Genomic DNA, 57,671 nt, shown 5'->3' with positions numbered 1-57,671 from the left:
CGACTCGATGTCGGCTCGCCACGGGGCTCGGCCGGTGACGACGAGCGGGAGGGACTCGTCGACCTCGAGCTGCGCGCCGATGAGCTCGGTGGTGACCTCGGCGAGGGACTTCCGCTCGAGCTCCCCCTCGAAGCCCATGCGGTTGAAGGCGCTGAGCCCGTTCGGGCTGGCGAACGTGACGATGCCGTTCGTGTCGAGGCGGAGCAGCCCGTCGCTCGCGCGGGGCGCACCACGACGGGGACCGGCCGGCGCACCGAGGTCGGGGAAGTCGCCGGTCGAGATCATGCCGAACAGGTCGTTCGCACTCGCGGTGAAGTTGAGCTCCTGACGGCTCGGCGTGCGCGATTCGTCCTGGTTGGAGTGCCTCGTCACGACGGCGATCGGGCGGTCGGTGGTCTCGGCGCTCTTCGCGCTCAGGCGGCGGAGCACCGGGATCGCCCGCACCCGGGTCGGGGTGTCCTCGTACCAGTCCGGCTCGGCGGAGTCGACGACCCGCGAGCCGACGAAGCACTCGGTGACCTGCTCGCGCCACTCCTCGCGGATCTCCTGGCCGACGATGTCGCGGTAGAAGAGCGTCGCGGCGGAGCTCGGTCGGGCGTGCGCGACGGCCACGAACGAGCCGTCCTCGGCCGTCGGCACCCAGAGCACCATGTCGGCGAAGGACAGGTCGGCGAGCAGCTGCCAGTCCCCGACGAGCAGGTGGAGCCACTCCACGTCGGCTTCGGAGGAACGGCCTTGTGCGAGGACGAGGTCACTGAGGGTCGACACCCGCTCAGTCTAGGTGCGGAGCACTGTGGACAACTTCGACCTCTCCACAGGTCGACCCTTCGGTATTTCGCATGTTGTACTCGCCATACGCTCAGCCCGACGAAAGGGGCAGGGGTGGCCGAGGAAGCACGCCGGATCGACGACACGAGCTCGAGGGCGGAGGTCGAGCCGCTCCGGGCGGTCCCCCCGCCGACCGACGTCGAGGACGCGGCACGCGCCCTCGGGCTGTGCGTTGCCGAGATCCTCACCGGGGCCCGTGAGGTGGACAGCATCGCGCGGTGGATCACCGACGACGTGCACCGGCACCTGCAGCAGCGCGCGGCCGTGGCCGCTCGGGCACGGGCGCTCGCCGGGAGGACGCGTGGCCGGGCCTCGCTGCGGGCGGGGAGCGTCATCGTCTGCCGACCGACGGAGGGTGTCGCCGAAGCCACCGTCGTGGTGCACACGCGCAGTCACGCCCGGGCCGTCGCGATGCGACTCGAAGAGCGGCAGGGGCGATGGCGCGCAACAGCGGTCGGGGTGCTCTGAGCGCGACCGGGAGACGGACTGGAGGCGCGTGCCAGCTGGCACCGCGCCTCCAGTCGGTCAGGACCGACGTCAGTTCTTCTTGGCGGCCTGACGACGCTCGGCACGGTTGCCCGCTGCGGCCTGGCCGGACGCCGTGGCGGCGCTGCCGAACGCGGAGCCCTGCTCCGGACCGGCAGCCGCCTCGGCCTCGGCCTGCGCCTTCTGCGCACGCGCCGTGGCGGCCTGCTCGAGACGACCGCGCTCGTCGCGGACCTCGACCTCGCCGTCGATCGACGGCGCCGAGTACTCGAGCCCGGAGACCTCGTCCTCGTTGAGGCCCTTCGCCTCGATGACCGCGTTCTCGCCGTCCGACTGGACCTGCACCTCGAGGTTGAAGAGGTACCCGACGGACTCTTCGCGGATCTGGCCCATCATCGTCTGGAAGAGCGCGTACCCCTCGCGCTGGTACTCGACCAGCGGGTCGCGCTGTGCCATCGCACGGAGGCCGATGCCGTCCTTGAGGTAGTCCATCTCGTAGAGGTGGTCGCGCCAGCGGCGGTCGATCACCGAGAGAACGACGCGGCGCTCGAGTTCGCGCATCGCCTCGTCGCCGAGGAGTTCCTCGCGCTGCTGGTAGGCGAGCTTGGCGTCGGACAGGATCTCGCGGCCGAGGAACTCCCGCGTGGCCTTGCCCTTCGAGCCGGCCTCGGTGATGACCTCGTCGATGGAGATCGAGATCGGGTACAGCGTCCCGAGTTCGGTCCACATGGCGTCGAGGTCCCAGTCGTCGGCGTTGCCCTCGGCGGTGTGGCTGTCGATCACGTCGTCGACGACGCTCTTCAGGAACGTCTGCGCGCGGTCGTGGATGTCGTCGCCTTCGAGGATGTGCCGGCGGTCGCTGTAGATCGCCTCGCGCTGGCGGTTCAGGACGTCGTCGTACTTGAGGACGTTCTTGCGGATCTCGGCGTTGCGGCCCTCGACCTGCGCCTGTGCCGACCGGATCGCACGCCCGACGAGCTTGTTCTCGATCGCGAGGTCGTCCGGGACGTTCGAGCGGCCCATCAGGCTCTCGGCGGCGCCGGAGTTGAACAGGCGCATGAGGTCGTCGGTGAGCGACAGGTAGAAGCGGCTCTCGCCCGGGTCGCCCTGACGGCCGGAACGACCACGCAGCTGGTTGTCGATGCGGCGGGACTCGTGCCGCTCGGTGCCGAGGACGTACAGGCCGCCGGCGTCGCGGACCTTCTCGGCTTCTTCCTTGATCTCGGACTTGACGCGCGAGAACACGTCGTCCCACTCGGCCTCGTACTCGTCCGGCGTCTCCGTCGGGGACAGGCCCTTGGCGTGCATCTCCTGCACGGCGAGGAACTCCGAGTTGCCACCGAGCATGATGTCGGTCCCGCGACCGGCCATGTTCGTGGCGACCGTCACGGCGCCGAGGCGTCCGGCCTGCGCGACGATGGCGGCTTCCCGTGCGTGGTTCTTCGCGTTGAGGACCTCGTGCTTGACGCCCTTCTTCGCGAGGAGCTTGGAGAGGTACTCCGACTTCTCGACGCTCGTCGTGCCGACGAGGACCGGCTGGCCCTTCTCGTGGCGCTCGGCGATGTCCTCGGCGACCTGCTCGAACTTCGCCTTCTCGTTCTTGTAGACGAGGTCGGTCTGGTCGATGCGGACCATCGGCTTGTTCGTCGGGATCGGGACCACGCCGAGCTTGTAGGTCGACATGAACTCGGCCGCTTCGGTCTCGGCGGTACCGGTCATGCCGGAGAGCTTCTGGTACAGGCGGAAGTAGTTCTGCAGCGTGACGGTGGCGAGGGTCTGGTTCTCGGCCTTGACCTCGACGCCTTCCTTCGCCTCGATCGCCTGGTGGATGCCCTCGTTGTAGCGGCGGCCCATGAGGATGCGGCCGGTGTGCTCGTCGACGATGAGGACCTCGCCGTTCATCACGACGTAGTCCTTGTCGCGCTTGAACAGGGCGACGGCCTTGATCGAGTTGTTGAGGAACGAGATGAGCGGGGTGTTCGCCGACTCGTAGAGGTTGTCGATGCCGAGGTAGTCCTCGACCTTCTCGATGCCCGGTTCGAGCACGCCGACGGTGCGCTTCTTCTCGTCGACCTCGTAGTCCTCACCCGGGGTGAGCCGTGTGGCGATCGACGCGAACTCGGTGAACCAGCGGTTCGCCTCGCCCGAGGACGGACCGGAGATGATGAGCGGCGTCCGGGCCTCGTCGATGAGGATCGAGTCGACCTCGTCCACGATGGCGAAGTAGTGCCCGCGCTGGACCATGTCGGACGACTGCCACGCCATGTTGTCGCGCAGGTAGTCGAAGCCGAACTCGTTGTTCGTGCCGTAGGTGATGTCGGCGGCGTACTGCTCACGACGCTCGGCCGGCGACTGGTTCGCGATGATGCAACCGGTGGACATGCCGAGGGCGCGGAAGACGCGGCCCATGATCTCGGACTGGTACGACGCGAGGAAGTCGTTGACGGTGATGACGTGCACACCGCGCGACGGGATGGCGTTGAGGTACGCGGCCGTCGTCGCGACGAGGGTCTTGCCCTCACCGGTCTTCATCTCGGCGATGTTGCCGAGGTGGAGCGCGGCGCCGCCCATGAGCTGCACGTCGAAGTGCCGCATGCCGAGGGTGCGCTTCGCTGCTTCCCGCACGGCCGCGAACGCCTCGGGCAGGAGGTCGTCGAGCGTCTCGCCGTTCGCGTAGCGCTCGCGGAGCTCCTTGGTCTCGTCCTGGAGCTCCTCGTCGGTGAGACTCGCGAAGTCGTCCTCGAGGTCGTTGATGGCCGAGGCGTACGCCTTCAGCCGACGGAGGGTGCGTCCTTCACCGATGCGGAGGACCTTCTCCAGCACGTTTGCCACGTGAGCTCCTTACGAGATCGTCTCGCGCGACCTGCGCGATGCGAACAGCCAGTCATGCTAGCAACCCGGCCGGTCTCGCCGCTGGGAACAGCGCGCGTGTGCGCGGCCCGCGAACGGGCCGCGCACACGTCTCGGGCGGTGCCGGATCGCGCCTCAGGCGATGGCGACCGCCGGCTCCGACTCGGAGTCGGAAGACGCGGACGCCTCGCCGGGTGCCGACGTGCCGTCGATGCCGATCACGCCGTAGTCCCAGCCCTTGCGGCGGTAGACCACGCTGGGCCGGTGCGTCTCCGCGTCGACGAACAGGTAGAAGTCGTGTCCGACGAGCTCCATGAAGTAGAGCGCGTCGTCGACGGTCATCGGGGCGGCCTCGAAGACCTTGTGCCGGATGACCACGGGGCTGTACACCTCGGATTCGTCCTCGTCGCGGGACTCGCTGACGACGGGGATCGCACCGGTCGCGACGTCCTCGATGAGCTTGCCGTCCGCGGGGACGATGCCCATCCGTTCGAACCCGGTGCCCGAGGCCTCGGCGACCGAGGTCGGGGCGTGCCGGCCGCGGTGCACCTTGCGGCGGTCGCGGGCCCGGCGGAGGCGCTCCATGATGCGCGCGAACGCCAGGTCGAACGCCGCGTACTTGTCCGAGGCCGCGGACTCCGCCCGCACGAGGGGTCCGGGGCCGATCAGGGTCAGCTCGACGCGGTCCTCGCCCCCGGAACCGCCGGACTTCTCGTTGTGGCGGCTGATGCGCACCTCGAACGCGAGGGCGCGGTCGGCGAGCACGTCGATCTTCTCGGACTTCTGTTCCACGTAGGTGCGGAATCGGTCGGTGACCCCGATGTTCCGGCCCGTGATCGTCACGTCCATGTGGCGGCTCCCATCCGTACGTCAGCGCGTCGCCTCCATCCGGCGATCCCGAACGCCTTGCCGCGAGGCTAGACCCGGCGACCGTGCGTCGTCACACGGGAACGGTGAGTCGCGCGGACACCCACCGGACACTCAGTGCTCACCGAGCGTTCACCGATGCGCGGGGTGTGCACGTCAGTCGTCGACGCTCGCGACGGCCACGCAGCGCACCACCCGTCCGCCGGCAGCACGGACCGCTCGCACGGCCTCGGCCATCGTCACGCCGGTGGTCACCACGTCGTCCACGACCACGACGTCACGGCCGGCGACGCCGCTCGCACGGAGCGACCCGACCGTCGCCGCGACCCGCTCGAGCGCCGACCGCTCCTTCTGCCCGGCCCCGGCCCGCCGCGCTCCGGCCCGCCCGGTGCCGGCCGGTCCCGCCCCGGCCCCGGGACCGGCACGTGGACGGTGGAGCGCCCGGGGACGGCGGACGCCCCCGCGAGCCAGGAGGAGCACGACGGGATCGAAGCCGCGCCGGCGGTTCCCCTGCCGCGAGGGCGGCACACGGAGCAGCACCGTGCCGGGCGGCGCGTCGGCGAGCGCCGACAGGACGAGGGCACCGAACCGGATGGCGAGCGGACGGGCGAGGTCGACCCGGCCGCGGAGCTTCAGCTCGAGCAGGAGGGTGCGCACGAGCCCGGCGTACTCGAACGCTGCGTCGAGCCGGACGCCGGCGACGAGGCGCACGCGGCGGGGCTCGGCGGCGAGCCCGGCCGAGCACGTCCGGCAGAGTGCGCGGTCCGGGGCGCCGCAGCCCGCGCAGACGACGGGCAGGACGAGCCCGAGCACCGCGAGGGCGGCGTCCTGCCAGGGGTGGTCGTCCGTCGTCTGGGTCACGGGCACGATCCTGGTCGTGACCCGTCGGCGGGGGCGGGCCGGTCCCGGGACCGGGGGATGTGCCTCCAGTCAGGCCCGTCTGTGGAGGAGGACCGCCTCAGCGCTGGATGCCGAGCACGTCCGCGGTGACCCCGGTCGAGTCCCAGCCGCCGCCGGTGGACTGCAGCACCGACCCGTCCGACATCCGGAGCAGCATCGACCCACCGCTGCCACCGGCGATCGCGGTGGCGCGGCCGTCCGGCTTCGGCAGGGTGCTCGACTGTCCGCCGATCGTCGACCGGACCACGTCGGGCCCGGACGAGGTCTGGCCCACCGACGCCACGTCCGAGTCGCTGATCCAGGCGGCACCGACCGCGTCCCCGGTCGCGGCCTGCAGCCGCACCGGCGGGCCGAGCGCGGTCGGCGTGCGGTCCGAGCCGCGGATGATCGCCATCACGTAGAGGCTGGGGCCGTCGCCGGTCTCGATGAGGGCGAGGGCGCGCGTCGAGTCGCGGGAGACCTGGAACGACACGAGGTCGCCTGAAGGGAGCGTCGTGCTCACCTGGTGCGGGTCGCCGCCGAGGCCGTACGCGGTGACCTTCCGCGTGTTGCCGGACGAGGCGACCCAGGCGAACCCGAGGTCGTCGATCGAGGGCGCCACGAGGTCGTCCGTCGCGTCGATGCGCAGGTGTGTCCGGCCGCGGACCACGGTGACGCCGTCGTCGTTGCCGACCACCGCCGCCGTGCCCGAGGCCGACAGCGCGAACGACGTCGGGTCCAGGTCCGCGATCTCGTCGCCGGTGCCCCCGCCGAGTTCGGCGACCTTTCCCGTGCCGAGGGCCGCGTAGCCGACCGAGCCGTCGTGGTCGACGAGCGGCCGGGCGTCGACGTCGGGGTTCTGCTGCGCGTCCGACCCGCTGCCGTCCGGGACCGAGAAGGTCGCTCCCTCGACGGTGATCTCGACCGAGGACACGGTCGCGACGGACGCCAGTGACTTGCTCAGCTGCTCGCGCATCCGGACCTTGTCCTGGCTGCTGGCGCGCAGGGCGTCGCTGGACAGGTCGACGAGTGCGGTGCCGTTGTCGATCGTGACCGCGTTGAGGGAGAGCTGCGTGCCCTCGGGGAACGAGGACACCACGGCGCCCTTGAGCCAGTCGGCGGGGCCCGCGAGCAGCGCACTGGCGATCCGCGTGCTCGTCGAGGACCTGGCGAGGAACCAGCGTTCGTCGGGGACGAGGAACTTGTAGGTCGGGTCGAAGAAGTACAGGGCGTGCTGCTGGAATACGGACTCGAAGTTCACCGGCGAGAGGATGATCCCGTCCGGGGCGTAGGCGATGCGCCACTCGCCGTCCTGCCGGGTGAACTGGAACGTCAGGGTGGACGAGGTCGGACGCACCGCCTGGGTGTACTCGCCGTCGGCGTCGACCGTGGCGCTCGCGGTGAGCGTGTAGGTGAGCTCGCGCTCGCCGACTCGTTCGACCGCGGGGTTGCCCTGCCGGATCGTGACGCCGCGCCGCGGGTTCCACTTCTCGGCGAAGCTCGTCGCGAGGAACTGTCGGGCGATCGAGTAGTCGTCCGCCGCGCCGGTGCCGGCCGCGATGAACCCGCGCAGGATCGCCGTCTGGTCGGACCCGGCCACCGGCTTGTCCGGCCGGTAGTCGACACCGGAGAGCGACTCGTCCTTGATGGTCTGCCCGGAGCGGACCGGGCCGTCGGTCGGGATCGCGGCGCAGGCGGACAGGGCGACGATCGTCACCGCGGCGAGCGCAGCGGCGACCACGTGTCGGAAGCGGGTGCGCATCAGTCCTCCTCCCGCACGGCGCGGGGGCCGTCGTAGGACTCGTCGAGGTCGGGCAGCGGGATCGCCGAGGTCGTGACCGCGACGCGCTCGTTCCGCGGCAGGGTGAGCACGAAGGTGGACCCTTCCCCGGGGCGGGACCAGACGTCGATGCGGCCGCCGTGCAGGTTCGCGTCGCCCAGCGAGATCGCGAGCCCGAGCCCGGTGCCGCCGATCGTCCGCTTCCGGCTCGGGTCCGCGCGCCAGAAGCGGTCGAACACGCGGGCGGCGTCCTCCGGGGGCATCCCGATCCCGTGGTCGCGGACGGCGATCGCGACGCTGCGGGCATCGCTGTCAACGACGACCTGGACGGGCTTCGCGTCGCCGTGCTCCAGAGCGTTGCCGACGAGGTTGCGGAGGATGCGCCGGACGCGCTTCGCGTCGAGCTGCATCGTGGTGTGCCCGCCGGGGGTGACGAGCTGCAGGTCGATGCCGGCGCGCTCGGCGAGCGGATGGAACTCGTCGACGATGTCCGTCGCGAGCGCCGCGGGGATGACCGGCTCGGGGTCGAGCTGCACGGCCTGCGCGTCGAACCGGGAGATCTCCAGCAGGTCGGCGAGCAGGAGTTCGAAGCGTTCCACCTGCGCGTGCAGGAGTTCGGCGGAGCGGCCGACCGACGGCTCGAAGGCGTGGCGGGAGTCGAAGAGCATGTCGCCCGCGAGCCGGATGGTCGTGAGCGGGGTGCGCAGCTCGTGCGACACGTCCGACACGAAGCGCTGCTGCACACGGGAGAGCTCGGCGAGCTGGGTGATCTGCCGGCTGACGGCCTCGGCCATGCCGTTGAAGCTCCGCGCGAGCGTGGCGATGTCGTCGTTGCCCTTCACCGGGATGCGTTCGTCGAGCCGGCCGGCCGCGATCTTCCGGCTCGTCTCCGCCGCACCGCGGATCGGCACCACGACGAGCCGCACCACGAGCGAGGTGACGAGGGCGATGAGCACCATGAGCGCGACGCCGCCGATCGACAGGGTCTGCGACACGAAGTCGAGGGTCTGCTGCGCGTCCGACAGGTCGTAGACGAGGTAGAGCTCGTACTGCCCCGCGCTCGGGATCTGCAGCGTCGAACCGACCGCGAGACCGGGCTGGCGGCGCCCGTCGTCGTCGAGGCGAACCGGCTGCAGGCTGAGCTTGCCGGTGTTCTTGCCGACCTCCTTGCGGAGCACGTCGGTGATCACGGCGTCGGGGAAGCCCTGGCTCGCGACGTTCTGGACCGTCTGCGGCCCCGGCTGGTCCGGACTGCGCTCGATCGCGATGCTCGTGCCGCCCGGGCTCGTCGTGTTCGACAGGATCGCCTGCTGCGCTTCGCTCTGCAGCGTCTCGAGTTCGCTCTGGTTGTTGTCCTCGCCCGCGGTCGCGGCGTCGAAGATCCCCTGCGCGACGATCGTGGCGCGCGCGGACTCGGACTCGATCTGGTCGCGGCGCTGCGAGTAGACGTTGTTCGAGATGCTGATCATGACGGCGGTGCCGATGATCGCGATCGCGAGGCCGGTCGTCATGACCGTGATCGCGACCGAGCGGAACATCAGGGAGCGCCGCCACAGGTAGGCGACGCCCCGCCAGCCGCGGCGGACCCACCGGCGCAGCCGGCGACCGATCCGCGCGGAGCCGGCGCGCGCACCGCCGGACGGGACGGCCGGCACGGTGCTCAGGCCCCTCCGGCCCGGTACCCGACGCCGCGCACCGTGGTGACGATCTTCGGGTTGTCGGGGTCGTGCTCGATCTTCGCGCGGAGGCGCTGCACGTGCACGTTCACCAGCCGGGTGTCCGCCTTGTAGTGGTAGCCCCACACCTGCTCGAGGAGCATCTCGCGCGTGAACACCTGGTTCGGCTTCTCGGACAGCGCCCGGAGCAGGTCGAACTCGAGGGGTGTCAGCGCGATCACGGAGTCCCCGCGGCGGACCTCGTGTCCGGCGACGTCGACCGTGAGGTCGCCGACGTGCAGCACCGTGGCGTCGGCCGCCGTCGGGCGCAGGCGCGTGCGGATCCGGGCGACGAGTTCCTTCGGGTTGAACGGCTTGACGACGTAGTCGTCCGCGCCGTTCTCGAGTCCGGCGACGACGTCGGCGGTGTCGCCGCGCGCGGTCAGCATGATGATCGGCGTGCCGCTCTCGGCGCGGATCCGCTTGCACACCTCGATCCCGTCGATGCCGGGGAGCATGACGTCGAGGAGCACGAGGTCGGGCTTGGAGCTGTGGAACGCGTCGACGGCGTCGTTGCCGTCGGCGCTGAACTCCGGTTCGTACCCTTCCGAGCGGAGGACGATGCCGATCATCTCGGCGAGGGCCTGGTCGTCGTCGACGACGAGGATGCGCGGTGTCATGTGATGGGACTCCGTGGGACGAGCAGCGGTGCCCGGACGACACCTGATCCCTCACGATAGCCGAGCCCCCGTCGCGTGGCGTTTTCCGCCAGGATGGTCCCGACCGCGTCTTCCGCTTCGCGGTCAGGACGGAACAGGGGGCGGCGATGTCCGGTTGGCAGGTCCCGGGAGCACCGGGCGATCGTCCTGGAGGCGCGGCGCACCAGCCCGGGCAGCAGCCGCCCGCCCCGTGGTCGGGTCCAGGGCCGGCGTGGCCTGGTCCGGTGGGTCCGGGCCCGGCGGGGTCGGGTCCGGTGGGGTCGGGTCCAGGTCCGGTGGGGTCGCGTCCGGTCATCCCGCTGCGGCCGCTCGGCCTCGGCGACGTCCTCGGCGGTGCCTTCACGGTCTTCCGTCGGAACGCGCGCGTCCTGCTGCTCTGGAGCGTGCTGCTGAGCGGCGTGCTCGGGCTCCTCGCCACCCTCGTCAGCACGTTCGGCCAGCGGGCCGTGCAGTCCCGGATGTTCGCCGCCGTCGAGGGCGGCGGCAGCGGCGCCGACTCGATCATGGCCGGGTCGGTGACCCTCTGGATCGTGCTGTCCGTGGGCCTGCCGTTCCTGGCGTACCTCGGGCGTGGCTTCCTCGTCGCGCCGGTCGCCGCCGACACCGGGCAGCGGATCCTCGGCCGCCGCGCGACCTTCCGGGGACTGTGGGCGCTGCTCGCCGGGCGACGCTGGTCCGTCGTCGCGTGGATCCTCGTGCAGCTCGCGGCCGGCGTGGTGATCGGGGTCCTCTTCCTCGTCGTGCTCATCGGGTTCACCGGGGCGCTCGCCGCGGGGAACTCGGGCATCGGCGGCTTCGTGCTCGCGATCCTCGGCATGGGCCTCGGCTTCGGCGTGCTGCTCGTGTGGCTCGGCACGAAGTTCGCGTTCACGGTGCCGACGATCGCGCTCGAGGGCCGGCCGGTGTTCCAGGCGGCCGCGCAGTCGTGGCGGCTCACGCGCGGGGCGTTCTGGCGGACGTTCGGGATCGTGCTGCTCGTGCAGGCGATGTTCGGGTTCGCCGTCTCGATCGCGTCGTTCCCGCTCACGATCGGCGCGGTGCTCGTCGGCGGGACGTTCGACCCGCTCGGACAGACCGGAGCATCGTCGGGCGTGGGGGCCGGCGGCGTCGTCGCGATCGTCGTGGGGAGCCTGCTCGCGATCGCGGTGCAGTGCATCACGGACGTCCTCAGTGCGTCGGTGCTGACGCTCCTCGCCGTCGACCGGCGCATCCGGACCGAGGCTCTCGACCAGCGCATCGCCGCGCACCTCGAGACCGGGCAGCCGAGCGACCCGTTCGCGCCGGCGCCGCAGGTGGCTCGGCCGCCGTGGCCGGGGCAGCCGGGGGCCGGGCAGGGGCAGGCGTGGCCGGGGCAGGCGTGGCCGGGGCAGGCGTGGCCGGGGCAGCCGGGACAGGCGGCGCCGGGACAGGGGCAGGCATGGCCCGGCCAGCCGGGACAGGCGGCGCCCGGACAGCCGCAGCCGCCGGAGTGGGGCGGTGCGCCCGGTCGCTACCCGCCGGACGGCCGCCCGTGACCCTCGGTCCCGACGAGGCCCGGCACCTCCTCGAACGCGAACTCGAACGGTCCGAGTACGACGGTGCCCAGGTGACCTGGTGGGACCGGGCATCGCGGGCCGTCCTCGACTGGCTCGGATCGTTCCGCGCGGACGGCCTGGGGTCCCCGGCCGTCGCGCACACCCTGCTGTGGGTCGCCGTCGTCGTCCTCGTCGCGGTGATCGTGCTCGTTGTGGTCGCGAGGGGTCTCCCCCGGCGACGCACTCGGACCGCTGGACGGGAGCCCGGGGGCGTGTTCGACGACGACGACCTGCGCACCGCCCGAGCGATCGCCGACGACGCCCGAGCCGCCCTGCGCGCCGGTGACTGGTCGCGTGCGGTGCTCGACGGCTACCGCGCGCTCGCCCGCGGGCTCGGCGAGCGCGACCTCGTCCCCGACGTCCCCGGCGCGACCGCCCGTGCCATCGCCGGCCGTGCGAGCGCCCTGTTCCCGGCCGAGTCGGACCGTCTGGAGCGCGCAGCAGCGACGTTCGACGACGTCCGGTACCTCGGCGCCGACGCGACCGAGGCCGCCGCACACGACGTGCTGGACACCGAGCACGCCCTGCGCACCGCCAGGCCCGTGCACGCGACGACGCCGGCGGTCCCCGCATGACCACGACGGCCACGACGGCCACGACGCCGGCCACGGCCGAGCGCCCCACCGACCGGACGCCGCCGCACCGTGAGGGACGCGGCCTGCGGATCGGGTTCTGGGTGGCGATCGTCCTGGTCGGGCTCCTGCTCGCGGCGCTCACCGCCGTCGCTCAGAGGACCGGCAACGCCGAACGGGCACCGCTCGACCCGGGGTCCGCGACGGCGAGCGGCACGAAGGCCCTCGTCCGGGTCCTCGAACAGCAGGGCACCGACGTCCGGATCGTCGCCCGCGCCGATCGCATCGCCGACGGGACCGTCCTCGTCGACGACTCGCAGGGCGCCCTCGACCCGGCCGTCGCCCGGCGCCTCGCGCGCCAGTCCGCCCACGTCGTCCTCGTCACGACGGACCCTCGTGCACTCGAGGCGTTCGGCCTCGACGTCGAGCCCGCCGCCCAGGCCGACGACGACCGGACCGTGTCGACCGCGGCGTGCCCGATCCCGGCGGCAGCGGAGGCCGAGCGCATCACGGCCACGGGGACCGGGTTCGCGGTCCCCGACGGGGAGCGCACCCCTGCCGGCACGGACCTCTGCGCCGCGACGGGATCGGGCGACCAGCGCACGTACGGCCTCGTACGGACGGCGACGCCCGCGGGCGACGTCACCCTCGTCGGCACCACCGCGGCGCTCCGGAACGACACGATCACCACCGCCGGGAACGCTGCCCTCGCGCTCGCCCTGCTCGGCGGCGACGAGACCCTCACCTGGTACACCCCGATCTCCGGTGCCCCGGACGCGGCGCCGACGCTCGGGTCGCTCGCCCCGCCGTGGGTGCCGAGCGTGCTCGGCCTCCTCGGGCTGGTGGCCGTCGCCGCCGGGATCTGGCGCGGACGCCGTCTCGGTCCCCTGGTCGTCGAGCGGATGCCGGTCGTCGTGCGCGCCGCCGAGACGACCGAGGGCCGAGCGCGCCTCGCCGCCCGCACGCGCGACCGCACCCACGCGCTCGACACCCTCCGCGTGGCCGCCCTCCGACGCACCGCCCGCCGGCTCGGGCTCCCCCGGTCGGCACACGTCGACGAGGTCGTCCGGGCCGCCGCGCACGCGACCGGCATCCCGCACCAGCGCGTCGGCGCCGTGCTGGTCGGCGGACCGACGCACGACGACCGAGCGCTCGTCGCGGGAGCGGCGGCGCTCGACGAGCTCGAACAGGCCGTCCTCGCCGCGACCACCGGCGACCGGCACACCGACCGAGACCACCGAGGAGCACGACCGTGACCGATCCGTCCCCCGTCCAGACCCAGCAGCCCGAGCCCGGCACCGATCCGCTGCGCGATGCGTTCGGTCGGCTGCGCGTCGAGGTCGGCAAGGCCGTCGTGGGGCAGGAGGGCGCGGTCTCCGGGATGATCGTCGGGATCCTCGCGCAGGGCCACGTCCTGCTCGAGGGCGTGCCCGGCGTCGCGAAGACCCTGCTCGTCCGGAGCCTCGCCGCCGCGATGTCACTCGACACGAAGCGCATCCAGTTCACCCCGGACCTCATGCCGGGCGACGTCACCGGATCGCTCGTGTACGACGCCTCGACCGGCACGTTCCCGTTCCGCGAGGGACCGGTGTTCACGAACGTGCTGCTCGCGGACGAGGTGAACCGCACGCCCCCGAAGACCCAGTCGGCACTCCTCGAGGCGATGGAGGAGCGCCAGGTGAGCGTCGACGGGGACGCGCGGGCGCTGCCGGTCCCGTTCTTCGTCGCGGCGACGATGAACCCGATCGAGTTCGAGGGCACCTACACGCTCCCCGAAGCCCAGCTCGACCGCTTCCTCATGAAGCTCACCCTCGACGTCCCGCCGCGCGACGTCGAGTGGCAGGTGCTCCGGCGCCACGCCGACGGCTTCGAGCCCCGCGACGTCCGGTCCGCCGGGATCACGCCCGTGCTCGGCGTCCACGAGGTCCTCGCCGCGCAGCGGGCCGTCCGTGCGGTCGGCGCGCGGGACGACGTCCTGGCCTACATCGTCGACCTCGCCCGGGCCACCCGTCAGGCGCCGTCGGTCCGGGTCGGCGTGAGCCCGCGCGGGGCGACCGCGCTCCTGGCCGCCGCGAAGGCGTGGGCCTGGCTCACCGGCTACGAGGCGATCACCCCGGACCACGTGCAGGCGATGCTGCTGCCCGTGTGGCGGCACCGCCTCCGGGTCGCCGCGGACGCCGAGCTCGAGGGCGTCGGTGCGGACGGCGTGCTGCAGCAGGTGCTCGACCAGGTCCGGGTGCCGATCTAGTGGCAATCTCCGGCCGGTTCGTCGCGCTGCTCGCCGTCGCCGTCGTGCCCACCGTGCTGCTCGGCACGGGCTGGGCGGGTCTGGCGTGGGCGGGCGTGGTGGTGCTCGCCGCGGTGCTCGACGTCCTGCTCGCCGCGGACCTCACACGTGTGCGGGTCGAACGGCGGATGCCGCGGCTGGCCCGACGGGACGACACGGCGGACGGGACGCTCGTCCTCGCGAACGACGGCACCCGGACGCTGCGCGGCATCGTCCGCGACATGTGGGAGCCGTCCGCCGGCCATGGTCCCGGACGGGTGCGGATGCAGGTGCCGGCCGGCGAACGCCGCACCGCCCGGATGCGCTTCGCGCCGTTCCGCCGCGGACGCCGGAGCACCGCCGGGGTCGCCGTCCGCGCCTTCGGTCCACTCGGGCTCGCGGCGCGCCAACGCGTGCTCGCCGCCCCCGGGGAACTCGTCGTCACCCCGCCGTTCCGGTCGCGGCGGCACCTGCCCTCGCGGCTCGCTCGGCTCCGGGAGCTCGACGGTGAGACCACCCTGCAGCTCCGCGGCCACGGCACCGAGTTCGACTCGCTGCGGGACTACGTGCGCGGCGACGACGTGCGGTCGATCGACTGGCGCGCGACGGCTCGGCGGCAGGACCTCGTCGTGCGGACCTGGCGTCCGGAGCGCGACCGGCGGGTCATCGTCGTCGTCGATGCCGGGCGCGCCGGAGCCGGCCGGGTCGACGACGAACCACGCCTCGACACCTTCATCGAGACCGCCCTCCTCCTCGGCGCGCTCGCTGCCGCAGCGGGCGACCGGGTCGACCTCGTCGTGCTCGACGACGCCGTCCGCGGACGCGTCCACGGCGCCACCCGGGCGGACGTGGTGCAGCGGTCCGGCGAGACGCTCGCGCTCGCGGAGCCCGGGCTCGCCGCCACCGACTGGTCGGCGGTCCCGGCACTCGTCGACTCGATCACGACGTCACGCGCGTTCGTCGTGCTCGCGTCGAGCCTCGACTCGATCGGTGCCTCGGGCGACCTGCTCGCCGTCCTGCCCCGGCTCACCCGACGGCACGCGGTCCTCGTGACCAGCGTCACGGACCCGGCGGTCACCCGGATGGCGAGCGGGGCGGTGGACCCGGCCGGGTCGGGACGCGGGCGGCGGGGCGGACGGGTGCCGCGCCTCCCGTCCGGCGCGGAGCGCGACGTCCACCGGCGCGCCGCTGCGGAACGCACGCTGCTCGATGCGGACGGCGTGGCCGACGTCGCTCGACGCGCTGGCGCCGAGGTGGTGCGAGCCGTGCCCGAGCAGGTCCCGCCGCTCGTCGCGGACGCGTACATCCGTGCGAAGGCGACCGGCCGGCTCTAGGTCAGCCCGCGACGAGGGCCGACGAGCCGCGCTCGAACTCCTCGAGGTCGCCGCGCTCCCCCGCCCGGTACGCGCGGCCGCCGAGGACCCACTGGTACCAGAGCACCGCCGCGAGGGCCACCGTGCCGATGCCGATCTTCACCGGCCAGGGCCAGTCCTGGCGGGTCACCGTGCCCTCGATGATGCCGGACAGCAGCAGGGTCAGCGTCAGGCCGACCGCGATCGTGATGAGGGCGCGACCGTCCTCGGCGAGTGCCTGCGCGCGGGTCCGGGCCCCGGGCGCGATCCAGGACCACGAGATCATCAGGCCGGCGGCCGCCGCGAGGAAGATCGAGTAGAGCTCGAGCTGGCCGTGCGGGGCGATGGAGCGGAAGAAGTCGCCGAGCCGGCCCTGGTCGTGCATGATCGCCGCCGAGACGCCGAGGCTGATCGCGTTCTGCCCGATCGAGAACGGTACGAACAGCCCGGTGATGCCGAACGCCACCATCGTCGCCGCGATGTAGGCGTTGTTCGTCCACACCTGCGCCGAGAACGCCCCGAGGCCGTGGTCGGAGTAGTACGCCTGGAAGTCATGCGTCGCGTACTGGCGGAGCGCGGCCGGTGAGCCGAACGTGTCGAGCGCCCCGGGCGTCGTGGTGATCCAGACGGCGACGATCGCGGCGATCGCGACGGTGGCGGCAGCGACCCAGATCGTCACCCAGCGGATCCGGTACAGCGAGGCGGGGAGCTGGAGCACGAAGAAGGACGTGACCGCCGTCAGCGGGTCGACGGGCGTGCCCGTGAAGCGGAGTCGGGCACGGAACAGGGTCAGGGACAGCCGGTCGCCCACGGCGGTCCGGGGTGCGGCGCCGCGGATGCGGGCGAGGTCGGTCGCCGCCTCCTGGTAGGCGGACACGAGGCGGTCGACGTCGGCGCCGGAGGTGTGCCGTGCGCGGGCGAGGCGGTCGAGCTCCTGCCAGCGCTCGCGGTGCACGTCGGCGTAGGCGTCCAGGTCCACAGTGTCTCCCCCACTCGTCGGCGACCGGGTCCAGGCGGGCCGCCGGTCGGGCGGGCGAGCCTCCGGGCGTGCGGGCGCTGGTCGGGCGGGCCGCCGTCCGGGCGGGCCGTGACCGCGTCCGACAGAATGATCCCATGCCGAAGACCCGCGCGCCGCGTGACCTCGCCGACGGCCGGTTCGTCCGGGCGCTCGACGACACCTCCGACGAGCTCGTCGTCGGCGAGGCCGTCGCCCTCGACGTCCAGCCGGCCGGCATCGCACTGCGGCTCGCTGCGGCGCTCCTCGACGCGGTCTGCGTGCTGGCGCTGTACCTCATGCTCCTGTTCGGCGTGTCCCGGGTGTGGCCGAGCGGCATCGACGACGCGTGGGCGGCGGCGCTCGACATCGGACTGCTCGTCGGGGTCCTCGTGCTCGTGCCCGCCGCCGTCGAGACGGTGACGAAGGGCCGGAGCGTCGGGCGGTACGCCGCCGGCACCCGGGTGGTCCGGCTCGACGGCGGGGCGATCGGGTTCCGGCACGCCTTCGCCCGAGCACTCGTCGGTCTGCTCGAGCTGTGGATGTCGCTCGGGTCGGTGGCGCTGCTCGTGGCGTTGTTCGGATCGCGGCCGCGGCGGCTCGGAGACCTGCTCGCGGGGACGATCGTGCAGCACGAGCGGCCGACGAAGCAGCGCGACCCCGAGGTGCTCCTGCCCGCCGAGCTCGTGGCGTGGGCACGGGTCGCGGACGTCTCGGCGCTGCCGCAGCGGTTGGAGAACCGGCTCGGGGCGTTCTTCCGCGGGGCCGCCGACCTGCGTCCGGAGGTCCGGGAGGTCACGGCGCGCTCGCTCGCGGCATCGGTCGCGGAGTACGCGCACCCGGTGCCGGCCGTGCACCCGGAGGTGTTCCTCGCCGGGGTCGTCGTGCTGCGGCGCGAGCGGGACGTGCGGGCGTTGCGTTCCCGGGCCGCGATGCTCGATGCCGCGGCCGCTGTGGCGACGGCGCGGCCCCCGGGCTTCCCGCGCTGACGCGGCGCGGCCGCGCGCTGCGCGTGCGCACCGCGGCGCGTGCGCACCGCGGCGCGCACCGCGTTCCGGACACAGCACCGCGCAACGTCGCGGTGCTGTGTCCGGAACCAGGTTCCCGACGTCGAACCACGCCGCCGCGCCGGTTCGACGTCGGAAACGTGGTTCGTCGCGAGCAGCGCCGCGCAGCGCGCGGCGCGCGCCGCTCAGTACCGGTAGTGCTCGGGCTTGTACGGGCCCTCGACCGGCACGCCGATGTACGCCGCCTGCTCCGGCCGGAGCTCGGTGAGCCCGACCCCGAGCGCGTCGAGGTGCAGGCGCGCCACCTTCTCGTCGAGGTGCTTCGGCAGCACGTACACCCCCGTCGGGTACGCGTCGCGCCGGGTGTGCAGCTCGATCTGCGCGAGCACCTGGTTCGTGAACGAGTTGCTCATCACGAACGACGGGTGCCCGGTCGCGTTGCCGAGGTTCATCAGCCGCCCCTCGGAAAGCACCAGGATCGAGCGACCGTTCGGCAGACGCCACTCGTGCACCTGCGGCTTGATCTCGACCTTCTCGGCGCCGGGCAGTGCCTCGAGCCCCGCCATGTCGATCTCGTTGTCGAAGTGCCCGACGTTCGCGACGATCGCGAGGTGCTTCAGCCCGAGCATCTCGTCGACACCCACGACCCCGAGGTTGCCGGTGCACGTGATGACCATGTCGACCTCGGCGATGACGTCGGTGAGCCGCGCGACCTGGTAGCCGTCCATCGCGGCCTGGAGCGCGCAGATCGGGTCGACCTCGGACACGATGACCCGGGCGCCCTGCCCGCGGAGCGCCTCGGCCGCACCCTTGCCCACGTCGCCGTAGCCGACGACGAACGCCACCTTGCCGCCCATCAGGACGTCGGTCGCCCGGTTCAGGCCGTCGGGCAGCGAGTGCCGGATGCCGTACTTGTTGTCGAACTTCGACTTGGTGACGGAGTCGTTGACGTTGATCGCCGGGAACTTCAGCTCGCCGCTGCGCGAGAGCTCGTACAGGCGGTGGACGCCCGTCGTGGTCTCCTCGGTGACACCTTCGATGTCCGCGGCGATGCGGGTCCAGCGGTCCGTCGACTCCTCGAGCGAGGCGGCGACCGTCGCGAGGACGATCTTCCACTCGGCACTCGCGTCCGCACCGGCGTCCGGCACGCGCCCGGCCGCTTCGGCGTCGGCGCCGGTGTGCACGAGCATCGTGGCGTCCCCGCCGTCGTCGAGGATGAGGTTCGGGCCGATCCAGTCCGCGCCGACCGCCGCCGCCTCGGCCGACCAGTCGAAGATCCGGTTCGTGCACCACCAGTACTCGTCGAGGGTCTCGCCCTTCCACGCGAACACCGGGACACCGGCGGGCGACCCGGGCGTGCCCGTCGGCCCGACGGCGATGGCCGCGGCGGCTTCGTCCTGCGTGGAGAAGATGTTGCAGCTCGCCCAGCGGACCTGGGCACCCAACGCCACGAGCGTCTCGATGAGCACCGCGGTCTGCACGGTCATGTGCAGGGAGCCGGCGATGCGTGCACCGGCCAGGGGCTGCGACGCGCCGAACTCCTCGCGCAGGGACATCAGGCCCGGCATCTCGTTCTCGGCGAGCCGGATCTGGTGGCGGCCCGCCTCGGCGAGGGCGAGGTCGGCGACGCGGAACGGGGCGGCGGTGCGGGCTTCGGTGGGCATGCCACCAGTCTTCCATGCCGGGAGGCACGGGTCGTCAGCCGACGTCGGGGACGTGAGTCGCGCCTCCAGTCCGCCGCCTGTGGAGGACCGAGCGGGTCCGCTCAGTCGACGTCGCGACGGAGCGGCTCACGCCGCACCACCTGCCACCCGCGCGGGACGCGCAGGGTGGACGCGTGCCGGGCGCACAGGTCGTACCCGTGCGGCTCGACGCGGGTGGAGAGCGGCCCGACCACGACCATCGAGTCGCCGTAGTCGTACGTCAGGGTCGCCGATGCGCTCGCGCCACACGCGACCTTGCTGCAGATCCGTACGTCCATACCGCCGACGACCCTACCGGGGTGGGGCCGTGGGGCGCTGCCCGCGTACGATGTGGGGATGCGTCGCAGGACTCGTCTCGTCACCCCGGTCGACCGCGGCCGGGGCCGTTCGCGGCACGGGCGGGGCGGCCGTTCGAGCGTGACCGGCCCGGACCTCGCGCCGGTCATCACGCGGGCCGAGACCTTCGACCGCATCGTCGGCGACACCGCGCACTACCTGCTCGGGCTGTGGCCGGACGAACTCAAGGGCGTCGTGTTCCAGGTGGCGGACATGCCGACGGACCAGAGCCTCCCGGACCACCTGCCGCGGTGGCGGGTCGACCGCGAACAGCGGCGGCTGACGGTCTTCCGGATCCCGGTCGAGCGGGTCACCCGCAGCCCCGAGAAGGACGACGCCGACAAGCGCGTCATCATCGAGACCGCGGTGTTCCGGGCGGTCGGCGAGCTGATCGACAAGGACCCCTGGGACCTCGCGCCCGACCGCTACCGGCACTGGTGACACCGAGCCCGTCGGGCGTACCCCGCGCGGGTCAGGGGTAGACGCGCACTGGCGTGGAGACCTCGGTCGCCGCACGCACCGGGAAGCCGGCGATGCCGTCGGCACCCATGTACGTGACGCCGGCGACGAGCCCCTTCGTCCCGCTCAGGCGGAGCTGCTTCGAGACCGGGACGATCACGGTGCTCGTGGCACCGGCCACCACGTCGACCCGCTGTTCCTGGTCGCCGGAGCTGATCGTGACCTCGGCATCGCTCCGGGTCGGGTTGACGAGGGTGAGCCGCTGGTTGTCGCCGGGCGCGAGCGCGGTGATCGTGGAGGACCCGAGCGGCTCGGCGGACGCGAACCAGCCGAGGTCGGACCGGCCGTCCTCGGTCGGGGTCGTGGTCCGGGCGCCGGCGACGAGGCGCTCCGTCGACGTGACCGTGAACGAGTAGCGCCCGTCCGGGAAGTCGTCGAGGGCCACGTCGGTGACGACGCCCGGCTCGGCCGTGGCGTTCACGGTCGACCCGCCGCCGTCCGCGGTGGTGATGCCGAGGGTGACGCGCGCCGCCTTCGTCCCCGGGACGAAGAGCCGGACGATCGGGGCGGCGTCGGCGGTGTCGTCGCCGCGCTGCGCTTGCTGCGCGCCCTGGAGCACGACGCCGGGGATGACCTGCGACGTCGACGGAGCCGCGCCGCCCGAGACGATGTCGAAGCCGCCGGGGGTGAGGGTGCGCACGATCGTCTCCTGCAGGTGCGCCACGATCTGGCCGCCGGACGACTCGACGTGCACGACCGTGGAGCCCTGGTCGGAGACGAAGCCGGACAGCGGCACGACCTTCTGCGTGTTCGGCGCGACCACGATCCCGGTCGTACCCGGAGCGCTCACGGTGCCCGACGCGTCGTAGATCGACAGGTCGACGGTGGCGTTCACGTCGGTCGGGTTCGACAGCGTCACGAGGCTCGTGCGACCGGTCTCGGTCGAGCCGCCGACCAGCCAGGTCGACTGGACCGGGTCGTCGCACGAAGCCGCACCGACCCCGACGAGGTCACCGCTCGAGACGCTCTGGTAGCTGCTGCCGGCGACCTGGGGCGTGGTCTTCCCCGCCGGAGCGGTGAGGAGGCGCGGGTCGCTGCCGCCGGTCGACGACGGGTCGAGGGCCGAACGTTCCACCGTCGACCCGGTCGTCGCGGTCGCGACCGTCGCGGAACCGACCGTGCTCGCCTTCGTGGCGTCGTTCCCGGCGTCGTCGGAGAGCCGCAGGGCGCTGCCCGCGCAGACACGCTCGGCGTCGGCGGCGACCGGCGTGACGGTCTTGCCGGCCGGGCGTCCGGGGTCGGACTCGGTGCCGATCGCGTGCGCCGCGGTGACGGCACCGGCTGCGACGACCACGGCGATCGCGGTCGCGGTGCCGCGGATCACCCAGCGGCGGACGGAGGCGGGGCTGGTGCTCATTCGTCGCGCTCCTCGTCGAAGGTGGTGGCGGGTTCCTCGGCCTCGATGACGTTCGAGGTGGCACGACGGCGGCGGGGCGCGGTCGGCACGGCGAGCAGGGCGGCGGCGCCGAACACCACGCCGAGGACCACGAGGTACAGCACGTGCGTCGCGTGCGCCGCGGCCGAGCCCGTCGAGGGCCGGTCGACGTCACCCTCGTAGTGGAACAGCTGCCCGCTCGTGGTCTCGCCGATGCTCGTGAAGAGCGCGTTCTGGCCGATCGCTCCCGCTGCGCGGTCGTGGACGTCCCGCGCTGCGCTGTCGTCGGAGGCGTCGTCGAGCAGGACGAAGCTCACGCCGAGCTGCCGGAGTGCTGGCTCGGGGTCGTAGCCGCTGCGGCTGGCCAGGTTGCCCGCGAGGGTCGCCAGCTGCGCGCCCGAGCGGCTCAGGGTGAGCGCGGTGGAGTCGAGCGTCGTCTGGTCGTCGAGGGTCGACCCCTGGCCGCGCTCGAGCGACACAGCGAGGGACCCGTCGTCCTGCGGCTCCACTACGAGGGTGCCGACGTCTGGGTTCGCCTGCGCCTCGGCGTTCACGTAGGCGCTGAGCACCCGGCCGGACGTCGGCTGGATGACGGCGTTGCCCAGGTAGAACGCACCGAAGGCCGGGGCGACCGTGACGGCGGCGAGCACCGTCGCGACGAGTGCCCCCACGGGCGCCAGGCGCGGCAGCACGTCGATGCCGATGCACGCGGCCGCGACGATGCCGAGCCAGTACACGGAAAGTCCGCCGCCGGGCCACACGATCGTGGTGGTCGACCCGACGCCGGTGACGGTGACGTGGGTCGCGGAGAAGGCGGTCGCGAAGCCGAGCAGGGCCACGACGAGCGCGGCCCCGGCGACGGCCCAGCGGTGCCCGAGCATCGAGCCGATCGCGGCGACGGCGAGCGGCAGCGCGAGGACGGCCATCAGGACCGGGAGGATCCAGGCGGCGAGCGCGAGCCCCGAGGTCGTGGGCAGCCAGCCGCTCCAGTCCGGCACGGGCTGTCCGATAGCGAGCTGGAACGCGGACGGCGCCCGGGTCGCGGACGGGACGCCCGGGTCGGCGAAGATCGCCAGCGGGTTGCCGCGGGACACCTGCGCGAGGACGAGCGGCAGGAAGAGGACGGCCGTCGGGACGGGGATGAACACGCGTCGGTGGGCGCGGCGCCAGCCGACCACTAGCGAGACGAGCCACGCGAGCAGCAGCACCGGCAGCAGCGACGGCGCCGAAGCGGCCACGACCGCGAACAGCAGCGACGCGCCGGACGCCCACGCCCAGGAGCGGTGCGCCTCGAGCACGGCGAGGAACAGCCACGGCAGCAGCACGTGCGCGATCACCGCACCGAGGTGGCCGCTCGTGACGGCGCCGACGAGCGTCGGGGCGATCGTGTAGAGCGCCGCGCCGATCACCGGCACCCAGGTCCGCGTGGTGACCTTGCGCACCGCGAACCAGGCGCCGAGCGCGGACACCGGGAACGCGACGAGCATGACGAGGACCACCGAGGTCGACGGCGACCAGAAGGTGATCGAGCCGAGCACGGCCAGGACGGCCGCGAACGGGTCGGACGGGCCGGTGAAGCCGGTGCCGATGGAGTGCCAGCCGTACCCGACGTTCTGCCACAGCCGGGCGACGTCGGTGCTCAGCGGCAGGAGCCCGCCGCCGGTGAGCGCCGGGGACCCGAGCAGCGGGTAGAGCGTGACGACGCTGAGGACGGCCGCGGCGAGGACGACCCAGATGCCGCCGTCGCTGAGGAACGATGCGCGCGCGATCGGCGCGTCCTCCACCCGGGCGAGCTCGACGTCCCGCGAGGTCGTGCGGCGCTCGTGCACGCGGCGCCAGCTGACCCGGAGGGGCTCGACGGCCGCCCAGCCGAGCTTCTTGTTGCGTGCGAGGACCTTCCGGGAGCGGCCCGTCCCGCCACCGAACGCCACGGCGAACGCCGCGGTGAGCTCGGCACCGACCGCCGCGGGGTGCTTCGCGGCGAGGTGCCCGATCACCCGACCGATCGCGAACGGCACGAGCGTCAGCCAGTGCAGCCAGAGCAGCCCGGCCGGCGCGTAGGTCATCCGGCGGTGCAGCTGGGCCTGCCGGTGCATGCGGACACGACGGGCTTCGGAGACGCGCTTGCGTCCGAACTCCTCGATCGGCCCGGCGGTGGTCACGCGGGCGTCGGGGACCATGGCGACGCGGTGTCCGGCGAGGCGGACACGCACGCAGAAGTCCAGCGCCGCGTCGACGTCCGGGAGTGCCGGGTCGAAGCCGCCGAGCTCGTTCCAGACGGAGCGACGGACGAGCATGCCGCCGGCCGCGACGGCCATCACGTCGGTGTTCCGGTCGTGCTGGCCCTGGTCGAGTTCGTCCTGCACGAGGACGAGCGACCGGCCGAACCGGGTCATGCTCTCGCCGAACGCGCGGATCTGCGAGGGGTCGTCGACGTCGACGAGCTTCGGTCCGGCGACGACGACGCTCGGCGCGATCTCGACGGCGGAGAGCATCTCGGCGAGCGCGGTCGGAGCGGGCGCGTTGTCGTGGCCGAGCAGCCACAGCCACTCGTCGACGGGTTCGTCGGCGACCGCCGGCGGCGCTTCGCGCTCGCCCCGGGCGATCGCCTCGCCGAAGGGGCGGCCGGCCGGGAGTCGCAGGAGTTCGGCCGATCCGCCGAAGGACAGGTCCTTCGTCGAACCGTCGGTCGACCCGAGGTCGACGACGACGAGGTTCTCCGGGTGACGGGTCTGGGCGGCGAGCGCGTCCAGGGTCCGGTCGAGGTGGTCCGCCCCGTTGGCGGCGACGAGGATCGCGGTGACTCTGGGCTGCATGACGGGCGCCACTCTACGGTCTGGAGGCGCGGTGCCGGTCGCGGGGACCGGCGCGCCGTGAACCTGTGGGAACGTCAGGCGCGCTTGCGCAGCTTCCGGCGTTCACGCTCGGACAGGCCGCCCCAGATCCCGAAGCGCTCGTCGTTCTCCAGCGCGTACTCGAGGCACTGCGACCGGACCTCGCACGACGTGCAGATCTTCTTGGCCTCCCGCGTGGAGCCGCCCTTCTCGGGGAAGAACGCCTCCGGGTCGGTCTGCGCGCACAGCGAGTCGACCTGCCACGCGAGCGGGTTCGCCTCGTCGTCGGTCTCCGGACGCCGGACGCCCGGGACGCCGAGCGACACGGGGTCGACGTGCCAGTCCTCCGGTACTCCGGCGTGGAAGTCGGAACCGTTCACCCTGATCACCCCTGACGTCTCGATAACGGGACCACAACGATCGCTGTCGTTGCCTGTAATTACAGCGGTGTCATTCGCGAGAGTCAAGTCGCGGATCATAGAAGGCCCGACCGGTTCCGGCGTGTCATGTCCCCCGTACGGGCGTGTCGCGAGCGGTCTGTCCGGGATTCGGGGGACAACTAGGGCGGCTCAGACGCTGCGGCGCCGGGCCTCCCACGCGCTCGTGACCATCTCGTCGAGCGTGTGCCGCATCGCCCACTCCAGGTCCCGTCCCGCGGCCTCGCCGGTGGCGACGATGCGGGCCGGATCGCCGGGACGACGCGGGGCGACCTCCGGCTCGAAGGCGATGCCGGTCCCCTTCGCCATGGCGTCCATGATCTGCCGGACGCTCACCCCGTCGCCGCTGCCGAGGTTGTAGGCGCGGTCGAGGTGCTCCCCCGCCTCGAGCTTCCGCGCGGCGACCGCGTGGGAGTGCGCGAGGTCGGCGACGTGGACGTAGTCCCGGACGCACGTGCCGTCGGGCGTGTCGTAGTCGTCGCCGTTGATCCGCGGGGTCCGTCCGGCGAGCAGCGCGTCGAACACCAGCGGGAAGAGGTTGTGCGGGCTCGCGTCGTAGAGGTCCGGTTCCCCGGACCCGACGACGTTGAAGTAGCGGAGCGACGTCGTCGTGAACCCGGCGGCGACCTCCATGTCGCGGAGGAGCCACTCACCGATGAGCTTCGACTCGCCGTACGGCGACTCCGGCGCCTTCGGGGTGTCCTCGACCACCGTCTCCACGTCCGGCGTGCCGTAGACGGCCGCGCTCGAGGAGAAGACCGCCTTCGTGACGCCGGTCTCCGCCATCGCACGGAGGAGGGTCGCCATGCCCGTGACGTTCTGCTCGTAGGTGTGCAGCGGGCGCTCCACCGAGACGCCGGCGTACTTGAAGCCGGCGACGTGCACGACGCCGGTCACGGCGTGGTCGCGGAGCGTCCGGGCGACCAGGTCGCCGTCGAGGATCGTGCCCTCGACGAACGGGACGTCGTCGGGCACGAAGGCCCGGAACCCGCTCGAGAGGTCGTCGAACGCGACGGTGTCGATGCCCGCCGCACGCAGTGCTCGGACGACGTGGGACCCGATGTACCCGGCGCCGCCGGTGACCAGCCAACTCATGCTCGCCACGCTAGCGGAAGCGCTCCGCCGTCAGACCGCCACGCGCTGCGGGTTCACGCACCCGTCGCGATGAAGACCGTGGACGCCAGGCCGCTGCCGCCGTCGGCCTCGACCGTGACGTCGCCCTCGTCCGGCGTGATGTAGCAGGACTCGCCCTGGCGGAGCAGGGTCGCCGAGGTCGCCCCGACGAGGGTGACCGCGCCGGCGGTGCAGATCGCGATCGACGGACCGACGAGCGGAGCGACGCCCCCGCCACCCGTGCCGACCGGACGGCCGTCGCCGGAGACCCGCAGCAGCGAGAACCCCACGCCGTCCGGTGCGAACCGCTCCACGCCGGCGTCGACCGGCTCGGGGCTGAGCACCGGCGCCGGGTGGGCGGTGAAGTCGAGCACGTGCAGGAGCTCGGGGACGTCGACGTGCTTCGGCGTGAGGCCGCCGCGGAGGACGTTGTCGGACGGCGCCATCAGCTCGATGCCGAGCCCGTCGAGGTAGGCGTGGATGTTCCCGGCGGGCAGGTACATCGCCTCCCCGGCGGCGAGGGTGACGCGGTGCATGAGGAGCGAGACCACGATCCCCGGGTCCCCGGGGTAGGCCGCGGCGAGGTCCCGGACGGTCGCGGTGTTCGGCGTCAGCGCGTCGTCGGGCAGTGCCGAGGCGAGGTCGCTGGCGGCCTGGACGACCGCGAGGGCGGACGCGTCGGCGGTCTCGAGCCAGCGCACGGTGTCCTCGAGCCCGTGCTGCAGGTGGACGTGGAGCGGGCCGAGCCGACCCGTCCCGGCGTCGAGCGCGTCGACCTCGGCGATGGTCTCGGCCACGGGACGGAAGCCGCTCAGCGCCTCGAAGCGCTCGCTCAGCGCGACGACGAGCTCCGGCTTCGGGAACGGGTCCTTGTAGTTGCGTGCCGGGTCGTCGATCGGGACGCCGGCGGCTTCCTCGCGCTCGAAGCCCTCACGCGCCTGCTCCGGGGTCGGGTGCGCCTGCAGCGAGAGCGGTGCGGCCGCCGCGAGGACCTTGAGGAGGAACGGCAAGCCGGCGCGCTGCGGGCCGAGCGCGGTCTCCGGCTCGGCCGCGATCCAGTCGAGGAGCGTGTCCGCGCCGCCGACCATGGCGGGGTTCACCACGACGCTCGGGCTGCCGGGGTGCGCCCCGAGCCAGAGTTCGGCCTGCGGGGCGCCGGTGACCGTGCGTCCGAGGAGCTCCGGGATCGCGGTGACGGACCCCCAGGCGTAGTCGCGGGGCGTGTTCGTGATGCCGAGGAACATGGGACGAGCCTAGCGGCGGACCCCGGTAGCCTGACGTCGTGACGAACACCTGGCCGCTGTCCCGCGGGACGGTCCCCGAGCGCGAGGCGTTCGCCCTCGCCTCGACCGTCCTGTTCGTCCTGTTCGCCGGTGACGCCGTGCCGAACACGCTCACCTGGGTCGGCGCGGGGATCCTCTGGGCGGCGGTCGCGGTCTGGGGCACCACCGTCCTGGTCCGGGCCCGGCCACCACTCGCCCGCACCCCGCGCGCCCTCTGGTTCTTCCTCGCCTGGTGCCTGGTCTCCGTCGTCTGGTCGCACTGGCGTCCCGCCACGGTCGCGAGCATCACCGTGCAGGTCATCTGCGCCGCGATCGCGTTCACGATCGCCTCCACCCTGACCTGGCGCCGCATCATGGACGCAATCAGCCTGGCGATGCGGTGGGTGCTCATGCTGTCGCTCGTGTTCGAGGCGGTCGTCGCGGTGGTCGTGCGGCATCCGATCGCGCCGATCTGGACGCACTACGGTGACGCGCACATCCCGGACGCCTTCTACTTCTCGCGCGCCGAGCTCTTCACGGGCGGCCGCATCCAGGGACTCCCCGGCAACGCCAACCTGCTCGCGATGGTCGCGCTGCTCGCCGCGATCGCCGTGGCGGTCCAGTTCGCCGAGGGGCGGATCGGCCGCAACCGGACGATCGGCTGGCTGGTCGTCGCGGTCGTGGTCCTCGCCCTGACCCGGTCCTCCACCGTGCTGGCCGCTGCGCTCGTGGTCGTGGTGGCACTCGCCGTGGCGCTCTGGATCCGACGGGTCCCGACGGAACGCCGGACACCGCGCTACCTCGTCGTGCTCGTCGGGGTCGTGGTCGTCGGCGCGGTCGGCTTCCTCGCCCGCGGTGCCGTGTCCGAGCTCCTCGGCAAGGGTGCCGACGCCACCGGGCGCGGTGAGATCTGGCAGCGGGTGCTCGGGCTGGTCGACCAGCACCCGGTCTTCGGCTGGGGCTGGATCGGGTACTGGTGGCCGGACATCCCGACGCTGGCGGACCTGGCGCACCGCAAGGGGGTGACGTACCTGCAGGCGCACGACGCGTACCTCGACGTGTGGATGCAGACCGGCATCATCGGCCTGCTGCTCTTCGCGATCTACGTCGTCACGACGCTGAGCCGGTCGTGGGCGTCCGCCACGCGGATCGGGTACGACCGGACCCTGACGCCGCGGCCGTTCGACCCCGTGACCCTGCTGCCGCTGCTCGTCGTCGTCGCGCTGCTCGTGCAGTCGGTGGCCGAGTCGCGGCTGCTCTACCAGGGCAACTGGGTCCTCTTCGCCCTCATCGCGATCAAGTCGCGGATCGTGCTCGTCGGCGACGAACCGCGGTCGACCGGCGACGGGCCGCGCACCCCGCCCGCCCGCCGCGAGTTCCGCCGGGCCGCCACGCGCTGACCCGGCTTAGCCGCTGAGCAGCCGCGAGCACGGCACCTGGGCGGACCACGGCGCCGTCCGGACGTCGACCACCCGGGAACGGTCGCCGTCGCACGCCGCCACCGCCGCCGGGAGCTGCGCGGCCCAGACCGGCCCGTCGCTCCGCCGCGTCGGACCGGGCCCGGCGTTGCCGACGGCAGCGGCGACCACCAGGGTGACCAGGCACCACCCGGCGGCGACCCCGACGACGCGCACCGCGCCTCCCGTCCGCCCCCGTGCCCCGGCCGGCCCCGCGCTGCCACGCCACCCGACGAGGACGCTCGCGGCGACCACGACCGCGGCCGTCAGCAGCAGTCCGGACGCCGCCGCGTAACGCTGCGGCGGGACGGCGGCGAGCGCGGCGACCGGGTGCGACCAGTCCTGGGCGGCACCGCCGTTGGCGAGGAGGGCCGCCCACCAGACCCCTCCGGAGCCGGCCGCGAGGGCGACGACCATCCACCGGGAGCGCCACGACCCGACCACGAGGGCTCCGACGACGACGAGCGCGACCGCGACCAGCGGCACGAGCACCGCGGCCCAGCCGTGTGCGACCACGAGCCGGACCGCGGCGCCGACGTCGCGGTCCCAGGCACCGGCGAACGGTTGGAGCACCCAGCCGGCGACGACGTCCGCGAACGCCGGCGATCCGGGCTGCGAGATCCGCGCGTCGGTCACCGCCGCAACGACCTGCGCCGTACCACCGGCGAGCGCGACCACCGTCACCGGGAGCGCGCGCGGCCAGGTGGGGGCGCCGGCGGCGTCGCGGAGCGGCAGCCAGGCGACCAGGAGCAGCGGCAGGAACACCACCGTCTGCAGTTCGGTGAGGACCACGAAGGCGGTCAGGACCGCCACGGCGGCGCTCCCCCACCAGGTCCGCGACCGGTACGCGAAGCACCACGGCGCGGCGAGGAGCAGGAACCAGTGCAGGTTCGCGGCGTTGCCGCCGATCTCGTACGGCGTGAGCGGGAGGAGGGCCGGCACCAGGGCGAGGAGCAGGCGGAGCGGCCAGGCCGGGACGAAGTCCCTCGCGAGGACGAACACCGCGGCCGCGACGACGCCGACGACCACGCACGCGCCGGTCGACATGACCCGGGCGTAGTCCGCGACCGGGGCTGCCCAGGCGACGTCGACGAGCAGCCGTGGCACGAGGTGCAGGTACCCGGCGTACGGGTGCAGGAGCGAGTCGACCGGGCCGAGGGCGATGCGGTCCCGGAGGAAGACGCCGCCGTCCTCCGCCCAGACGGTGCCGCGGGTGACCGGGCCGAGCCGCCACCAGATCAGGAGTGCCGTGCCGATCGCCACGGCGACGGTGGCGACGACGCTGCCGACCGGCCGTGCCGTCGAGGTCGGTGTGCGGTCCATCGTCCGCTGACGCTAGCCCAGTCATCGCGCATCGGCGATATCGACGCTCCGCGATGACGGCAGCCCCGAGGTGCGTACGCCAAGATGGACGCGTGACGGACGGACGGCTGACGAAGCGCATGCTCGCCAGGCGCTACCTCTCCGCCTGGATCGGGTTCTCGGCCGGCGGCCGGTTCAGCCAAGCGCTCGCCACCGTCATCGTCCTGTTCGCGTTCGGACAGCCCGCGGTCCAAGCCCTCGTCGGACGCGCAGGTTCGTGGGCGGTGCTCGTCACGCTCTTCGTCCTCGCCGGGCTCAGCCTGCTCGGCCAGCGCTACCGGATCGAGTGGCACGGGGTGCTGCCGCTGTCGCTCCTGGCGTTCGTCGGGTACTGCGCGCTGAGCGTCCTGTGGAGCGAGTACTCCTGGGTGGCGCTCCGCGGGTTCGTGGGGACCGTCTGCTTCATCGGGCTGGGGCTGTACCTGGCGCTCGGGCGGGACCTGGTCCAGGTGATCCGGGCCTCCGGGGACGCCTTCCGGATCCTGCTCGTCGCCGCGCTCGGGCTCGAGGTCCTGTCCGGGCTCGTCCTCGACCTGCCGATCCCGGCCTTCGGCATCCAGGGCAACATCGCGTACGGCGGTCCGATCCAGGGCATCGGTGGGACCCGGAACTTCATGGGGTTCATCGCCGCGATGGCCCTGGTGACCTTCGTCGTCGAGTTCCTCACCCGGTCCGTCACCATGTGGCGCGCGATCGGGTCGACGGCCCTCGCCGTGATCGCGCTCATGCTCGTCCAGTCACCGATCACCGGGCTCGCGATGATCGCCCTCGCCGTGACCGCGCTCGCGCTGTGGTCCCTGCGGCACGCCCGGCCGACCACCAGGCCGGTCGTGAACGCCGTGCTCGGCGGATCGGTGCTCCTGATGATCGTCGTCGGCGTGCTCGCCCGGCACCGGGTGCTCGCCGAGATCGGGGCGGCCGGCGGGACCGCGACCCGACTCGACCTCTGGTCGCAGATCCGGGTGTTCGTCGGGCAGTTCCCCATCCAGGGCTGGGGGTGGGTCGGGACGTGGCCGCACGAGGCCGTCGTGCCGTACGTGACGTTCATCGACCCGGCGGGTGCGCGCTTCACCTCCGGGTTGAACGCGTTCGTCGACGCCTGGCTGCAGATCGGGCTCGCCGGCACGATCATCCTCGGGGTGACGGCACTGCTCGCGTTCGCCCGGGCCTGGGTCACCGCGACGACGTTCCCGGGGGTCGCGTACGTCTGGCCGGCCGCCGTCCTCGTGCTCCTCGGGGTCACGAGCGCGGCCGAGAGCTACCTGCTGCACGGGGCCGGGCTCATGGTGTTCGTCGCGGTCCTCGTCATCGCGGCGCGGCGGCGGTCCTGGCGGCGGCACCTCCCCCGCCCCTGACCCGGGCGCGGGCGTACCGAGTCGCGGGCGTACCTGGCCGAACCGGGCATACCGAGTCGCGGGCGTGCCGAGTCGATCCGGGCGTACCGGGTCGAACCGGGCGTACCCGGTCCGATCTTCCGACCAGGTACGCCCGGAAACGCTTTCCATCGCGGGCGCTCCGGGAGCGCGGGCGCCGGAGCGCCGGGGCGCCCCGGCGCTCCGTGGGTCCGGGGACACACGTCCACCCAGGTTGCACTGTGCAGCGGGCACCGAGCCCCCTAGACTGCGAGCGGCCGTCAGGGGGACGGCCCTCGCACGAGAAGGACCTCCATGCGCCTGCAGCACCGGATCGCCCTCGTCCTCGCCGCCGTGGTCGTCGCCACCGGCTTCGCGGCCGTCGGACCAAGCACCACCGCGAACGCCGCGGCCCCGACCACCGGCCGGTACACGCCACTCGACACGACCCGGGTGTGGTCCGGCGCCGTCGGCACCACCGCGAGGGTCGTCACGATCGCCGGCTCCGCCGGGGTCCCGTCCACCGCGACCGCCGTCGTCGTCAACGTCGAGGTCGAGAAGCCGACCGCCGCCGGGTACGTCCGGGTCACGCCCCGCGGAGTCGACGCGCGGGTCGCGACGCAGGAGTTCAGCGCCCGCCAGACGATCTCGAACCTCGCGACCGTCCGGCTCGCCAAGGGCGGGATCCAGGTCAAGCTGTCCGCCGGCAGCGGCACGGTCTACCTCGACGTGTCCGGCTACTACGGCAACGGCTCCGGCGCCACGTACACCCCGCTCGACGCGGTGCGGGTCTTCCAGAAGAAGGTCGGCACGTCGGCTGTCCGCGTCCCGCTCGCCGGCCGCGGGGGGATCCCCTCGAACGCCACCGCGGTGGCCGTGAACACCGAGGTCGGGACACCGACGTCGGACGGCTACGTTCGGGTCACGCCGGCCGGCAAGGACGCTGTCGTCGCCGCGCAGGTCTTCACCCGCGGCACCACCATCTCGAACCTCGTCATCGTCAAGCTCAACGGTGGTGCGGCGCAGGTGAAGGTCTCCCGGGGCACCGCCACGATCTTCATGGACGTCGCGGGCTACTACGCGAACACCAGCTCCGGGTCGGTCTTCGTCCCGATGGACACCGTCCGCGCCTACGCCGGCCCGGTCACGACGACCGCCCGGACCGTCCGGCTCACCGGCACCGCGGGCGTGCCCGGCACCGCGACCGCCGTGGTCGCGAACGCCGAGACCGAGCGCACCACGGCCGCGGGCTACCTCCGCCTCACCCCGTCCGGGCAGGACGCCCAGGTCGCCACCCAGGTGTTCGGTGCCCGCCAGGCGGTCTCGAACCTCGTGATGAGCAAGGTCGTCGGCTCGTCGACCGACCGACGCGTGCAGGTCAAGGTGTCGCGCGGGTCGGCGGTGCTCGACCTCGACGTCGCCGGCTACTTCGTCGACGGGTCCAGCGGCACGGGCTTCGGCGCCGACGTGTCCTGGCCGCAGTGCGGCAAGGCCCTGCCAACCGGAGCGGCCTTCGGCGTCGTCGGCGCGAACGGAAATCTCGTCAACGAGTCCAACCCGTGCATCGCCGCACAGCAGACGTGGGCCGCGGGTTCTGCGGGTGGGACGAATCAGCCGAAGGCACAGCTGTACATGCTTGCTGCGAATCCCGGGAAGCGGGCATCGGTCTGGCCCAAGACCAATCTCGACCCGGCGGGAAAGACGGTAACGAACCCCTACAACAAGTGCACGGGCGGATACGACGCGGGCTGCTCGTACATGTACGGCTACGCCCGTGCCTACGAAGCGGCGCACACACGGAGCGTTGCCACGCCCGCTGCCTTCCGGTGGTGGATCGACGTCGAGACGGCGCCTGGCGACAACGGCCCGACGTGGCTGAAGTCGACCGACGCTTCGAACTACGCTGCCCAGAACCGCGCGGACGTCGAGGGCATGGTTGCGGCGCTGCGTGCATCTGGCATCAAGACCATCGGGATCTACTCGACCAAGTACCAGTTCTCGCAGATCATGGGGTCCGTGACCACAGGGCCACTCCGCGGTCTGCCGAGTTGGATCGCGGTTGGCGAGAACGGTGCCGCTGCCGCCCAGGCGGCGTGTTCCGCCGGTGGGCTGACCACCGGGAGCCAGGTCGCGATGACGCAGTTCGTGAAGAGCAACCAGGACTACAACGTCAGCTGCGTCTGAGACGCGACCACCTGACGGACTGGAGGCGCGGGGCGGCCCCGCACCGCGCCTCCAGTCCGTCGGCGCGTCCGGGCCACCGCGACCGCGTCACCGACGCGCGGATGCCCGCCGACGCCCGAAGCGGCGCTGCAGCCCCCACTGCGTGACCCGCAGCATCGCCTCGACGACGACCGACCGGCTCATCTTCGACACCCCGTGCACGCGGTCCCGGAACCGGATGGGGACCTCGACGATGCGACCACCGAGGTCGTCGACGCGCAGGGTCATGTCGACCTGGAAGCAGTAGCCCTTCGAGTCGATCGACCCGAGGTCCATCCGGGCGACGACGTCCGAGCGGTAGACCCGGAAGCCCGCGGTGACGTCGCGCACGCCGAGCCCGAGGACGATCCGCGCGTAGGTGTTCGCGCCGCGACTGAGGACCTCGCGGCGGAGCGGCCAGTCGACCACCGACCCGCCGGGCACCCAGCGCGAACCGATCGCGAGCGCGACGCCGTCGTCGGCGGTGACGGCCGCGATCATCGCCGGGAGCCGGTCGGCGGGGTGCGACCCGTCGGCGTCCATCTCGACCAGGAGCGGGTAACCGCGTTCCAGGCCCCAGCGGAAGCCCGCGACGTAGGCCGTGCCGAGGCCGCCCTTGCCGCTGCGCTCGACCAGGTGCACCCGTTCGTCCGCCGCCCGGATCGCGCGGACGATGTCGGCCGTGCCGTCCGGACTGCCGTCGTCGACGACCAGCACGTGCGCCGTGGGCACCGCCTGCAGGATCGCCGTGGTGACGGCGCGGACGTTCTCGGCCTCGTCGTACGTCGGGACGACGACGAGGACCGTGGGGGCCGGTCGGCTCACCGGCTCTGCAGGCGGCGCTTGATCTTGCCCGCGACGCTGCGCGGACCTTCGGTGCGGAAGTAGTGCACGGCGCGGCCGAGGTCGTACCGGACGCCGTGGAGCTTCTTGCGCTCCGGCACGCGCACGCGCATCTGGTGCGCCTCGATCTGCGCGTCCGTCTCGCGGACGGTCTTGTCGGCGGCGCGGACGGGGTTCCGGCAGAACTCCACGAGCGGGGCGAGGACGTTCTCCCAGGTGAAGCGCTCGCGCACCCGGTCGACGTTGGCGATGAACTCGGTCCGGGCCTTCTTGTCGTAGATCGCCGTCTCGAGGGCGGCGGCGAGGCCGTCGACGTCCTGCTCGTGGACCGCGATGCCGAGCTTCTCCTCCGCCACGAGGTCGCCGAAGGAGTCGCCCACGGTCGTCACGATCGGCAGCCGTGCCCAGAGGTAGTCGAGGATCCGGGTGCGGAACGAGAACGTGGTCTCGAGGTGCTCGTAGTGCGTCGAGACGCCGGCGTCGGCTTCGAGGAGGTAGGCGCCGCGTTCCTCGTACGGGATCCACGTGTCGTTGAAGAACACGTGCTTGCCGGTGAGCCCGAGCGCGTCGGCCTCCGCCCGGACCTTCGCGACGATGTCCATCTCGGGGACGTCCGGGTTCGGGTGCTGCACGCCCATGAAGAAGAGCTTCACGGTCGGACGGCGCTCGGCGAGCCGGGCGATCGCGCGGACGAGCGTGATCGGGTCGAACCAGTCGTAGATGCCGCCGCCCCAGACGACGAGCTTGTCGTTCTTGCCGATGCCGGGGACGACGCCCTTGACGCGTGCCTGGTCGTGCACGGGCGGGGTCGAGGACAGCCCGAAGGGCACGACCCCGATCAGCGAGCGGAGGTCGGCGTCGCGGGAGTACGTGCGGGCGTTCACCCGGCCGGAGCCGGCGAGCTGCCCGAGCCAGAACATCCGCTGGCGCTCGGACGCGCAGATGAAGTAGTCACCGAGCTCGAGCTGGTGGTTCAGCGTGTCCGACGCGTCGAGGATCTGCCGGTTCCACTGGTCGACGTCGTCGCTGCGGCCCTGCTCGAGCTGTTCGAGGTGCAGCGGGTCGTAGACGTCGACCACGAGGATCTTGCGCGTGGACTCGAGCACGGGGAACAGGCGGAGCGCGTGTCCCTGCACGATGATGACGTCGGCCCAGGCCTCGTGCTCGACCATCTGGCGCGGGTGGCGGTGCGGGACCGTGACGACCTCGTACGAGGGGTCGATCGGCGAGGACCGGGTGAGGCTGATCACGCGGACGTCGTGCTCGTTCGCGAGCTGCTTCGCCATCTGGGTCGCACGGATCGCCGGGCCGGCCATCTTCTCGCCGATGGAGTCACCGGTGACGATGAGCACCCGACGACGGGTCCCGGCCTCGAGCACACCGAGGGAGTGCACGATCTTGTCGTAGCCGGCGAGGTAGTCCTCGATCGGGTAGGCGGGCTCGTCGCGGTTGCCGAACAGCCGGAGGAGCTCACGGTCGCTGCGGACGCGCGTCGCCTGGATCTCGCGGCGGGAGTCGGTCATCGACGGGAGCTGCTCGACGAACTGATCGATGCCGTAGATGCCCGCCATGCTCGTCTTCGGGACCGGGATCGTCGGGACGCTGTCGTCACCGGGGTTGCGGAGGTCGAGCGACGTCGAGTCGAGCTCGCCGCGGCCGACGGCACGGCGGACGGCCAGCGCGAGCGAACCCGGCAGGGCGGCGGCCAGCTGCTCGTCGCCGAGGTTCTTGTAGAGCGTGAAGAGGGCGTTGCGCTCGAGCAGGTACGTCTCGCGGAAGTCGCCGAACTTGTTCATCGACGCGTGGTGCTTGTGGAACGCGACGGACTTCGGCTGGTACCGGAACCGCCACCCGAGCAGGTTGAGCCGCCACCCGAGGTCGACGTCCTCGTAGAACATGAAGTAGCGGTCGTCGAAGCCACCGAGCTGCTCGAAGAGCTCCGCCCGGACGAACATCGCGGCGCCGGTGCCGAACAGGACGTCGGTCTCGGACTCCCAGCGGCCGGTGTCCGGGGACCCGGCGAACGGCTTGTAGCCCATGCCGTACCAGGTCATCGCGGCCTCGGTGAAGTCGACGTTCACGCCGTCCCAGTCGAGGACCTTCGACGCGACCGCGCCGATGTCCGCGCCGGAGGCGAAGGTCGCCATCGCCTCGCGCACCCAGCCGGAGTCCGGGCGGGCGTCGTTGTTGAGGAACGCGACGATCTCGCCCGAGGAGTGCTCGACGCCCAGGTTGCACCCGCCCGTGAAGCCGAGGTTCGCGCCCGAGTCGACGAAGGTGAAGTCGAGGTCGGAGGCCTTCAGCCGCCCGACGTGCTCGGGACCGGAGCCGTTGTCGACGACGATCACCTCGAGCCGGTCCTGCGGCCAGTCCTGCTTGCGGAGCTCGGCGATGCTCGTCAGGGTGTCGTCGGTGCCCTTGTAGTTCACGAGGACGACGGACACGACTCCCGGCTTGCGCTCTGTCACGGCGGGTTCCTCCAGCGGCTGCCGCGGGTGCGGCGTGGATCGGTGGTGCGACCGTCGGGGTGCCCGTCGGCCGACAACACCCTACAAGGCGCAGCACGGCGCTCGGCTGGGATCGCCTCCGTTTCGGGCACAATGGCACTCGGTCGCCCCCACCCGGCGGCTCCCCCCGAGACCACCACCCGGTCGCGGCGCCCCCTTCCCAGACCCGGAGTCCACGTGACGCAGCACCCGATCCCGACCTCCCCCGCACCGTCGCCACTGGCCGAGGAGTACGCGGCCATCGCCCGCGGCGACCACGCGACCGGCACGAGGGGAACGGTCCGCTTCGCGGTGTCGACGGACGACCCGACCGAGGGCAAGGGCGACCTGTTCGTCGCGCTCGGCCTGGCCCGTGCGCTGCGCCGCGAGGACTGGGGCGTCGACGTGTGGCCGATCCGCCGCTGGGCCGAGGACGTCCCCGACGACACGACGGTGCTCGTGAGCATGATCGAGTCGTTCGTCCCCGGGCTCGTGCCCGCGGGCACGGCGACCGTCGCCTGGGTCCGGAACTGGACCGCGCAGTGGGCCTCGGTGCCGTACCTCGCCGAGTTCGACGCGGTGTGGGCCTCGTCCTCGATCGCCCGGGACGAACTGGCCCGGGCGGTCGACGGACCCGTCGAGGTCGTGCCGATCGGCGTCGACCTCGACCTCTTCACCCTCGACCCCGCGCAACCGCGGAGCGACCGCACCGTGACCACCGTGAACTTCTGGGGTGCCCGCCGACGCGTGCAGGACGTCCTCGCCGAGGTCGCCCCGCCCGAGCCGATCGTCTGGTTCGCCGCCAACGTCGAGCACGTCGAACCCGCTCCCGGGGTCGAGCTCCGCTCCCCCGTGCCGTACTTCGCGCTGCCGGAGGTGTACCGCGCCGCGGCGTTCGTCGTGGACGACGTGATCGCACCGGCGGCCGAGTTCGGCACGCTCAACTCCCGCCTGTACGAGTCGCTCGCCTGCGGCGCCCTGCCCGTCACGGACTGCGCGCTCGGCCTCGACGAGCTCGGGCTGGCGGACGTCCCGGTCTTCACGGACGCCGCGTCGCTCGAACGGGCCATCGCGATGCCGGCCGCCGAGCGGGAGGCCCTCGTCGCACGCCTGCGGGAGGTCGTCGTGGCGCGGCACTCGTTCGCGGCCCGCGCCGAGCAGGTGGGCCCCTCGCTCGACGCCGCGATCGCCCGCGCCGGCGCCCGGACGGGCGAGCGCGACCCGCTCCTCCGCTGGGCGGCGATGCAGCGCGAGGTGCTCCGCGAGACCGAGCGGGAGCGCGACGCCCACCGCTCGGGCGTCGAGGAGATCAACCGCCGGCTCATCGTGTCGGAGGAGGCGGTCGCGGTGATCGACCGTGCCCGCCAGGAAGCCGAGGCCGAGCGCGACGCGATCGCCCGGAGCTACGACTCGCTCACCCACTCCGCCGAGTACCGAGTGCTCGACCGTCTGGGTGGCGTCGCCCGCGCGCTCCGGCGCCGCTGACCGCGCGACCCGCGCGGCGACCGAGGACGCCACTACGAACGAGACGGGGTGGGCACGTCTACTGCACGGTGATCCTCCGGTAGGCCTCCGTGCTGGCTCGGCCGCCCTGGTTGATCGCCAAGACCCAGACCTCGGTGCTGCCGAAGGTCCGGCTGCTCCGCGTCGTCGATCGACCGCGCCCGCCAGGAAGCCGAGGCCGAGCGCGACGCGATGGCCCGGACCTAGGACGCGCTCACCTATCTCGGGTGCTCGACCGCCTGGGTGGCGTCGCCCGCGCGCTCCGGCGCCGCTGACCGCGCGACGCGCACGGGGGCCGAGGACGCCACTACGAACGGACGGGAGGCGCGGTGCCAACTGGCACCGCGCCTCCCGTCCGTTCGTGTGGGCGCGTCTACTGCACGGTGATCGTCCGGCAGGTCTCCGTGTTGGCGCCGGTCCCCTGGTTGATCGCGAACACGCAGACCTGGGTGCTGCCGGAGGACCGGTTGCTCAGCGTCGTCGAGAACGCGTGGTTCCCGCCGTACCCGGCGTAGACGGTCGCGAGACCGGCCTTCGCCTGGTTCGCCGTGACCGACTGCGCGGCCTTGCCGCCGATGTACACGTGCACCTGGACCGGTCCGGCGACGTCCGGGTCGATGGTCCAGCCCCGGACCTTGACCTGGCCGGCACCCGGCGAGGAGACCTCGTCGAGCAGCAGCACCGGGTTGCCGGTCGCCGCGGCCACCTTCGCGCAGGCGCTCGTGTTCGAGCCGCCACCGACGTTCTTGCCGACCGCGCACACGGTGTGCGCGCCCGGTCCGACGCCGGTGATCGTCTGCGTGAACGCGTGGTTCGCGCCGTACCCGGGGTAGGTGGTGGCGAGCGCGTCCTTCGCGACGTTCGCCGTCCCGGTGCCGAGCGTCTTGCCGTCCACCGTGTACGTCATCGAGACCGCCGCGGTGACGTCCGGGTCGACCGCCGAGCCGCTGATGGTGATCGAGCCGAGGCCGGTCGTGGCGGCCTTGTCGACCGTCACCTTCGGCGAACCGGTGGGCGTCGAGAACGTCCGGCAGATGTTCTGGTTGTTGCCCGGGCCGACGTTGATCGCGATGACGCAGGCCGTGTGGGTGCCGGCGCTGATCCCAGTGCGCTCAAACAGGTACGCGTGGTCGTCCCCGTAACCGGGTCGGGCCGCGCCGAGTCCGGTCTTGGTCTTGTTCGCGTCGACCGCGGTCAGGGCCTTCCCGTCCAGGTAGACGTGCACCCGGACCGTGCCCGTGGTGTCGGGGTCGATCGTCCAGCCGCGGACCAGCATCGTGCCGGGCGCCTTCGACGAGACCTCGTCGAGGATCAGCCACGGTGCGCCGCTCGGCCGGGTGACGCTCTTCGTCCCGAGCAGCTTCCACTGCTTGGACGACGTGTCCTGCACGTACGTCTGGATCGTGTGCTTGCCCGCGGTGAGGCCGGTCACCTTGCCCGAGAAGCCGTGGTTGTTCCCGTAGCCGGGGTACCGCTTGCCCACGTCGCTCCGGACGGTGTTCGCGGTGACGGTCGTCTTCGTGGCGCCGTCGACGCGGACCTGCACCTGCACCGGGCCCGAGCTGTCCGGATCGATCGCCCAGCCGCCGACCGTCAGCGTCGACGCGCCGACGGTCGCGCTGTCGAAGCTGCCGAACGGGTCGCCGGTCCGGATGGAGAACGTCTGGCAGGACAGCAGCGTGTTCGCGCCGGGCCCCTGGTTGATGCCGTAGACGCAGAGGTTGTGCGAGCCGCCGGAGATGTTCGACAGGGTCGTCGAGAACCCGTGCGCCGTGTTGCCCGAGCCGAGTCGGGACGCCAGGTCGGTGCGGTTCGTGTTCGCGGTGATCGTCTGCTTGCCGGCACCGTCGATGTAGAACGCGACGCGGAGGGGCGCCGTGGTGTCCGGGTCGGCGGCCCAGCCGTTGACCGTGATCGCCTTGTAGCCGGCGGCAACCGAGTCGACGTGCCCGATCGGCGAGGACCCACCCGTGGGCGACCCGAACCAGTCGGTGTACATCCGCCAGAAGTTGCGGTTGCCGTAGGCGGAGCAGCTGTCACCGGTGCCGTAGAGGTTCGCCATGGCGGCGGCGTTCGGGGTGTACGGCGTGTAGATGTACAGCGCCGCCGTGGCCTGGTTCTCGATGTAGACGGTCTTGCGGCCGCAGGCGGCGTTCGGGTTGTACAGGATCGAGTTGTTGCGACCCGCCTGGTACGCCCACGACGTCGGCGACGCCTGGTACCGCTTGAACTGCAGTGCCGCGGCGTAGACCTGCTGGCCGAATCCGTAGTACTTCGGGTCGCACGGGGCGGTGTCCGGGCAGGCGAAGCCCGTGGCGTGCAGGTACATGTACGTCGTCGGGCTCGACGTCGACACGATGGCCTGCTCCTTCTGCAGGAGCACGAGCAGGACCTTCTGGCTGATCCCGCACGCCGAGCCGACCTGCGCGATCATCGTCGCCGCCGACTTGTTGCCCCCGGGGATCGCCGAGCAGCGCCCGGAGACCGCCGCGATGGCGCTCATGTTCTGCGTGAAGTTCTTCAGGCACGCCGGGCCACCGGACGCCTGCCGGCAGTTCGCGCCGGCGCTGTTGAGGAACGACTGCACCGCGGAGCCGCTCATCGCGGACCCGTCGTAGAAGTTCGCGTCACTGATGATGTTGCCCGGGTCGAACCCGGCGGCGGTCGCGGCGGACGCGGACTCGGTGGTCGTCGCCTCGGACACGATCGTGCCGAACGTCAGCCCGCTCACCGCGATCGCGAGTGCTGCGACGATGCCGAGGGTGGAACGGAACGGGCGACGCCGCCCGCCGTTCGTCAGGATGGAACGCATCACGGCACCTCCGCCGTCATCGGGTCGGACGTGGTCGACTGCGACCCGACCGAGTACTTGAGGGTGATCGACCACGTGCCGGTCGACACTTGCGCCGCGGGGAACGACACCTGCGCGCAGCTGACCGACGACGCACTCGCCTCGGCCCGGCTGGTCTGGGTGCGCGTGACCCCGCCCTTCGCGGCGGTGAACGTGCAGGTGCCCGACGCGTTGGTGGTGCCGGACACCAGGCCACCCGCCTGGAGCGTCTTCGTGCCGGCGTCCCAGCCGGAGAAGGTCACCAGGGCGGTCGCCGGGAAGTCCGACGGGTCGGTGTCGGGCTGGCTCGTCTGGCCGGTCCCGGGGAACGACGTGGGGGCGTCGTCGTCGCTCGGCTCCGAAGCGGCCTCGGTCGGCGACGGATCGGTCGACGCGGTGGTCGTGGACGTGGCCGACGGGCTCGTCGACGCCGACGCGCTGGCGTTCCGTGTGGGCGATGGTGTGGGGTCGTCACCGCCGGCGGAACAACCCGCCGCGAGGAGACTGAGAGCACCGATCACCGCGAACGCAGCGATCGGCCGTGGAGCAAGCTGCATGCTGACGGGCCGTCCTGTGGGTGTTGACAAGGGTCCGGGTTGCGTCAACGGTAACCCCAAAGTGAAGGTTGAGGGTTGCATCTGCGCACATTCACCCCCGCACGGGGGCGAACGACAGGTGTTGCTCGCTCCGGACGGCGCACCCGCTCCTCGTCAGAGGCGGTGAGTATGCTGTTCCGGTCCTGCCCCCACGAACGAAGAGACGAATGGTCGATCAAGCCCGCATGGCGGCGCTCGCGAAGGAGCCCCTCGTCGTGGTCGGCGCTCCGACGAGCGCCTTCCGAGGAACCTGGCGAGAACTCCGCGACGTCTTCCGGCAGCGCGAGATGCTCGGGATGCTCATCCGCCGTGACCTCAAGGCGCGGTACAAGGACTCGGCACTCGGGTTCGTGTGGACGCTGGTGCGCCCGCTGACCCAGCTCCTCATCTACTACTTCGTCATCGGCAAGGTGCTCGGCGCCGCCCACGGCATCGACAACTTCGCGATCTACGTCTTCACGGGCCTGAGCGCCTACACGCTCTTCAGCGAGATCGTCGCCGGGTCGACCAGCTCGATCGTCGGGAACAGCGGCCTCATCAAGAAGGTCTACGTCCCGCGGGAGGTCTTCCCGCTCGCGAGCGTCGGGGCGGCCCTGGTCAACTTCGCGATCCAGTTCGCGATCCTGCTGGCCTTCACCGTCGTGCTCGGCGCGTTCCCCTGGCACGAGGGCCTGGTCTACCTCATCCCGTCCCTGTTGGTGATCCTGGTCTACGGGGCCGCGATCGGGCTCGTGCTCGCCGCGCTCAACGTGTACCTGCGCGACGTGCAGTTCGTCATCGACGTCGGCCTCATGGTGCTGCTCTGGGCATCGCCGATCGTGTACTCGTACTCGATGGTGCTCGCGAACGTCAAGGTCGGCTGGATCCTCGCCGTCTACACGAACAACCCGCTCACCCTGTCCGTGCTCGGGCTGCAGAACGCGGTCTGGCTGCACGACCCGGCGACGGTCGTCTACCCGGGCCACCTCATGACACGACTCCTCATCGCGCTCGTGATCGGGCTCGTGTGCCTCGTCGGCGCGCAGCGGGTGTTCTCCCGTCTGCAGGGCAACTTCGCGCAGGAGCTCTAGACCATGGCCATCAGCACCCCCGTCGCTCCGACGACGTCCGGCGCCAGCGCGGAGCGCCCCGACGTCATCGTCATCGACCACGTCCGGAAGCGCTTCGTCGTCCGCAAGGACAACACGATCCGCGAGCGCATCGTCACCCTCGGTCGTGCCGGACGGAAGCACCGGCAGGACTTCTGGGCGCTCGACGACGTCACCGTGTCGATCCAGGCCGGCACCACCGTCGGCCTCATCGGTCAGAACGGCTCCGGCAAGTCCACGCTGCTGAAGGCCATCGGCGGGATCATCCAGCCGACGTCCGGCACGGTCGCGCGCCGCGGTCGCCTCGCCGCGCTGCTCGAGCTCGGCGCCGGGTTCCACCCGGACCTCTCCGGCCGCGAGAACGTGTTCCTCAACGCGAGCCTCCTGGGCCTCAGCCGCAAGGAGACCGAGGAGCGCTTCGACGACATCCTCGCGTTCTCCGGCATCGGCGACTTCATCGACACCCAGGTGAAGTTCTACTCGTCCGGCATGTACGTGCGGCTCGCCTTCGCGGTCGCCGTGCACACCGACCCCGACGTCCTGCTCGTCGACGAGGTCCTGGCCGTCGGCGACGAGGCGTTCCAGCGCAAGTGCCTCGACCGGATCCGCTCGTTCCAGGAGCAGGGTAAGACGATCATCATCGTCACGCACTCGCTCAGCCAGGTGCAGGAGATGTGCGACCGGGCGATCCTGCTGAACAAGGGGAAGGTCCTGGTCGACGGCGACCCGGTGGAAGCCGTCGCGGCCTTCCGTGACGTGCTCGAAGAGCGTCGTCAGGGGGAGACCAACCGCGACGTCGCCCCGGGGCGGGGTCGCGTCGTGAGCGCCACCGTGCAGCCCGTCGGGAAGCCGCACGGCGCGCCCGTCTCGCCCGGCGACGACATCGAGGTGACCGCTGAGTTCGAGCACGACGACGGCATCGAGGACTGGGTCGCGGCGCTGCAGATCAACAGCTCCGCCGGACAGGTCGTCTACGGCGTCACCAACACCACGCTCGGTCTCGATCTCGGCAGGCTCGAAGGACGACGGCGCTTCCGCTTCGTCGTGCGCGACGTCCGGTTCGGGTCCGGGAAGTACTTCATCAACGTCTCGCTCATCGACTCAGCCGGCCGACACGTGCACGACCTCCCGGAGTGCGACGCGTTCGACGTCCCGTTCTACCCGCGAGCGGTCGGTACGGTCCACGCGGTCCCGGAGCTCGAGGAGCTCGACTGACGCCCTCCGACGGCGCACCGCGGACCGCGGTCGTCGTCGTCAACTGGAACCGTGCCGACCTCACCACGCGTGCGGTGCGCGCCATCCTCGACGAGGGCGCGGCCGACCAGGTGATCGTGGTCGACAACGGCTCCTCGGACGACTCGGTCGCCGTCCTCCGACGTGCGCTCCCGGACGCCACGGTCATCGCCCGCGGCACGAACGGCGGCTTCGCGGCGGGCGTCAACACGGGCATCCGACACGCGGACGCCGACGTCGTCGTCCTGCTCAACAACGACGCCTCCCCCGCTCCCGGCTTCGTCGCGGCCCTCCGCGACCACCTGCTGCGCGCCGCGCCCGACGTGGCCGCGGTCACCGGCCGCATCGTGCTCGCCGGACGCTGGTCGCGCCTCCCGTCCGACACCACGCCCGCACCCGGCCAACGCGTGCTCCGCGATCACGACGGCGACCTCTGGACGCCGTCGGAGGACGGCGAGGTCCGGCTCAACTCGACCGGCGTGCTCGTCGACCGCGACGGCAACGGAAAGGACCGCGACTGGTTCGCCCCCGCCGACCGCATCGCCGACCGCGACGTCTTCGGCTTCTCCGGGGGCGCCAGCGCCCTCCGGCGCGCCGCCCTCGACGACGTCGGGCTCCTCGACGAGTCGCTGTTCATGTACTACGAGGACACCGAGCTCTCCTGGCGGCTCCGTCGCCGCGGGTGGCGCGTCGAGTACGCCGCCGACGCGGTCGTCGAACACGACCACTCCGCGTCCTCGGGGGTGCAGAGCGACCTCTTCGTGTCCCGCAACACCCGCAACCGGCTCGTCGTCGCGCTCTGGCACGCGCCGTGGTCGACGGTCGTCCACGCCGCGGTCCGCACCCTCGGCCGCGGCCTCCGTCTGCTGGCCGCCCCTGGCACCCGTCGGGAGGCGCGGCTCGTCCTGGCAGCGCTGGCCGACGTCGCGGGGCACCTCCCCGCGCACCTCGCGCACCGCGTCCGCCGTTCGCGGGTCGCGTCCGTCCCGCGGAGCGCCGTGGACCCGGACGCATGAGCGGCCAGGGCTATCCTGGTGACTCCCCCGTCCCTGCCCGGAAGGACCCGCGCGTGCCGCAGACCACCGTCCTCATCGACGGGACCGCGGTACCGAAGGACCTCGGCGGGGTCGGACGGTACGTCGAAGGGGTCGTGTCCCACCTCGGCGCGGCGGACCCGTCGCTCGACGTGCACCTGGTCGTCCGGCCCGTGCACGCGGCGCACTTCCGCGGTGTCGCGCCCGACGTCACCGTCCACGTGGCACCCGCCTGGACCGACTCCGTCCCGCTGCGGTTCGTCTGGGAGCAGACCGGCCTCCCCGCGCTGGGCCGTCGCATCGGTGCCACGGTCCTGCACTCGCCGCACTACACGTTCCCGTTCGGCTGGCGGCGGGGCTCGGTCGTCACCCTGCACGACGCCACGTTCTTCTCCAACCCCGAGTGGCACTCGCGTCTCAAGCGGACGTTCTTCACGTGGTGGAGCCGTCGATCACTCCGTTCCCGTCCGGTCGTGATCGTCCCGAGCGCCGCCACCGCGACCGAGGCCGCCCGGGTGGTCAGCGGCATCCGCGCGGACGTCCGGGTCGCGCCGCTCGGCGTCGACCGCGCACGCTTCCACGAGCCCTCGGTCGCCGAGGTCGAGGACGCCCGGATCGCCGCCGGCCTGCCCGACGACGCCTCGTGGATCGCGTTCCTCGGCACGATCGAGCCGCGGAAGAACGTCACGGCCCTCCTCGACGCCTACGCCGCCGTCCAGGGTGCGCGGGACGCGACCGGGGCCCCGACGCCGTGGCTCGTCCTCTCCGGTGCACGCGGGTGGGACACCGACGCGATCGAGCGGCTCGATGCGCTGCAGGACGCCGACCACGTCGTGGAAGCGGGGTACCTCCCGCTCGAGGACCTCGCGGGCTTCCTCGGTGGCGCGGAGTTCGTCGTCTACCCGTCCCTCGGCGAGGGCTTCGGGCTCCCCGTGGTCGAGGCGATGGCCGCCGGGGCGTGCGTCCTCACCACCAGGCGGCTGTCGCTGCCCGAGGTCGGGGGGGACGCCGCGGTCTACACCGAGCCCGACGCCTCGGCGTTGGGGACCGCGATGACCTCGCTGCTCGACGATCCCGCACGCGTGGCCACGCACCGCGCCGCCGCGCTCCGGCGCGCCGACGAGTTCACGTGGGACGCGACCGCGACGGTGCACGTCGACGCGTACCGCGAGGTCGCTGTTCCGTTCGTCGGTTCCGGGCAGGTCACGCGGTGAGCGCGTCGCCACGGGTGGCGGTCCTCACCGTCACCTACAACACGGGTGAGACGATCCGGCCGTTCCTCGCGAGCGTCGAGGCCGCGTCGGCGTCACCGGTGGCGGTGGTCATCGCGGACAACGGGTCCGCCGACCTCGATGCGCTCCGGGCGATCGGTGAGTCGTACGGCGCCGTCGTCGTGTCCTCCGGCGGCAACCGCGGCTACGGCGGCGGGATCGACGCCGCCCTCGCCGCGCTCGACGACGTCCTGCCCGACGTCCGTCCGGAGTTCCTGCTCGTCACCAACCCCGACGTGGTCCTCGAACCCGGCTCGATCGACGAACTCGTCGCGGCCGCCGAACGTCTGCCGGACGGTGGGTCGTTCGGGCCGCGGATCCTCGACGAGCACGGCGAGACCTACCCATCTGCACGTCGGCTGCCCTCGCTCCGCACCGGGCTCGGACACGCGGCGTTCTCGCGGTTCTGGCCGGCGAACCCGTGGAGCCAGCGGTACTGGTCCACCACCCAGGTCGTCGAGCGCGAGGCCGAGTGGCTGTCCGGTGCGTGCTTCCTCATCCGCGCGGACCTCTTCCGGCAGCTCGGCGGGTTCGACGAGTCGTACTTCATGTACTTCGAGGACGTCGACCTCGGGCAGCGCGTGGGACGGGCCGGCCGGGCGAACGTGTACGTGCCGAGCGCCGTCGTGACGCACACCGGGGCGCACTCGACGTCGACGAACCGGCGCCCGATGGAGATCGAGCACCACCGGAGCGCCTACCGGTTCCTCTCGCGGAAGTACCGGGCGTGGTGGTTGTGGCCGCTGCGCGTCGTGCTGCGGGTCGGCCTGGCCGTCCGTGCGCGCTGGGTGACGCGCAAGTAGCGCGGACGTCACCGCGGGAGCCGCGCGCGTTCGTCCATCGCCACTGCGAGGAGCTGGTGCGACCGCTGGTCGAAGGAGTGGTCCGTCGCGATGCGCGCCGCGATCGCCGCTCGTTCCGATGCTGACGGCCACGGGTGTCGTGGGTCGAGGAGCACCTCGAGGTCCTCGTACGACGATGCGACCGCGAGGGTCGGGACGTCGAGGACCTCTGTGAGGCCCACGACGGGGTCGGTCACGACGACACCGCCGGCCCCGAGGACGTCGAAAACGCGGTTGGACACGAAGCCTCCCGCCGCCATGTCCGGCCAGTGGTCGTTGAGCACGACCCGCGCGGCGGCGTACGACTCCGCGACCTCGGCGCGTCCCAGGGACGGTCGACCGACGGCCACTCCGGGCGCCAGGGCCCGCCACCCCGGTCCGTGCAGACGGAGGTCGGCGCCGAGACGGATCGCGTCGGCGACGATCGGACGGACACCGCCCCGGGGCGAACCGACGAAGACCACGCGGCCCGCGTCCGTCCCCTCGGCCGAGTGGCGCGGATGGAACACGCTGGGGTCGGTCGCCTGCAGGAGCGTCCGCACCGGCACCCCCGCCCTCGCGGACGCCGACCGAGCCCAGTGCGAGCCGGCCGCGAACACCGCGTCGAACGCTCGCAACTCCGTGTCGGTGACCAGGTCCGGGTGGCTGATCACCCAGAGGAGGTTCACCGCCGTCGGGTTCGGGACGATCCGGTCGAGCCCCCGGAGCGAGAGCAGCACGTCGTCGTCGGCATCGTCGAAGCGCACGTGCGCGTCCCGCCGATCGACCCGCACCCGCTGGCCCGTGCGTTCGAGGGCGCTCGCGAGTTCGGCGGCGAAGTGGACGTCTCCCCAACCGTCCCCCTCCTCACCCGCGGGGGCGGCGATCTTGACGGCCCACCGGAGGGCGGTCGGACGGTGCAGGACCACCGGTCGCAGTCCCCAGGGTGGCAGCGGGAGTCCGGGGTCGACCCCGCCGACAGCGGCGGGGTCGGCGGGCAGGTCGCGCCACGCGTTCACCGTGTCGACCACGGTCGCGTCGACGAGCCTGCCGGGGGATGCGGCTCGGGTCACGGTGCCCACGTCCGCCACGAGGGCGTCGCCCAGGGCACGGGAGAGCACGCAGATCGCAACGCGTTCGTCCCGGACCACCGGGGCTCCGGCGCACTCCGCCACCGCCGCGCTCACCTCCCCCGAGAAGCACAGCACGGGCTGGTCAGCAGCGAACACCCCGTGGACGTCTGCCTGGGCGCGATCGTCCGACCACGGCAGCGCCCCGGGCCGCAGCAGGAGCGCTCCCGCGGAGAGGACGGCACCACTCGGCGTCCGGACCACCGGCTGGACCACGGCGCCGGGTCGGGCGCGGACGAGTCCGACGAGCGCGACGAGTGCGTCGGCCTCGATGGCGACCGAGCTGTCCACGACGACGACCGCGGGACCGACCCCACGAGCCACACCTCGTGCGATCGCCTGGACCACGCCGTCGGCGTCGTCTCGGTGCCCCCACGGCAGGTCCTCGTCGAAGGGACCACGGGGCGACCCATCGGCGACGTAGCTCTCGACGCGGACGTCCGCAGCGTCGGTGAACGCCGACCGTGCGGCACGGAGGACCGACGCGACCTCGGCATGCCGATCCGATCGGGTGGTCAGGACCACCGTGATGCTCGTGTGGTGGCCCCGCGGGCGGAAGGCCGGCATTCGCATGGTGTTCGATCCCAACGCGTTCGGGAACAGCGCAGGTGCACGATGGTCGAGCCACCAGGTGCCGGGTCCTCGTCGCCGGATCGGCCGGTGGACCAGGCGACGACCAGCGTTCCGGTCGCCGCGGACGGACCGACCGCGGATGCTCGGCCTCCGGGACGGTGTGGGGACACGGTACAAGGAGACGCCGCCACGAGTCGAGACCCACCGCTGGCGATCACACCGTCGTCTATCCTGGACGCTGCTCTCCGGAAAGGCGGCACGTACTGATGAGGTCGACCACGACGCTCCGACGAGCGGTGCGCGGAGCGAGTGACCGGATCGGACTGGCGACCGTCGTCGACGCGGCCGCCGGAGCCGTCCGAGACCGCCACTTGCCGGCGGACGAACGCGAATGGCGTCGACACCTCGCGAAGCTCCTCCGTCGAGGACTGCGCAGTACCGGTCCGGCGAAGTGGGCCGACCCCGCGATCGACGGCATCCCGATCGTCATCTGCCTGTGGAACCGGCCGGAGCGCGTGCACGAGATCGTGTCGATGCTGGAGTCGCTCGACCCGCCGACCCGCCTCAAGCTGCTCTTCTGGAACAACGCGGAAGCGAACGCGCCGCAGTACGGCTGGACGGCCGACCACGTCCCGTCGGGCTCGCTCGCGAGCATCGACCTCGTGAACAGCTCGGTGAACATCGGCGGCCTGGCACGGTTCGTGGCCGTCCGGTGGCTCCGCAACTCCGGCTACGACGGCCCCGTGCTCATGTTGGACGACGACCAGATCGTCGCCCCGTCGTTCGTGTCGGACCTCCTCGACGACTGGACACCGGAGTCGATCGTGGGGTGGTGGGCGTTCAACCAGGTCCGCTCCTACTGGGACCGCGAACAGGTCGAGGTCGGCGCTGAGACCGATCACGTCGGGACGGGCGGAACGGTCCTCGACTCCTCGCTCGTGGACGACGACCGCTTCTTCTTCGACCTGCCGCGACGCTTCGCCTTCATGGAGGACCAGTGGATGTCCTACCAGGCGCTCGCTCGCGGCTGGCGGCTGCAGAAGGCCAGGACGACGATGCACTTCGTCCTGGAGGAGCGGAACCAGTACCACGCGATGATCGAACTCAAGGACGAATTCCACCGCTACCTGCGTGGTACACCCGCGTTCCTGCCGCCCCGACCCAACGCCCGCACCGGCCGCAATGGGCGGCTCCGTCCGCGGATCGGACGGAGCCGGCGCTCGGTCTGACGGGTCAGGCGTCGAGCAGCCGCTGCAGGTAGACCCCGTAGCCGCCCTTCACGAGCGGCGCGGCGAGCTCGGCGAGCTGCGCGTCGTCGATCCAGCCGTTGCGCCAGGCGATCTCCTCGATGCAGCCGATCTTGAAGCCCTGGCGGTCCTCGATGACCTTGACGTACTCGGACGCCTGCATCATCGACTCGAACGTGCCGGTGTCGAGCCAGGCGGTCCCGCGGTCGAGGACCTGGACGCCGAGCTCCCCCGCCTCGAGGTAGCGCTCGTTCACGGTCGAGATCTCGAGCTCCCCGCGGGCGCTCGGCTCGATCGTCTTGGCGATCTCGATGACCTTGTTGTCGTAGAAGTACAGGCCGGGGACGGCGTAGTTCGACTTCGGCTCGGCCGGCTTCTCCTCGATGGAGACGGCGTGGAAGTCCTCGTCGAACTCGACCACGCCGTACGCCTTCGGGTCGGCCACGTGGTACGCGAAGATCGTGGCGCCGGTGACCTCGGCGTTCTTCCGGAGGTTCGACCCGAGGCCGGTGCCGTGGAAGATGTTGTCGCCGAGGACGAGCGCGACGCTGTCGTCGCCGATGAAGTCCTCACCGATGACGAACGCCTGCGCGAGGCCGTCCGGGCTCGGCTGGACGGCGTACTCGATGTGCATGCCGAACGCGGAGCCGTCGCCGAGGAGCGCGCGGAACTGGTCGTTGTACTCCGGCGTCGTGATGACGAGGACCTCGCGGATGCCGGCCATCATGAGCGTCGACAGCGGGTAGTAGACCATCGGCTTGTCGTAGATCGGCATGAGCTGCTTGCTGATGCCCTTGGTGATCGGCCAGAGGCGCGTGCCGGAACCGCCGGCGAGGATGATGCCCTTCAACGGGACTCCTTAGTTCTTCGTCCGGAGGGACTCGGTGTAGGCGACGCACTCCTCGTACGTCGGGAGCAGACCGGCGGCGGCGGCTTCCTCGAGCGTCGGGGCACTGGTGTCCTTCTCGGACAGGACCGGATCGCCGAGTCCCTCCGGCAGGGTCAGGCCCACCGTCGGGTCGAGGATGGTGATCCCCTTCTCGCGCTCGGGGTCGTAGTGCGCGCTGACCAGGTAGTTCACGGTGGACTGGTCCTCGAGCGCGACGATCGCGTGGCCGAGGCCCTCGGACAGGTAGACGGCCTTGCGGTCGACGTCGTCGATCCGGACCGAGTCCCACTGCCCGAACGTCGGCGACCCGACGCGGATGTCGACGATGTAGTCGATGAACGCCCCGCGCACCGCGGTGACGTACTTCGCCTGGCTCGGCGCGACGAGGGCGTAGTGGATGCCCCGCGCGACCCCGGCGGACGAGACCGACATGTTGACCTGGCGGAGGTCGAGCGGGTGGCCGACCGTGTCCTCGAGGACGTCGGCCCGGTACGCCTCGAGGAATGCTCCTCGTGCGTCGCCGTGCTGGACGGGCGTGAACTCCCACGCGCCGGGGATCTTCAGTTCGCGGATCTGCACCCGGGAAGCCTAGCAAGGCAGCCGCTTCCGCCATCGCATAGGCTGTCCTGGTTCTGCACCATGCGCCCAGCGCCCTGCGACCTCCCGAAACGAGACCAAGCGAGCCCGTGAAGCTATTCGTCCAGATCCCCTGCCTCAACGAGGAGAACACCCTCGCCAGCGTCATCGACTCGATCCCGCAGCAGATCGACGGCATCGACGAGATCGAGATCCTGGTCATCAACGACGGCAGCACCGACCGCACGGTCGAGGTCGCCAAGGAACACGGCGTGAGGCACTTCGTGCACCACACCACGAACATGGGCCTCGCCCGCTCGTTCCGCGACGGCGTCGACTACGCGCTGCTCCACGGGGCGGACATCGTCGTCAACACCGACGGCGACAACCAGTACCCGCAGGCGCACATCGCCGAGCTCGTGCAGCCGATCCTCCGCGGGGAAGCGGAGATCGTCATCGGCGACCGCCAGACCCGCACCATCGAGCACTTCTCCGGGTTCAAGAAGCTCATGCAGCGCTTCGGTTCCTGGGTCGCCTCCCGCGCCGCCGGTCTCGACCTCCCGGACGCAGCGAGCGGGTTCCGCGCCTACTCGAAGTACTCGCTCATCCGCCTCAACATCGTCACGCGCTTCAGCTACTGCATGGAGACGATCGTGCAGGCCGGGTACAAGCGGCTCGCGATCGCGTCGATCCCGATCACCACGAACCCGAAGACGCGTGAGTCGCGCCTGTTCAAGAACATCTGGCAGCACATGTTCCAGTCGGGTTCGGCGATCGCCCGCGTCTACCTCATGTACCGGCCGATGGCGCTGTTCCTCTGGGTCGCGGCGATCCTCGGCGTGCTCGGGGCGTGGCCGCTCGTCCGCTACCTGGTGCTCCTCGCGATGCACACCGGCGGCAACCACCTGCAGTCCATCATCCTGGGGGTGGTGCTGCTCATCACGGCGGTCCTCGCGATCGTCATCGGGGTCGTCGCCGACCTCACGCGGTTGAACCGCACGCTGGCCGAGGAGCAGCTCGACCTGCAGAAGCTCCAGCGCTATGGCGACTGAGGTCGTCGGCGCTCCGCCGGTGACCCGGGGGGAACGACGCGCCGTCATCGCGCTCACCGCGGCGTTCGCTCTGCTGCTGACGCTGTGGGCGTGCCTGACGCCGATGTTCTCGGCACCGGACGAGGCCGCGCACTACGACGCCGCCGAACAGCTCGCGCTCGGCAAGGGCTGGCCCGCCCCCGGCCACATGGACCTGCTCGCGATCACCTACGCCGAGCAGCAGCAGATCAGCAGCGTCGCCGCCGCCAACCGTGGCACCGTCGCGGAACTGACCGCCGAGAACCCGGGCAACCACGACTTCGTCAACCAGATGACCCAGCACCCGCCGACCTACTACGGCGTCGGCGCCCTGGTGCTCAAGGCCATCGGGTTCTTCCACCTGCGCTGGGACGTCGGCGTGATGGCGCTCCGGATGCTCGACGTCGTGATGCTCCTGCCGCTGCCGTTCCTGACCTGGGCCACGGTCCGCCGGGTCACCCGGTCCCCCCGCACGGCGATCGTGGGCGTCCTCGCCCTCTTCGCGGTCCCGCAGCTCGCGCAGATCGGGTCGTCGGTCACGAACGACGCCCCGGTCATCGTGCTCGGGGCCGTCATCGCCTGGCTCGCCGCCCGCGCGCTCACCGGTGACCACCGGTGGCGGATCGCGGTGTGGCTCGGGGTCGCCGTCGCTGCCGTCTGCTCGGTGAAGGGCACCGGTCTGCCGACCGTCCCGTTCGTGGCGGTCGCGCTGTTGGTCGCCGGCCACGGTCAGCTCTCGTGGGGTGCCCGGATCGGCCGGACCGCGGTCGCCGGCGCGATCGTCGCGGCCCTCGGGTCGTGGTGGTGGATCCGCAACCTCCTCCTCTTCGGGGCGTTGCAGCCGGACGGCGTCAGCGCCCTCCGCCAGGACAAGCCGTGGGGCCGCGAGACGAGCGCCAACTTCGGCGACTTCGTGAACGTCGAGTGGGACCGCCTCAGTGCGTCCTTCTGGGGGCAGTTCGGTGCGCTGCGCTACCCGATGACGCAGGTCCTGACCGACTCGCTCACGGTGATCGCACTCGCGGTCATCGTGGGCTGGGCGTTCCGTCGGTCGTCGAACCGCACCGCCGCGCTCGTGATGCTCATCACGCCGGTGATCACCGTCGCGAGCCAGCTGCAGAACAACTTCTCCGCCTACGACTCCACCCAGATCATCGCCGGCGCGCAGGGCCGCTACCTGTTCATCAGCCTCGTGCCGCTGATCGTGGTGAGCGCCGTCGCGTGGCGGAACCTGCTCACGAGCACGGCTGACCGGGACCGCTTCGGCCGGGTCGTCCGCTGGGCCTTCCCGATCATCGGCGTGTACGGCTTCACCGTCGCCTACCGGGGCTTCTACGAGAACACCCACCTGCAGGTGACCATGCAGGGGCTCGGCCGGCTCGCCAACCTCACGGCCGTCGGTCGCGTCGGGTTCGCCACGATCGCGGTGCTGCTCATCGCAGCAGCCGTGTGGGCCGCGCTCGAGGTCCGCCGGTACACCACGCGCCGGGTCCTGCCGGTAGGATCGTCAACCGATCCAACGCCAACGGCAACGCAAAGGAACCAGACCACGTGAAGATCCTCGTCACCGGCGGAGCCGGCTTCATCGGCTCGAACTTCGTCCGTCGCACCCTGCAGGACGCGTACCCCGGCCTCGAGGGAGCGGACGTCGTCGTCTACGACGCGCTGACCTACTCGGGCAACCTCGAGAACCTCGCGCCGGTCGCCGAATCCCCGCGGTACACGTTCGTGCACGGGGACATCACCGACGCCGCGAAGCTCGACGAGGTCGTCCCCGGCGTCGACGCGATCGTGCACTTCGCCGCCGAGTCCCACGTCGACCGGTCGGTCCGCGACTCGGGCATCTTCGTCGAGACGAACGTGGTCGGCACCCAGCGCCTGCTGGACGCGGCGCTCCGGCACGGCACGGAGCGCTTCGTGCACGTCTCCACCGACGAGGTCTACGGCTCCATCAGCGAGGGTTCCTGGGCCGAGGACCGCCCGCTCGAGCCGAACTCGCCGTACTCGGCGTCGAAGGCCGGCAGCGACCTGCTCGCCCGCAGCTACCACCGCACCCACGGGCTGAACCTCTCGATCACGCGCTGCTCGAACAACTACGGGCCGTACCACTTCCCCGAGAAGGTCATCCCGCTGTTCGTCACGAACCTCATCGACGACAAGCACGTCCCGCTCTACGGCGAGGGCAACAACGTCCGCGACTGGCTGCACGTCGACGACCACACCCGCGGCATCGCACTCGTGCTCACCAAGGGCCGCGCGGGCGAGATCTACAACATCGGCGGCGGAACCGAGCTCACCAACAAGGAGCTCACCCAGCTGCTGCTCGACGCCACCGGCAAGGACTGGTCGTACGTCGACCGCGTCGCGGACCGGCTCGGCCACGACCTCCGCTACTCCGTCGACATCTCGAAGATCCAGGCCGAGCTCGGCTACGAGCCGCTCGTGCCGTTCGAGCAGGGCCTCGCCGACGTCGTGCAGTGGTACCGGGACAACCGCGCCTGGTGGGAGCCGCTCAAGGAGCGCGCGGCGCTCGCCTGAGCCCGGCACGTCGACCAGGAACCCTGACGATGACCCGCACCCTCATCACCGGCGCGTCCGGCATGCTCGGTCACGACCTGCAGCTGGCGCTGCGGGGCCGTGACGTCACCGCGCTCGGCCGTGCCGACCTCGACATCACCGACGCCGACGCGGTGGACGCCGCCGTCGCCGGGCACGACGTGGTGATCAACTCCGCCGCCTACACGAAGGTCGACGACGCCGAGACGCACGAGGCGGACGCGGCCGCCGTGAACGCGACGGGCCCAGCCCTCCTCGCCGAAGCGGCGGTCCGGCACGGCGCGAAGCTCGTCACGATCTCGACGGACTACGTCTTCGACGGCAACGGCACCGCGCCCTACCCCGAGGACGCCCCGACCGACCCGCTAAACGCGTACGGGCGGACGAAGGCGGCGGGCGAGGCAGCGGTCCGGCGGATCGCCCCCGATTCGTCGTACATCGTCCGGACGGCTTGGATCTACGGCGCGCACGGCCCGAACTTCGCCGCGACGATGCTGCGGCTCGCCGCGTCGCACGACACCGTCTCGGTCGTCACGGACCAGGTCGGCCAGCCGACGTGGACGGGCGACCTCGCCGCGCGCATCGTCGAGCTCGTGGACTCAGACGCCCCGGCCGGCGTCTACCACGGCACGAACTCGGGTCAGGGCTCCTGGTACGACTTCACGAAGGCGATCTTCGCCGAGAACGGTCTCGACCCCGATCGCGTCCTGCCGACCGACAGCGCGTCGTTCGTCCGCCCGGCCCCGCGCCCGGCGTACAGCGTGCTGGGGCACGACGGGTGGTCCCGGGCGGGACTGCCACCGATGCGCGACTGGCGTGCGGCGCTGCACGCCGCGACGGCCGCCGGGACCTTCCGAGCGTGACCGCGACGGACGAGCCCGGCCCGGCCACGCTCGTCGTCGGCGCCGGCGGCTTCCTCGGCGGCGCGGTCCGCCGGACTGCGGCGGGCCGCGGTTCCGACGTGCGCGCGGCACGCGTGCCGTGGACCGACGAGGACGCCGCGGTCGACGCGCTCGTCACGGCGTTCCGTGACGTCCGCACCCCGGACGCTCCGTGGCGGATCGTCTGGGGAGCCGGCACCGGCGTCGTCGCCACCGGACCCGAGGTCTTCGACGCCGAGCAACGCCTCATCGCCCGGGTGCTCGAGGCCACCGCCGCGGACGCCGCCGCGCCGGGCACGCTGTTCTTCGCGTCCTCCGCGGGCGCGGTCTACGCCGGGAGCTCGGGCGCACCGTTCTCCGAGGACACCGAACCGGCACCCCTCGCGCCCTACGGCCGGTCGAAGCTGCAGGCCGAGGAACGCTTCCGCGGGTGGACGGCGGAGACGGGAGCGCGACTGGTCGTCGGCCGGTTCTCGAACCTCTACGGCCCCGGTGCGAACCTCGGCAAGGCGCAGGGGCTCGTGTCGCAGCTCGCGCTGGCGCACCTCGAGGGACGCCCCTCGTCGATCTACGTGCCGACGGAGACGACCCGCGACTACCTCTACATCGACGACGCTGCGGCGATGGTGCTCGACGCACTCGACCTCGTCGACGGCGAAACCGACACCGACACCGACGGCACCGCCGCCGGTACCACGGTCACGAAGATCTTCGCCTCGGGCCGGAGCGCGACCATCGCCGAGGTCGTCGCCGCCGTCGAGGACGCCTTCGGCGAGCGGCTCGACGTCCGCGACGGCGCGGACCCGTCCGCGACCTTCCAGGGCCTCGACCTGCGGTTCGCCTCGCACGTGCTGCCCACCGTCGACGACCGCGCCTTCACCGACTTCGGGCGGGGCGTGCGGGACACCGTCGACGCACTCCGTGCAGCCCGGGCCTGACGGTTCGGTACGATTCCCCCATGCGCGATCGCCCCGCGGGCAGGATCGGCTCGCTCGACGGTCTCCGTGGGATCGCGGCGGCGGTCGTCCTCGTCCACCACGCCTTCCTCACCGTCCCGGCACTGTCGAAGTCGAACTACGGCCTGGCCGTCCCCGACTCGCTGCTCTGGCTGACCAACTCGCCGCTGCACGTCGTGTGGGCCGGTCGCGAAGCCGTGTTCGTGTTCTTCGTGCTGAGCGGCTTCGTGCTCACGCTCCCCGCGCTCCGGCGCACGCAGGACTGGATCGCGTTCTTCCCCAGCCGCGCCGTCCGCCTGTACCTCCC

The 57,671-nt window shown here is 72.0% G+C and carries 47 protein-coding genes (2 of these 47 cut by a window edge); 24 read left to right on the top strand and 23 right to left on the bottom strand.

Features of this window, described 5'->3' with window-relative positions:
• Positions 1-768: the 5' portion of a sensor histidine kinase gene (locus tag FS825_RS14220; RefSeq protein ID WP_144714123.1), read on the bottom strand. 732 nt of this gene lie to the left of the window's left edge; 768 of the gene's 1,500 nt are visible here — the first part of the coding sequence; it begins with the start codon at positions 766-768; the stop codon falls past the left edge of the window.
• Between the two features lie 114 nt (positions 769-882).
• On the opposite strand from FS825_RS14220, the gene FS825_RS14215 reads away from it, so the two are divergent.
• Positions 883-1,296 (top strand): Rv3235 family protein, encoded by a 414-nt coding sequence (locus FS825_RS14215; protein ID WP_144714121.1) that lies wholly within the window; start codon positions 883-885, stop codon positions 1,294-1,296.
• A gap of 69 nt (positions 1,297-1,365) precedes the next feature.
• Here the strand turns inward: FS825_RS14215 and secA are convergent, their stop codons facing one another.
• The 6 genes from secA to mtrA all read right to left on the bottom strand — a co-directional run bounded on the left by secA (position 1,366) and on the right by mtrA (position 10,025).
• Positions 1,366-4,146, bottom strand: a complete 2,781-nt coding sequence (secA, locus tag FS825_RS14210) for a preprotein translocase subunit SecA (protein WP_144714119.1) — start codon at positions 4,144-4,146, stop codon at positions 1,366-1,368.
• Positions 4,147-4,299: 153 nt separating this feature from the next.
• Complete coding sequence (gene hpf, locus FS825_RS14205; RefSeq protein WP_144714117.1) at positions 4,300-5,013, bottom strand: ribosome hibernation-promoting factor, HPF/YfiA family; 714 nt, start codon at positions 5,011-5,013, stop codon at positions 4,300-4,302.
• A gap of 174 nt (positions 5,014-5,187) precedes the next feature.
• Entirely contained in the window at positions 5,188-5,892 is a 705-nt protein-coding gene (locus FS825_RS14200) for a phosphoribosyltransferase family protein (protein WP_222126940.1), read from the bottom strand.
• 97 nt (positions 5,893-5,989) lie between these two features.
• A complete protein-coding gene (locus tag FS825_RS14195; RefSeq protein WP_144714115.1) occupies positions 5,990-7,672 on the bottom strand; it encodes an LpqB family beta-propeller domain-containing protein in 1,683 nt (560 codons plus the stop codon).
• A complete protein-coding gene (gene mtrB, locus FS825_RS14190) occupies positions 7,672-9,345 on the bottom strand; it encodes an MtrAB system histidine kinase MtrB (RefSeq protein ID WP_260981189.1) in 1,674 nt (557 codons plus the stop codon). Before mtrB ends, FS825_RS14195 begins: the two co-directional genes overlap by 1 nt.
• Positions 9,346-9,350: 5 nt before the next feature.
• Entirely contained in the window at positions 9,351-10,025 is a 675-nt protein-coding gene (gene mtrA, locus FS825_RS14185) for an MtrAB system response regulator MtrA (RefSeq protein ID WP_144714113.1), read from the bottom strand.
• Positions 10,026-10,339: 314 nt separating this feature from the next.
• On the opposite strand from mtrA, the gene FS825_RS14180 reads away from it, so the two are divergent.
• The 5 genes from FS825_RS14180 to FS825_RS14160 are packed head-to-tail and all read left to right on the top strand — an operon-like array spanning position 10,340 to position 15,810.
• Positions 10,340-11,578 carry a glycerophosphoryl diester phosphodiesterase membrane domain-containing protein gene (locus FS825_RS14180; protein ID WP_186377251.1) on the top strand — a complete coding sequence of 413 codons (1,239 nt, stop codon included), beginning with the start codon at positions 10,340-10,342 and terminating at the stop codon, positions 11,576-11,578.
• Entirely contained in the window at positions 11,575-12,213 is a 639-nt protein-coding gene (locus FS825_RS14175; protein ID WP_144714110.1) for a DUF4129 domain-containing protein, read from the top strand. Before FS825_RS14180 ends, FS825_RS14175 begins: the two co-directional genes overlap by 4 nt.
• Positions 12,210-13,466, top strand: a complete 1,257-nt coding sequence (locus tag FS825_RS14170; RefSeq protein ID WP_144714108.1) for a DUF4350 domain-containing protein — start codon at positions 12,210-12,212, stop codon at positions 13,464-13,466. Before FS825_RS14175 ends, FS825_RS14170 begins: the two co-directional genes overlap by 4 nt.
• Positions 13,463-14,458, top strand: a complete 996-nt coding sequence (locus tag FS825_RS14165; protein WP_395886265.1) for an AAA family ATPase — start codon at positions 13,463-13,465, stop codon at positions 14,456-14,458. Before FS825_RS14170 ends, FS825_RS14165 begins: the two co-directional genes overlap by 4 nt.
• Complete coding sequence (locus tag FS825_RS14160) at positions 14,458-15,810, top strand: DUF58 domain-containing protein (protein WP_144714106.1); 1,353 nt, start codon at positions 14,458-14,460, stop codon at positions 15,808-15,810. The genes FS825_RS14165 and FS825_RS14160 overlap by 1 nt, the downstream gene beginning before the upstream one ends.
• Position 15,811: 1 nt before the next feature.
• On the opposite strand, the gene FS825_RS14155 is transcribed toward FS825_RS14160, so the two are convergent.
• Positions 15,812-16,807 carry a stage II sporulation protein M gene (locus FS825_RS14155; protein ID WP_144714105.1) on the bottom strand — a complete coding sequence of 332 codons (996 nt, stop codon included), beginning with the start codon at positions 16,805-16,807 and terminating at the stop codon, positions 15,812-15,814.
• Between the two features lie 134 nt (positions 16,808-16,941).
• Between FS825_RS14155 and FS825_RS14150 the strand changes: the two genes are divergently transcribed.
• On the top strand, positions 16,942-17,811 hold the full coding sequence (locus FS825_RS14150; protein ID WP_144714103.1) for an RDD family protein: 870 nt from the start codon (positions 16,942-16,944) through the stop codon (positions 17,809-17,811).
• Positions 17,812-18,014: 203 nt separating this feature from the next.
• Here FS825_RS14150 and ahcY read toward each other — a convergent pair whose 3' ends face one another.
• Together ahcY and FS825_RS14140 are read right to left on the bottom strand one after the other, a co-directional pair.
• Positions 18,015-19,493, bottom strand: a complete 1,479-nt coding sequence (gene ahcY, locus FS825_RS14145) for an adenosylhomocysteinase (RefSeq protein ID WP_144714101.1) — start codon at positions 19,491-19,493, stop codon at positions 18,015-18,017.
• 101 nt (positions 19,494-19,594) lie between these two features.
• Positions 19,595-19,810: a DUF3499 family protein gene (locus FS825_RS14140; protein WP_144714099.1), complete on the bottom strand. Its 216-nt coding sequence runs from the start codon at positions 19,808-19,810 to the stop codon at positions 19,595-19,597.
• 58 nt (positions 19,811-19,868) lie between these two features.
• On the opposite strand from FS825_RS14140, the gene FS825_RS14135 reads away from it, so the two are divergent.
• Positions 19,869-20,309, top strand: a complete 441-nt coding sequence (locus FS825_RS14135) for a hypothetical protein (protein WP_144714098.1) — start codon at positions 19,869-19,871, stop codon at positions 20,307-20,309.
• Positions 20,310-20,340: 31 nt separating this feature from the next.
• On the opposite strand, the gene FS825_RS14130 is transcribed toward FS825_RS14135, so the two are convergent.
• The 5 genes from FS825_RS14130 to manA form a co-directional block, all read right to left on the bottom strand.
• Positions 20,341-21,744 (bottom strand): DUF5719 family protein, encoded by a 1,404-nt coding sequence (locus tag FS825_RS14130; protein WP_144714096.1) that lies wholly within the window; start codon positions 21,742-21,744, stop codon positions 20,341-20,343.
• A complete protein-coding gene (locus FS825_RS14125) occupies positions 21,741-24,578 on the bottom strand; it encodes a glycosyltransferase family 2 protein (protein ID WP_144714094.1) in 2,838 nt (945 codons plus the stop codon). Before FS825_RS14125 ends, FS825_RS14130 begins: the two co-directional genes overlap by 4 nt.
• Before the next feature lie 74 nt (positions 24,579-24,652).
• Positions 24,653-24,985 (bottom strand): WhiB family transcriptional regulator, encoded by a 333-nt coding sequence (locus tag FS825_RS14120; RefSeq protein ID WP_395886260.1) that lies wholly within the window; start codon positions 24,983-24,985, stop codon positions 24,653-24,655.
• 180 nt (positions 24,986-25,165) lie between these two features.
• Positions 25,166-26,128: a UDP-glucose 4-epimerase GalE gene (galE, locus tag FS825_RS14115; protein WP_144714092.1), complete on the bottom strand. Its 963-nt coding sequence runs from the start codon at positions 26,126-26,128 to the stop codon at positions 25,166-25,168.
• A gap of 53 nt (positions 26,129-26,181) precedes the next feature.
• Positions 26,182-27,390 (bottom strand): mannose-6-phosphate isomerase, class I, encoded by a 1,209-nt coding sequence (gene manA / locus FS825_RS14110; RefSeq protein WP_144714090.1) that lies wholly within the window; start codon positions 27,388-27,390, stop codon positions 26,182-26,184.
• Positions 27,391-27,428: 38 nt separating this feature from the next.
• Here manA and FS825_RS14105 point away from each other — a divergent pair, with 38 nt between their 5' ends.
• Complete coding sequence (locus FS825_RS14105; RefSeq protein WP_144714088.1) at positions 27,429-28,808, top strand: O-antigen ligase family protein; 1,380 nt, start codon at positions 27,429-27,431, stop codon at positions 28,806-28,808.
• A 6-nt stretch (positions 28,809-28,814) separates the two neighbouring features.
• On the opposite strand, the gene FS825_RS14100 is transcribed toward FS825_RS14105, so the two are convergent.
• Positions 28,815-30,188: a hypothetical protein gene (locus FS825_RS14100; protein WP_144714086.1), complete on the bottom strand. Its 1,374-nt coding sequence runs from the start codon at positions 30,186-30,188 to the stop codon at positions 28,815-28,817.
• 92 nt (positions 30,189-30,280) lie between these two features.
• On the opposite strand from FS825_RS14100, the gene FS825_RS14095 reads away from it, so the two are divergent.
• Positions 30,281-31,582, top strand: a complete 1,302-nt coding sequence (locus tag FS825_RS14095) for an O-antigen ligase family protein (protein ID WP_144714084.1) — start codon at positions 30,281-30,283, stop codon at positions 31,580-31,582.
• A 312-nt stretch (positions 31,583-31,894) separates the two neighbouring features.
• On the top strand, positions 31,895-33,763 hold the full coding sequence (locus FS825_RS14090; protein ID WP_144714082.1) for a glycoside hydrolase family 25 domain-containing protein: 1,869 nt from the start codon (positions 31,895-31,897) through the stop codon (positions 33,761-33,763).
• Positions 33,764-33,850: 87 nt separating this feature from the next.
• Here the strand turns inward: FS825_RS14090 and FS825_RS14085 are convergent, their stop codons facing one another.
• Positions 33,851-34,606: a polyprenol monophosphomannose synthase gene (locus tag FS825_RS14085; protein WP_144714080.1), complete on the bottom strand. Its 756-nt coding sequence runs from the start codon at positions 34,604-34,606 to the stop codon at positions 33,851-33,853.
• Positions 34,603-37,092, bottom strand: a complete 2,490-nt coding sequence (locus FS825_RS14080; RefSeq protein ID WP_144714078.1) for a glycosyltransferase — start codon at positions 37,090-37,092, stop codon at positions 34,603-34,605. The genes FS825_RS14085 and FS825_RS14080 overlap by 4 nt, the downstream gene beginning before the upstream one ends.
• A gap of 216 nt (positions 37,093-37,308) precedes the next feature.
• Here FS825_RS14080 and FS825_RS14075 point away from each other — a divergent pair, with 216 nt between their 5' ends.
• Entirely contained in the window at positions 37,309-38,595 is a 1,287-nt protein-coding gene (locus FS825_RS14075; RefSeq protein ID WP_144714076.1) for a glycosyltransferase family protein, read from the top strand.
• 391 nt (positions 38,596-38,986) lie between these two features.
• Here the strand turns inward: FS825_RS14075 and FS825_RS14070 are convergent, their stop codons facing one another.
• Both FS825_RS14070 and FS825_RS18695 read right to left on the bottom strand, forming a co-directional pair.
• Positions 38,987-41,425 (bottom strand): hypothetical protein, encoded by a 2,439-nt coding sequence (locus FS825_RS14070; RefSeq protein ID WP_144714074.1) that lies wholly within the window; start codon positions 41,423-41,425, stop codon positions 38,987-38,989.
• Positions 41,425-42,000 (bottom strand): hypothetical protein, encoded by a 576-nt coding sequence (locus FS825_RS18695; protein WP_186377250.1) that lies wholly within the window; start codon positions 41,998-42,000, stop codon positions 41,425-41,427. The genes FS825_RS14070 and FS825_RS18695 overlap by 1 nt, the downstream gene beginning before the upstream one ends.
• Positions 42,001-42,206: 206 nt before the next feature.
• Here FS825_RS18695 and FS825_RS14060 point away from each other — a divergent pair, with 206 nt between their 5' ends.
• The 5 genes from FS825_RS14060 to FS825_RS14040 are packed head-to-tail and all read left to right on the top strand — an operon-like array spanning position 42,207 to position 47,468.
• Complete coding sequence (locus FS825_RS14060; RefSeq protein ID WP_144714070.1) at positions 42,207-43,109, top strand: ABC transporter permease; 903 nt, start codon at positions 42,207-42,209, stop codon at positions 43,107-43,109.
• A gap of 3 nt (positions 43,110-43,112) precedes the next feature.
• The gene (locus FS825_RS14055) at positions 43,113-44,342 is read left to right on the top strand and encodes an ABC transporter ATP-binding protein (protein WP_144714068.1); all 1,230 of its coding nucleotides are present in this window, start codon (positions 43,113-43,115) and stop codon (positions 44,340-44,342) included.
• Positions 44,261-45,376 carry a glycosyltransferase family 2 protein gene (locus FS825_RS14050; protein ID WP_144714066.1) on the top strand — a complete coding sequence of 372 codons (1,116 nt, stop codon included), beginning with the start codon at positions 44,261-44,263 and terminating at the stop codon, positions 45,374-45,376. Before FS825_RS14055 ends, FS825_RS14050 begins: the two co-directional genes overlap by 82 nt.
• Positions 45,377-45,429: 53 nt before the next feature.
• Positions 45,430-46,608 carry a glycosyltransferase family 4 protein gene (locus tag FS825_RS14045; RefSeq protein ID WP_222126939.1) on the top strand — a complete coding sequence of 393 codons (1,179 nt, stop codon included), beginning with the start codon at positions 45,430-45,432 and terminating at the stop codon, positions 46,606-46,608.
• Positions 46,605-47,468 carry a glycosyltransferase family 2 protein gene (locus FS825_RS14040; protein WP_144714062.1) on the top strand — a complete coding sequence of 288 codons (864 nt, stop codon included), beginning with the start codon at positions 46,605-46,607 and terminating at the stop codon, positions 47,466-47,468. The genes FS825_RS14045 and FS825_RS14040 overlap by 4 nt, the downstream gene beginning before the upstream one ends.
• 8 nt (positions 47,469-47,476) lie before the next feature.
• Here the strand turns inward: FS825_RS14040 and FS825_RS14035 are convergent, their stop codons facing one another.
• On the bottom strand, positions 47,477-49,189 hold the full coding sequence (locus FS825_RS14035) for a glycosyltransferase family protein (RefSeq protein ID WP_144714060.1): 1,713 nt from the start codon (positions 49,187-49,189) through the stop codon (positions 47,477-47,479).
• Between the two features lie 266 nt (positions 49,190-49,455).
• Between FS825_RS14035 and FS825_RS14030 the strand changes: the two genes are divergently transcribed.
• Complete coding sequence (locus tag FS825_RS14030) at positions 49,456-50,418, top strand: glycosyltransferase family 2 protein (RefSeq protein ID WP_144714058.1); 963 nt, start codon at positions 49,456-49,458, stop codon at positions 50,416-50,418.
• Positions 50,419-50,422: 4 nt separating this feature from the next.
• On the opposite strand, the gene rfbA is transcribed toward FS825_RS14030, so the two are convergent.
• Positions 50,423-51,286 (bottom strand): glucose-1-phosphate thymidylyltransferase RfbA, encoded by an 864-nt coding sequence (rfbA, locus tag FS825_RS14025; RefSeq protein WP_144714056.1) that lies wholly within the window; start codon positions 51,284-51,286, stop codon positions 50,423-50,425.
• A gap of 9 nt (positions 51,287-51,295) precedes the next feature.
• Complete coding sequence (locus FS825_RS14020) at positions 51,296-51,904, bottom strand: dTDP-4-dehydrorhamnose 3,5-epimerase family protein (protein WP_144714054.1); 609 nt, start codon at positions 51,902-51,904, stop codon at positions 51,296-51,298.
• A 107-nt stretch (positions 51,905-52,011) separates the two neighbouring features.
• Here FS825_RS14020 and FS825_RS14015 point away from each other — a divergent pair, with 107 nt between their 5' ends.
• The 6 genes in view from FS825_RS14015 to FS825_RS13990 are tightly spaced (at most 29 nt apart) and all read left to right on the top strand, a layout consistent with a single transcriptional unit that may run on beyond the window.
• Complete coding sequence (locus FS825_RS14015) at positions 52,012-52,953, top strand: glycosyltransferase family 2 protein (RefSeq protein WP_144714052.1); 942 nt, start codon at positions 52,012-52,014, stop codon at positions 52,951-52,953.
• Complete coding sequence (locus tag FS825_RS14010) at positions 52,943-54,526, top strand: DUF2142 domain-containing protein (RefSeq protein WP_144714050.1); 1,584 nt, start codon at positions 52,943-52,945, stop codon at positions 54,524-54,526. Before FS825_RS14015 ends, FS825_RS14010 begins: the two co-directional genes overlap by 11 nt.
• Positions 54,523-55,509 (top strand): dTDP-glucose 4,6-dehydratase, encoded by a 987-nt coding sequence (gene rfbB / locus FS825_RS14005; RefSeq protein ID WP_144714048.1) that lies wholly within the window; start codon positions 54,523-54,525, stop codon positions 55,507-55,509. The genes FS825_RS14010 and rfbB overlap by 4 nt, the downstream gene beginning before the upstream one ends.
• Before the next feature lie 29 nt (positions 55,510-55,538).
• Complete coding sequence (rfbD, locus tag FS825_RS14000) at positions 55,539-56,390, top strand: dTDP-4-dehydrorhamnose reductase (protein ID WP_144714046.1); 852 nt, start codon at positions 55,539-55,541, stop codon at positions 56,388-56,390.
• Entirely contained in the window at positions 56,387-57,346 is a 960-nt protein-coding gene (locus tag FS825_RS13995) for an NAD-dependent epimerase/dehydratase family protein (protein ID WP_186377249.1), read from the top strand. Before rfbD ends, FS825_RS13995 begins: the two co-directional genes overlap by 4 nt.
• Before the next feature lie 20 nt (positions 57,347-57,366).
• Positions 57,367-57,671, top strand: partial view of an acyltransferase family protein gene (locus FS825_RS13990; RefSeq protein WP_144714042.1) — the beginning only. 799 nt of this gene lie beyond the right edge of the window; the window shows 305 of its 1,104 coding nt (coding positions 1-305); its start codon is at positions 57,367-57,369; the stop codon falls past the right edge of the window.

The sequence above is a fragment of the Curtobacterium pusillum genome, from assembly GCF_007680845.1.
Taxonomy (GTDB): Bacteria; Actinomycetota; Actinomycetes; order Actinomycetales; family Microbacteriaceae; genus Curtobacterium; species Curtobacterium pusillum_B.
The sequence above is the reverse complement of the archived record's forward strand: the minus strand, read 5'-3'. Positions and strand labels throughout refer to the sequence as shown.

Bases quoted from the DNA above. Each gene is read 5' to 3' on its own strand.
- FS825_RS14130 (WP_144714096.1), bottom strand. From the start codon at position 21,744: ATGAGCACCAGCCCCGCCTCCGTCCGCCGCTGGGTGATCCGCGGCACC.
- FS825_RS14150 (WP_144714103.1), top strand. From the start codon at position 16,942: ATGCCGAAGACCCGCGCGCCGCGTGACCTCGCCGACGGCCGGTTCGTC.
- mtrA (WP_144714113.1), bottom strand. From the start codon at position 10,025: ATGACACCGCGCATCCTCGTCGTCGACGACGACCAGGCCCTCGCCGAG.
- ahcY (WP_144714101.1), bottom strand. From the start codon at position 19,493: ATGCCCACCGAAGCCCGCACCGCCGCCCCGTTCCGCGTCGCCGACCTC.
- FS825_RS14030 (WP_144714058.1), top strand. From the start codon at position 49,456: ATGAGGTCGACCACGACGCTCCGACGAGCGGTGCGCGGAGCGAGTGAC.
- FS825_RS14170 (WP_144714108.1), top strand. From the start codon at position 12,210: ATGACCACGACGGCCACGACGGCCACGACGCCGGCCACGGCCGAGCGC.
- FS825_RS14010 (WP_144714050.1), top strand. From the start codon at position 52,943: ATGGCGACTGAGGTCGTCGGCGCTCCGCCGGTGACCCGGGGGGAACGA.
- FS825_RS14100 (WP_144714086.1), bottom strand. From the start codon at position 30,188: ATGGACCGCACACCGACCTCGACGGCACGGCCGGTCGGCAGCGTCGTC.
- FS825_RS14195 (WP_144714115.1), bottom strand. From the start codon at position 7,672: ATGCGCACCCGCTTCCGACACGTGGTCGCCGCTGCGCTCGCCGCGGTG.
- FS825_RS14125 (WP_144714094.1), bottom strand. From the start codon at position 24,578: ATGCAGCCCAGAGTCACCGCGATCCTCGTCGCCGCCAACGGGGCGGAC.
- galE (WP_144714092.1), bottom strand. From the start codon at position 26,128: ATGAGTTGGCTGGTCACCGGCGGCGCCGGGTACATCGGGTCCCACGTC.
- rfbD (WP_144714046.1), top strand. From the start codon at position 55,539: ATGACCCGCACCCTCATCACCGGCGCGTCCGGCATGCTCGGTCACGAC.
- FS825_RS14135 (WP_144714098.1), top strand. From the start codon at position 19,869: ATGCGTCGCAGGACTCGTCTCGTCACCCCGGTCGACCGCGGCCGGGGC.
- FS825_RS14140 (WP_144714099.1), bottom strand. From the start codon at position 19,810: ATGGACGTACGGATCTGCAGCAAGGTCGCGTGTGGCGCGAGCGCATCG.
- FS825_RS18695 (WP_186377250.1), bottom strand. From the start codon at position 42,000: ATGCAGCTTGCTCCACGGCCGATCGCTGCGTTCGCGGTGATCGGTGCT.
- manA (WP_144714090.1), bottom strand. From the start codon at position 27,390: ATGTTCCTCGGCATCACGAACACGCCCCGCGACTACGCCTGGGGGTCC.
- FS825_RS14055 (WP_144714068.1), top strand. From the start codon at position 43,113: ATGGCCATCAGCACCCCCGTCGCTCCGACGACGTCCGGCGCCAGCGCG.
- hpf (WP_144714117.1), bottom strand. From the start codon at position 5,013: ATGGACGTGACGATCACGGGCCGGAACATCGGGGTCACCGACCGATTC.
- FS825_RS14035 (WP_144714060.1), bottom strand. From the start codon at position 49,189: ATGCGAATGCCGGCCTTCCGCCCGCGGGGCCACCACACGAGCATCACG.
- FS825_RS14090 (WP_144714082.1), top strand. From the start codon at position 31,895: ATGCGCCTGCAGCACCGGATCGCCCTCGTCCTCGCCGCCGTGGTCGTC.
- FS825_RS14070 (WP_144714074.1), bottom strand. From the start codon at position 41,425: ATGCGTTCCATCCTGACGAACGGCGGGCGGCGTCGCCCGTTCCGTTCC.
- FS825_RS14060 (WP_144714070.1), top strand. From the start codon at position 42,207: ATGGTCGATCAAGCCCGCATGGCGGCGCTCGCGAAGGAGCCCCTCGTC.